This window comes from Mannheimia varigena (genome assembly GCF_013377235.1).
GTDB lineage: Bacteria > Pseudomonadota > Gammaproteobacteria > Enterobacterales > Pasteurellaceae > Mannheimia > Mannheimia varigena.
This window is the reverse complement of record NZ_CP016226.1, coordinates 346,029-402,929: the sequence shown is the minus strand read 5'-3', so window position 1 is coordinate 402,929 and position 56,901 is coordinate 346,029. Positions and strand designations below refer to the sequence as shown.

The window sequence follows — 56,901 nt, the reverse complement described above, 5'->3', positions numbered from 1 at the left end:
TTTGCTCGTACTCTTGAGCGTGGTTTGAACTTATTGGAAGACGCTTTAGCAAAAGTGGAAAACAAAATCCTTTCGGGCGATGTGGCATTTAAACTTTATGACACCTACGGCTTCCCATTCGATTTAACTGCAGACGTTTGCCGTGAACGTGAAATTATTATTGATGAAGCTGGTTTTGAAGCCGAAATGAAAGCCCAACGTGAGCGTGCGAAAGCAGGTAGTAGCTTTGGTGCAGATTACAATAATATCATCAAAGTAGAAGGACAGACTAAATTTGTTGGTTATGATGTAACCGCACATAATGCAAAAGTTGTAGGCTTATTCTGCAACGGTGTTGCGGTAGAACAGATTGAATCAGGTGATAACGCAGTTGTGATTTTGGATCAAACGCCATTCTACGCAGAAATGGGCGGACAAATTGGAGATGCAGGTGAACTCAGCTCGCCATTAGGTTTATTCCAAGTGAATGATACCCAAAAGTATGGACAGGTATTTGGTCATATTGGCCAAATCAATGGTGGTGTATTAAAAGTAGGTGATGTAGTTTCTGCTCTTGTGAATGTTGAGCGTCGTTACGCAATTCAAGCAAATCACAGCGCAACTCACTTATTACATTCTGCACTTCGTCAAGTTCTAGGCGAACATGTTGCTCAAAAAGGCTCGTTGGTATCTGAACACATTTTACGTTTCGATATTTCACAACCAGAAGCGATCACTAAAGCTCAGCTTGAAGAAGTCGAGCGTATTGTGAATGCGAAAGTGCGTGAAAATATCAAAGTAACTATTGAAGAAATGGATATTGAGTCAGCCAAAGCAAAAGGTGCAATGGCACTATTTGGTGAAAAATATGGTGATGTTGTTCGTGTGGTTGATATGACCGAGTATTCAATCGAACTATGTGGCGGTACGCACGTAAACCAAACAGGTGAAATTGGTTTATTCAAAATTATCTCGGAAAGTGCAGTAGCAGCAGGCGTTCGTCGTATTGAGGCTGTGACAGGAGAAAAAGCCGTTGAATGGTTACATAATCTACAACAAGCAGTGCAACAAAGTTCAGAGTTATTAAAAACGGATAGTCATTCGTTAGTTGAAAAAATTACACAACTACAAGAAAAAGCAAAACGTACAGAAAAAGAATTACAGCAATTAAAAGATAAATTAGCAGCTCAAGCAGGTTCTGACTTAGCGAAGCAAGCGATACAAATTAAGGGCGTGAATGTGGTGATTCAACAATTAGATAAGGTTGATCCTAAAGCATTAAGAACAATGGTTGATGATCTAAAGAATCAACTAGGCAGCGCGGTTATAGTGTTTGCATCAAATGCAGAAAGTAAAGTAAATTTAATTGTTGGTGTTACTAAAGACTTAGCTGATAAACTAAATGCAGGGGCATTGGTTGGAGCAATGGCAGAGAAAGTAGGTGGTAAAGGTGGTGGTCGTCCAGATATGGCGATGGCTGGAGGTTCAGAACCACAAAATATACCTCAAGCATTAGCTTTAGTTCAGGAGTTAATTACAGAAAAACTTTAATAATAAAAAGGCGAGATGCACTCGCCTTTAAAACATTCCTCTATAGTTTATAGAGTTTAACCCAGTAAGGAGACAATTATGCTTATTTTAACTCGTAAAATTGGGGAGGTCCTACTCGTTGGAGATGATGTTGAGATTACGGTACTCAGCATACGAGGAAACCAAGTGAAACTAGGTGTGAATGCACCAAAAGAAATCTCAGTACACCGTCAAGAGATTTATGAAAGAATTAAGGCCTCGGCAAAAGAGGATAAATTCTGATTAATTCATTTACCTCACAAGGAACACACTATGCGAAAACTTACCTGTTTTAAGGCTTATGATATTCGCGGTCAATTAGGCACTGAATTGAATACAGATATTGCATATCGTATTGGGCGTGCTTTTGGACAATATCTAAAGCCAAAATCAATCGTACTAGGTGGAGATGTTCGGCTAACCAGTAATGAGCTGAAGAGTGCAGTTACAAACGGATTATTGGATTCAGGCGTTGATGTTATCGACCTAGGTTTAACTGGTACAGAAGAGGTTTATTTTGCTACCTCTTTCTTAAAAACCGATGGTGGTATTCAAGTAACGGCAAGTCATAATCCGATGGATTATAACGGCATGAAATTAGTGCGTGAAGGTTCTCGTCCGATTAGTGCCGATACAGGGTTAGCCGATATTCAACGTTTGGCAGAGAAGAATAATTTTCCTGTCGTTCAAAAACGTGGTAAATACACACAAAAATCAGTACAAGGTGATTATGTTGAACATTTACTTTCTTACATCGATTTAAGTAAGTTGACACCGAAAAAATTAGTCATTAATTCAGGTAATGGAGCTGCAGGACAAATCATTGATGCGATTGAAGCACAATTTAAAGCTCAACAAGTGCCGGTTGAATTTATTAAAGTTCATAATAATCCGGATGGTAATTTCCCAAATGGTATTCCTAACCCAATTCTGCACGAGAATCGTGAAGATTCTATTAAAGCCGTTTTAGAAAACAATGCTGATATAGGTATTGCCTTTGACGGCGATTTCGACCGCTGTTTCTTCTTTGATGAAAAAGGCGGTTTTATAGAAGGTTATTATGTTGTCGGCTTATTGTCTCAAGCCTTCTTAGCTAAAAATAAAGGGGCAAAGATTATCTATGATCCACGCTTGATTTGGAACACGGAAGAACTTGTGTGTGAAGCAGGCGGCGAGCCGGTAATGTCAAAATCAGGGCACTCATTCATTAAAGAAAAAATGCGTGAAGTAGATGCGATTTATGGTGGTGAGATGTCAGCACACCACTATTTCCGTGATTTCTTCTATTGTGATAGTGGTATGATCCCGTGGTTATTAACCCTCGAATTGTTATGTACCACTGGCAAATCATTAAGCGAATTAGTGGGCGAGCGTTTAGAAAAATTCCCATCCCCGGGTGAAATCAACAGCAAATTAACTGATGCACAAGCTTCCATCGCACGAGTGAAAGAAGCTTACCAAGATGGAAAAGTAGAAACTTTAGACGGTGTTAGCATTGAATTTAATAACTGGCGTTTTAATTTACGTAGCTCTAACACTGAACCTGTTGTACGCTTAAATTTAGAAACGCGAGGCGATAAAGCCTTAATGCAACAAAAAACCGATGAAATTTTAGCCTTGTTACGCCAGTAATGCTTAAAATTTTGTAAAAAAATGAAAAAATATGACCGCTTGCGATATACTACAAGCGGTCTGTTTTCAATAAAACTTCACAAATCATAAGGATTTCAAATGAAAGTGATTATCCCCGTTGCGGGTCTTGGTACTCGTATGTTACCTGCAACCAAAGCGATTCCCAAAGAGATGCTCACCCTTGCAGACAAGCCTTTAATTCAATACATTGTTAATGAATGTGTTTCTGCTGGTTTCAAAGAAATTGTATTAGTAACACACTCCTCAAAAAATGCTATCGAAAACCACTTTGATACATCGTTTGAATTAGAAACAATGCTGGAAAAACGTGTTAAGCGTCAGTTATTAGAAGATGTTCGTTCTATTGTGCCAAAAGACGTAACTTTAATTCATGTTCGCCAAGGCCAAGCGAAAGGCTTAGGACACGCGGTATTATGTGGACGAGCAGTCGTTGGCAATGAGCCTTTTGCCGTTGTGCTGCCAGATGTGCTTTTAGGTGATTTCACCGCTAATCAAAAAACCGAAAATTTAGCGGCAATGATTAAACGCTTCAAAGAAACCGGACACAGTCAAATTATGGTGGCCCCAGTGCCAATGGAAAATGTTAGCAGCTATGGTGTTGCAGATTGCAACGGTGTGGATATTCCTCTCGGTGGTTCAGCTCCAATTGCTAAAATGGTCGAAAAACCAAGCGTGGAAGAAGCACCATCTAACCTTGCGGTGGTAGGACGTTATGTGTTCTCAGCGAGCATCTGGGATTTATTGGAAAGAACCCCAGTCGGCGTGGGTGATGAAATCCAATTAACCGATGCGATTGATATGTTGATTCACCAAGAGACAGTAGAAGCGTTTAATATGACAGGTCGCTCATTCGACTGTGGCGATAAAGTCGGTTATATGAAGGCTTTCGTTGAATATAGCTTAAATCACGATAAATGTGGAAAAGAGTTTAAAGCGTTTATTAAGGATTTAGCGAAATCATTATAATGACTAAGTAGACACCATTTTCGGGTGGTGTCTGTTTTTATCTAAGTAGTAGCTGCTGTTCTAAATCCTCAATCGCTTTTGCGCAGTTCATTTTTCGATATTCAGTTTCTGCAATCTGGTTCTGTAACTCAAACTTTCTAATATTATCAGTCTCATCTAAATTTTGTTCTACCAGCCAGCTGATCTTTTCATTTAAAGCTCGTAACGCTTTGCGATATTCCTCCAATCGCTTAATAGGTGATAAGCGGTGAATATTAGGTGAAAATTGATAAGAAGAGGAAAATTGAGCTGCTTTTTTCTCTATTTCTGGTTGTTCTATTGCACGGCTTAATGCCTCAAATTGCTTAATTAATTTGTCAGCATAAAATTCAGTATAGACAATCTCATCTTGCTTCAATAATAAATCAACAGTGTGTTTTATTTCCTCAATAAAAGCAGATACTAGCGAAGTTTTTTTCGTAAAATAAGTAGAATGAATAGTAACAACTCTATTAGAAAAAGGAGAAAGTTCGTTTAAGGTTTGTTGGATTTTAGTGATAAAAAGAAGATTATGCATAACATTACTTGTAAATAATAATTATAATTGCTTTTTAATTATTCTCGGTTTTTACCCCTAAGTTGTCAAATATATAACTATGGCAATGAAGGAAAAAATAATCTTACACTGAACAAAAAACAACCTCTTGTTATAATTATTACTCTCCTAAGTCTAATAAAATATCAAAATTGTGAACTATGTCACAAAATAAATGAACTTTTTTAGTATTATGAAAGTGAATAAAGGGGAGATTAAAAATTCTTTATTTTTCAATAGGTTACTTTATTTTTTCGTCTTTTTAGAAAAGAGAAGAAAATCTCCAAATGGAATAGACTGATTTTAAGTTGTTGATTTTTAATGTTTTTTATTTTTAAGCGTTGGAGTGGGGAAGTATTGACATTAATATCTCTTTTTGCAATTATTCACCTGAAAGCAATGTAAGGTTTCAAACCTACACATTGTATTTGGAGTGTTGCTCCTACACCTTAATGGGAGCAATTTCTATTATATAACATATAAAAATCTAAGGTGAAAATTATGAAAAAAACATTAGTTGCATTAGCAGTAACAGCATTCGCAGCGTCTGCATCTGCGGTAACAGTCTACGATGCTGAAGGCTCAAAAGTAGATATCGACGGTTCTATCCGTATGGTTCTTGAAAGAGCGAATTCTGAAACAAAAAATGGTTTTGGTACTATCACAGAGAAAAAACGTACTCACACTGGTATTCGTAATGCTGGTTCTCGTATTGGTGTTACAGCTAGACATCAATTGGCAGAAGATTTCTATGCATTAGGTCGTGTAGAAGTTCGTTTTGACAAAGTTGATAAATTTGACAAAGATGGCAAAGCTCTACCTTCAGAAGATGGTTTCGGTAGTGCATATGCAAAACGTGCTTATGTGGGTTTAGGTAGTAAACAATACGGTCAAGTAACATTTGGTCGTCAATTAACAATTGCTGATGATCTAAGTCAATCAGTGGACTATGAATACGGTATTAACCCTAAAGGTAATTACATTGTAGATGCGGCTAGCCAAGTAGTACGTTATGACTACAATGGTATCGAAAACTTACAATTAAGTGCAAACTATAACTTTGCTCAAAAGCGTGATGCAAATGGTGAGGTATTACCTAACAGTCTTCAAAATGGTTTCGCTTTAGGTGCATTATACACAGTGGATAACTGGGATTTACGTGCAGCTTTAGGTCGTTCAAGCTTTAAAACAGAAAATGGTAATGACAAACATCGTAAAGATGCAGTGTTAGCATCTGTTGGTTATACAGCTGGTGATTTGAAATTAAGCGTTGATGGTGGTTATCGTCATGAGAAAAAATTAGGTGAGAAAGGTAATGCATTCTATGTTGCTCCGGGCTTTGCTTACCAAGTAGTTCCAGCTTCTAAAGTATATGGTAACTACTTATATGAGCGTGGTGAGATTAAAAATGTGAGCAAAGAAAAAACTCATGGTTTCTTACTTGGTGTTGATTACAAATTCCACAAACATGTTGTAGCTTTCGTTGAAGGTAAATATATCCGTACTAAAGGTTTTGACAAAAATGCAACAGGTGAAGGCTATACTTACAATGGTAGAGTAACTGATAAAGCTGTCGGTGTAGGTATGCGTGTATACTGGTAATCTCCTGATTATCTAAAATATTTAACCCCTAACAACAAAAATTGTTAGGGGTTTTGTTTTGTAGATTTTTAGGAAAATATGACCGCTTGTTTGCGAGTAAATTTCCATTTATCACAATTTCAGCTAAACTATACATAGTCGAGTCTATATTTAGCAAGAGAGCAAAATGGCAGAATTTAGCAATAAAGTTCAGGATAAAGTAAAAGATAAGCAGGTTGAGCAAATTAGCATATCTCCGCATTCTATTGAAGCTGAGCAGGCAGTGCTTGGTGGGATTATGTTGAGTAATGATCATTGGGATAACGTGGCTGAACGTGTGCAACCTCACGATTTTTACAACTATGCTCATCGTGTTATTTTTGAACAGATGGCAGAGCTTGTACGAGCTAATAAACCCATCGATATTATTACTCTCGATCAAGCCTTGAAAGATAAAGGCATATTGCAAGATGTCGGAGGGTTTGCATACTTAGCTGAACTGTCTAAAAATACCCCAAGTGCAGCCAATATTTTAGCATATGCGGATATTGTGCGAGATCGCTCCGATTTAAGAAGCGTGATTAGTGCGGGCAACCAAATTGCTGAAATGGGTTATAAGACCAAAGGCAGAAATTCTAAAGAAGTGCTAGATGAAGCCGAGCGTATTGTATTTGAAATTGCTGAAAAGCGAAACAATGCTAATGAAGGCCCTCAGCGAATTGATGATATTTTGATGAAAACATTGGCTCGAATGGATACTCTATCTAAAAACCGTCATAATGGTGGGGTAACAGGTGTTTCTACAGGCTTTGTTGATCTTAATAAAAAAACAGCGGGTTTACAGCCTTCAGATTTAATTATTGTTGCGGCTCGCCCTTCTATGGGTAAAACTACTTTTGCGATGAATTTATGTGAAAATGCTTCATTGGTAGATATTGAAGATAAAGATGATTTAGATGAATACGGTAACCCGAAGAAGAAACCTGCAAAACCAGTACTGATTTTTAGTCTTGAGATGCCTGCTGATCAGATTATGATGCGTATGTTAGCCTCGCTTTCTCGTGTTGATCAAACCAAGATCCGAACAGGGCAAATCTCTGACGATGAAGATACCGCCAAAATTTCCACAACAATGGCAATTCTGCAAGAACGCAATAATATTTATATTGACGATAGTTCCGGATTAACACCTACAGAAGTACGTTCTCGAGCAAGACGAGTTTATCGTGAAAATGGCGGTTTAAGCTTAATTATGGTGGACTATTTGCAGTTAATGCGTGCACCAGGGTTTGCGGATAATCGAACACTTGAAATTGCAGAAATTTCCCGTTCATTAAAAGCATTAGCGAAAGAGCTGGAAGTACCCGTGGTGGCACTTTCGCAGCTTAACCGTAGCTTAGAACAACGTGCTGATAAACGTCCGGTAAACTCAGATTTGCGTGAATCTGGCTCTATTGAGCAAGATGCAGACTTAATTATGTTTATTTACCGTGATGAGGTGTATCACGATAATTCCGATCTCAAAGGGATTGCCGAGATTATCATCGGTAAACAGCGTAATGGCCCAATTGGGCGAGTGCGTTTAACATTCCAAGGACAATATTCCCGATTTGACAATTACACAGGAGCAGCTTATGACGATGAATACTAATTCAATAACACTTTGCGCGATTTATCGGAGCAAAGTGAAAGATGAAATGTATTTATATTTACCTAAGCGTGATCAATTTGAACAAGTACCAGAAACGCTACGTGAGTTATTTGGAAAGCCCGAGTTTGTGATGATGTTTAACTTAACAGGCGGCAAAGCATTGGCGAGAGCAAAGAATGAAGAAGTTTTACAGAAACTTGCAGAACAAGGCTATTATTTGCAGATGCCCCCGCCGCCAGAGAATTTATATAAAGCATTTGTTGCTCAGAATAGAGGAGAAATGTAATGCGTTGTCCATTCTGTGCAACAGAAGAAACGAAAGTAATAGATTCGCGCCTTGCAGCAAATGGCTATCAAATCCGTCGTCGCCGTGAATGTGTGGGCTGTAAGGAGCGTTTTACCACCTTTGAATCAGCTGAGCTTGTTGTACCTTATGTAATTAAAAATGATGGTAGCCGAGAGCCGTTTGATGCGGAGAAATTAAGATTGGGACTAAGAAGAGCGTTAAATAAACGCCCTGTAAGTGCAGATGATGTAGAGAAGGCGATTAGTCAAATTATTATCAAGTTACAGTCTATGGGAGAACGAGAGGTTCCGAGCCGCCATATCGGTACATTAGCGATGGATGCATTGAAACAATTAGATAAAGTTGCCTATATTCGCTTTGCCTCAATTTATCTCAGTTTTAGTGATATGGAAGAGTTCACTAAAGAAATAGAGAAGTTAAAAGAGTAAGCTGGTAATATATCGTCAGCCGCTTGTGTTTTCTGAATGCAAGCGGTTAATTTTTTTCTATTTTTTGTAATATTGAGCAAGCAGTAACGCAAGGTTAGCCCCCATTATATCAGCTAATCCGTCTAACCAAGAGCCGGTGCGAGTTTCGGTTAATAGCGCCTGCATCAATTCGCTAGTAATGGCATAGAGCAGGGCAAAAATCATTAAGCCTAAATAGGGAATTGCTTTATTAAATTGTATAAAAAACCTTGCTAGTAACCAAAGTTGAATAAAGAAAAGCCCAAAATGGCTAAGTTTGTCTAAGTAAGGGAATAGGGGCGGTTCATTTGTGCCTTCACGAAAAATAAGAGCATAAATACCAACAATAAACCATATTAAGGCTAATAGTCCGAATTTGTTCATTTTTACTTTTAGGTAAATGAGCAAGCGGTCATTTTGGTAAGAAATTTTACAAAAATGACCGCTTGTTACACTATAATTACTTATTCAAATAAACCTTTGTGTAAGGCACGAACAACATCATCAGCATCTTCGTTTCTAACAAGTGTACATACATTGTTACTACTTGCACCATAGCTGATTAATCGAATGTTATAAGTTTCAAGTGTATTGAATAGTTTCTTAGCTACACCAGATTGAGCATGTAGGTTATTACCAATAATCGCAACTAAGGCCAAATCGGTTTCTACCTGTACATTGCAATAAGCGTTTAATTCGTCTAATAATTCGCTTGATAGCATTTCAGCCCCAGACGATGCTGAGCCTGTTTTATCTAAGGTTAAGGCTACACTTACTTCTGATGTGGTAATCACATCTACTGAAATTTTGTGTTTTGCTAAAATAGCAAATACATTTGCTAAGAAACCTTGAGCATGAAGCATCGAAAGACTTGAAAGCGTTAATAAAATTTGGTTGCGGCGTAACGCAATAGCACGGAAAGTTGGACGTGGTTGTGGATCACGGGTTACCCAGGTGCCACCTTGTTCCGGTGCTTTACTTGAACCTACATAAACAGGAATATTGCTACGCACGGCCGGTAATAAGGTTGCAGGATGTAATACTTTTGCACCAAAGGTTGCCATTTCAGCAGCCTCATTAAATGCCATTGTATCAATGCGTTGTGCGTTTGGTACAACACGTGGGTCAGTTGTGTAGATGCCTGGAACATCTGTCCAAATTAACACATCATTAGCATTTAATACTTCGGCTAATAGGGCTGCAGAATAATCTGAACCACCACGACCCAATGTAGTTGTTTTTCCTTCATCATCACGACCAATAAAGCCTTGGGTAATGACAATTTTGCCTGATTCAATTAATGGCTTAATGATGCTATCAGATTGAGTCTGTGTTTTTTCGTCATTTGGTGCTGCTTTACCATAATGGTTATTTGTCGCAACAACGTCACGAACATCAACCCATACAGCAGGATGGTTACGCTCAATTAATAATTGGGTGAAGATTTTGGTGGACATCATTTCACCATGACTGATTAATTCATCGCTTAATGCAGCAGAGGTTGCAAGGCTTGCGGATTCTGCTAAGGCTTCAATGTGGGCTAATAATTCATCAATTTCAGCACGAACATTATCTTGTTGTTGTAATTTTTCGATAATGTTGTATTGAATTTGACCAACTGCAGCGATGATTTCATCACGCTTTTCCTTTTCGCAACCGTTGGCTAATTCTACTAAATAGTTAGTCACGCCGGCAGAGGCAGAAAGTACCACTACACGAGTGTTTGCATCAGCAATAACGATATTGGCAGAAGAAGTCATTGCATCAAAATTAGCAACGCTTGTACCACCGAATTTAGCCACAGAAAGATGAGACATAATAAAATTTCCTTAAAACAAAATAGATAAATGTTGTGTTAGGGGATATTCGGAAAGGAAATTTGAGTAGATTATACGGTTTGATTAGAGAACCAATTAATCAGAGCACTCCATTTAATATTTGCTATTAAATGACAGCTGATAGGATTCAACCTGCTCAGCCGATGTTAATTCCAGTCTAGTGAATTCACACCTCGGCAATCACTCCCATCACTTAATTCTCAAACGGCCCTAGTTGCCTTAAATTAAGTTGCCTGAGTGTTGCACCTCTCCTGTAATGGCAATGCCATTACTCTTTTTTCAATGGATTGAAAAAACGGTATAGAAATACCTTTTTATCTCAGTTTTGTCAATGAATATTTGAAAAACTTAGCACGAGGGGTGAAAACAAGCGGTTATTTTTTCGTAAAATTTTGTAAGAATTTGACCGCTTGAAGTTTTACTCTAAAATTTTTTTGAAATGGATCACAAAACTTAATTTAGGTGATTGTCTCTAAAATGCTTTTTTTCTATTCTATTTCTACTCAATATGAGTTAATTAATTGGAGGTTTGTATGAGTATTTTAGGTTATCTACAAAAAATCGGTAGAGCCTTAATGGTGCCAGTGGCGGCTTTACCGGCTGCAGCACTATTAATGGGGATTGGTTATTGGATCGACCCGGACGGCTGGGGGGCAAACAGCCAGCTGGCGGCATTGTTAATCAAATCCGGTGCGGCAATTATTGATAATATGTCGATTTTATTTGCTGTGGGTGTTGCTTTTGGTATGTCAAAAGAAAAAGATGGGGCAGCAGCATTATCCGGCTTAGTCGGTTATTTGGTGATTACCACCTTGCTTGCACCGGGAGCTGTGGCTCAATTACAAGGTATTGCAGTTGATCAAGTACCGGCAGCATTCGGTAAAATCAACAACCAATTTATCGGGATTTTAGTGGGTGTAATTTCAGCAGAACTTTATAACCGTTTCTACCAAGTGGAATTGCCGAAAGCGTTATCCTTCTTTAGCGGTAAACGTTTAGTGCCGATTGTAGTATCGGTTGTGATGATCGTGGTTGCCTTCATTTTACTTTATGTATGGCCTGTTATTTTCGGTGGATTAGTTTCATTCGGTGAATCAATCAAAGATATGGGCTCTGTCGGTGCTGGTATTTATGCTTTCTTCAACCGTTTATTAATTCCTGTTGGCTTACACCACGCACTTAACTCTGTGTTCTGGTTTGACGTAGCAGGCATTAACGATATTCCAAACTTCTTAGGCGGTGCGAAGTCGTTAGCGGAAGGCAAAGCAGTGGTAGGCGTAACTGGTATGTACCAAGCTGGTTTCTTCCCTGTTATGATGTTTGGTTTACCGGCAGCGGCATTAGCGATTTATCATAGTGCAAAACCGGCGAAAAAAGTGCAAGTGGCATCTATTATGTTCGCAGCCGCTTTAGCATCATTTTTCACCGGCATTACTGAGCCCCTTGAGTTCGCTTTTATGTTTGTAGCACCTGTGCTTTATGTGGTACACGCGTTATTAACTGGCCTTTCAGTTTACATTGCTGCATCTATGGAATGGATTGCCGGTTTCGGTTTTAGTGCGGGCTTAGTAGACTTAGTCTTATCTAGCCGCAACCCACTTGCCGTTCAATGGTATATGTTGTTGGTACAAGGTTTAGTTTTCGCAGTGATTTACTATGTGCTTTTCCGCATGGTGATCAAAGTGTTTAATTTAAAAACACCGGGACGTGAAGATGATGTTGAGGCACAAGCAGTCAATACCACATCTCATCAAGAACGAGCAAAACAGTTTATGGATGCCCTAGGCGGTAAAGAAAACTTACTCAATATTGATGCTTGTATTACACGTTTACGTTTAACCTTAGCAGATGTTTCAAAAGTCAATGATGCGCAATTAAAAGCATTAGGCTCGAAAGGTAATATCAAATTAGGGGGAAACGCATTCCAAGTTATTTTGGGCACAGAGGCGGAATTTGTTGCAGACGCGATGAAGAAACTCTAAAACTGAAGCAATAAACAAGCGGTTAATTTTTCGCAAAATTTTGCAAGAAATTGACCGCTTGAATTTTATGCTTTTTTATTCGTTGGTGCTTGTTTATGAGCTGCCATTTTTTGGCGGATTTCACGGCGTTGTTTTGAAAGTTCTGCGTTACGAATCATATAATCATCAACACGGTTTTCGTAGTCATCACGCATATTGGCAATAATAGCTCGAATTTCTTCAATAGACATTTCATCTGTAATGTATTGAGTTAGATTATCCAATAACAATACACGTTTTTGGTTATCACGAATTTTGCGATCGTTATCAGCAGTTTCTCGGTGTAATTTGTTTTTTAGGCGGTAAAGATGTACATATTCCAACATATCGTGGAATGATTTATTTACTTCAGACATAAAGACCTCTCTTAGTTGAGTTTTATTGAAAATAATTAAGTAAATCCTAGTCTTTTTCTGCCAATTCGTCAAAAAATTTTGTGTTAATTTTATGATTTAAATCTGTTATCAAAAAGTTCGTTAAATTTTGTAGTGATATTTAGCTTAAAAATGGTAATATCTTATCATTTATAGTTATTAAGGGATTTTGTTATGTCATCAAATATCGCTCCTCGTGAATTTGCTGCAATTGATTTAGGCTCAAACAGCTTTCATATGATTGTAGCCCGTATTGTGAATGGCTCAATTCAAGTCCTTTCTCGTCTTAAGCGCCGTGTACGATTAGCTGATGGGCTGGATGAAAACTTAATACTTAGTCAAGAAGCTATTGATAGAGGGGTGGCTTGCTTAGCCTTATTTGCAAAACGTTTGAAAGGCTTTTCACCTGAGAATGTAAAGGTGGTTGGTACGTATACGTTGCGAAGGGCGATTAATAATCAAGATTTCCTTAAACACGCAAAAGAAGTGTTTCCTTATCCAATTTCAATTATTTCTGGTCAAGAAGAGGCTCGGTTAATTTATTCAGGTGTCAGCCATACTCAGCCAGAAACAGGGCGAAAGTTGGTGGTGGATATTGGTGGCGGATCAACTGAAATTACAATTGGTGATAATTTCACGCCTATTCGAGCAGAAAGTCGCCATATGGGGTGTGTGAGCTTTGCCAAACGCTTTTTCCCTAATGGAGAGCTAACCATTGAGCGTTTTGATAGCGCCTATCAAACTGCAATGGAAAAAATTGAAGATTTGATGTGGGAATATCAAGAGCTTGGTTGGACTTATGCGCTTGGCTCATCAGGCACCATTAAAACTGTGCATCAAGTGCTGATTGCTAATGGCTATCGTGATGGTTTAATTACGGAATCTCGCTTACAAAAACTAATTGATATTTGCTTAGGGTTTAAATCACTGAATGAGATTAAATTGCGGGGTTTACTTGATGAGCGAGCGGATGTTTTAGTGCCAGGGTTAGCGATTTTGCTTGCCTTATTCCATACATTTAGAATTGAAGTATTACGCTATTCAAATGGTGCGTTACGAGAAGGGGTAATGTATGGGCTGGAAAAAGGGTTTCAGGTTGGGAATATTCGTCAACGTACGGCCGAAGCATTAGCAGAGCAGTTTGATTTAGATAAACAGCAAGCAAAAAGAGTAGAGCAGACGGCTCTCATTCTATTTGACCAAATCAAAACGTGGAAAAATCGCCGACAAGTACAAGATTTACGTTCAATATTAAAATGGGCAAGTTTATTACACGAAATTGGGATTGTAGTAAACCATAATAATCTTAATCGCCATTCTGCTTATTTGATTGCTAATCGTGACTTACCAGGCTTTGATTTTGAACAGCAAACACTATTAGCGGTATTAATGCGATATCATATCAAAGGTTTCAAGCGTTCAGATATCCGCAGTATCAATCGTTATCAGTGCCGAGATATTTTAACGCTTGTCAGAGTTTTCCGTTTAGCTGTATTACTAAATCGTTCTCGACAAGCAACAGTTGCACCAAAGCAGCTTGATTTAACGATTGAAAATAACGATTGGCACTTAAAATTTGAGAAAGATTTCTTAACAAATAATCCTCTGATATTAATCGATTTGGAGGAAGAGCAGAAAATGTTAGGTAATACCGATCTTATTTTTAATATTTCTTAACTTATAAAAATGGACGTAAGGGTACGTCCATTTTAATTCTTACAAGCGGATAAGTTCTCTCTAAAATTTGCAATTCGCTCTCAAAATTTGATCAAGTTCTCATTTTTAATGTTTTTCTATTGAGATTCTCTATATAAGCTATTATTCTACTTGTATTGGAGCATATCTTCATAAAAAGAGTAATTGTGGAGTGCTTTATTATATTATCATTTAAGGAGAATTATATGATCTTAGCCGATTTATCAAGAGATGATTATGTGAAATCACTGCCCTCGGTATTTTCTCGCCTTTGCCAAAAGCTTAAAACATTAGATTTAGCCAATTTAGAGTTAGGTTGGCAAGAGCTAGAAGAAGGTATCCGAATGAATGTGATGAGCTTTGAAACTAGCACAGCAGAAGGTAAAAAAGCGGAAATGCACCGTAAATTCGTGGATATTCAGTTATTGATTGAAGGCGAAGAGATGATTGAATACGGCTTGAGCCAGCCTGATTTAAGTAAATATGACGAATATCGTGATGAAGACGACTATCAACTCACTGATGCGATTGATGACAAAAATGAAGTGGTGCTTAAGCCAAATATGTTTGCCATTTTCTTTCCTTACGAACCGCACAAGCCTGGCAATGCGGTAAACGGCAATAAAACATTGAAAAAATTGGTGGTGAAAGTGCCTGCCGAGTTAATTTAGGGGGCGAAAAATGTCTGCTCGTGGAAAAATTCTGAATACTATTAGTTCTCTTCAAAACAGTTTAACAAAAACCGAGAAGAAAATTGCGGCAGCAATTTTGTCACAGCCTGAATTATTAAATCAATGTTCACTCTCTGAGGTTGCTAGTCAGCTTGATGTAGGGGAGGCAACCTTTATCCGATTTTGTCGTACTCTAGGTTTTAAAGGTTATACGGATTTTAAATTAGAGTTAGCAATTGAATTAGCAACACAAAATCAAGATAACCGTGTGTTATTAGACACCGATGTTGCTGAATCTGATACAACTCAAGATATCGCTGAAAAATTAAAAGCGAGCTTGAGCAACGTGATTACTGAGACGATCAATCTGTTAGATTTTGAAGTGTTAGAAAAAGTAGTTGAGGAGTTACGTAAAGCAAAACGGATTTTCTTATTTGGTGTAGGATCATCAGGGCTTACTGCGGAAGATGCAAAGCATAAATTAATGCGGATTGGGTTACAAACTGATGCGGTAACGAATAATCACTTTATGTATATGCAAGCAGCCCTTGTTGAAGAAGGAGATTTGGTTATTGGTATAAGCCACTCTGGTTATTCTGAGGAAGTGGTGAAATCACTCCGTTTCTCTCGGGCTAATAAAGCCACTACCATTGCTATTACACATAATTTGCGTTCCCCTGTCACGGAAGAAGCAAACTATGTGCTGATTAATGGTAATCGCCAAGGACATATGCAAGGAGATTCTATCGGTACGAAAATGTCTCAGTTATTTGTGCTAGATTTAATCTACACTTTGCTAGTTAAAGCAGAACCTGAAACAGCAATGAAACAGAAACAAAAAACACTGAATGTAATTTTAGAGCAGCGAGTAAAAAGCTAATAATTAGGCTAAAAGAAACCTTTGGTTGATAGATATTGCCAAAGGTTTTTTATTTTTAAGTATAAACGAATGAAATAAAGCCTTTTTAAAATAAACAAATTTATAGTTATTGAGATAAAAAACTACTAAAATAATTTTAGCGTTGTTGATGCATGGTACTTTAACTAAGAAATAAGCAAGTAAGTAGTCGTGCTGCTATTTCCTCCGAAACTTTACCAATCTTAATGCGATACTTGCACCTAAAATTACTACACAAGCAAAGGTTATTTGCACTAGCGATATATGTTCACCAAGCACTATATGAGCGATAATGGCAGTTGATACAGGTATTAAGAGTTCTAGCACTTGATAAGTGACAAGTCCTTGTGTGCGGATAATGTGAAAAGTCAGAACCATACCAACTAAAATCGCATAGATTCCCACCGCCATAAGCATAAATAGCAACCAATCAGGTGTTGCAAAAATATCATTAATTTTACCCGCTTGTTGGCTGAGAAATAGACTTGATATTGAGGTTGTAAGCGAGGTCGTACAGCTTAAGGTGAATACATTAAGCTCTCGGCTAAATTTTACAACTAAGTTTTGGATATTTCGGATAATAATTGACAGAAAGAGGAAAACAGAACCTAGAATAAACCCTTCCCCTACTGAAATGGTTTTTCCATACCAAACAAACCCTAAAGAGCCTAAAATAGTCAGCAATGAGCCTAACCAAAAGCGTTTGTTTTTGATTTTTTCTCTTTCATCTTTAAAAAATAGTGCAGCGATAATTATGCCGAAGGGCATTGCTAATACGCCAAAAATAGAAGCAGTTACTGCACTTGTAATCTTCACACCTTTTAGCCAAAAGTACATATTCGCTGACATCATTAGCCCAATAAATAAGGCGATGGCTAACAATTTGGGGCTTTTTGCAAGTTGGTTAAGAGATGAGCGGAATTTCCATAAAATCACTAATAAGAGAGCTAACCCTCCTACAAGAAAACGTACACCATTATTATTAAGAGGATCGAAATGTAAACTTAAAAAACGTAGTAATACGATATTTAGCCCAATACCGAAAATATAAATTAAATTGATTAAAATTAATGAGTGAGGAGATAGCATAATCTGAAACAAACAGAAATGGCTCGGCATTCCTGCCGAGCATTAATTAAGAAATATTATTTAGAATAACAAGAAGTTTGAATAAATATAATGTTTTTTACTCAATAGGGGTAATTTTTGTTGCGGATGCACCACGTTCACCTTGAATTAATTCAAATTCTACTTTTTGACCAACTTTTAGCGAACGGTAACCTTCTGTTTGTATTTCAGAAAAGTGAGCAAAAATATCTCCCTCACATACGTCTGATGTAATAAAACCAAATCCTTTTACATTGTTAAACCATTTAACAATACCGATATCCATATAAATCTCCCAAATAATGAATGACGATAATCGGATTGTTAAATAAAATGTTCAAAATTTCAACCATTAAAGTTTGGAAATTAGACAAAGATCACAAAATTTTTAAAAAATTGAGGCTTCTAATTTTATGCTACCATTCTCAACAATAATGGCTTTACCGAATTTCTTCACCATTGCTTCTTTCATTTGGGTTTCATCGAGAGTATAAACTGGTGTAGCACTCAAAAAACTGGCTAGACCGTCAGCAAGCATCGGTAAAAACATCTGTAATTCAGATTGATATTTAGCCGGTGTGGCAGACCAATTAAGCAATCTTACATCTTTTAAAAATAACGCCCCTTTTTCTGGATCGTAATAAGGCGTTGTATCCATATTTAGCTGAATAGAGGCATCATATTTCCTGCCTCGTGCTTTTAGTATCCCATCAATAGCACCTGAGATAGCCACTTTTTTTTCATCAGTTCTGCCAATTTGGCTTGTTAAAGAGTGGAGGTTATAATCTAATTCAAATAATTGGGGAACTCCCACTTTGTCTTGTAGCGGAACTTTTTCACTTAATTTAGTGGATAGATATTCGTTAATTTCGGCTTCACTAATACTGAGTAGGTTAGCTTTTGCAGAGAGTATAGCGGTGGATGCTACCAATAAAGTAGTGCATTGACGTAAAAATTTCATAATTTACTCTTTTAAATTAGGTTTAATCATCTAAACAAGGTAAAATAGCATCGGACTATCATAGCCCGTCTTTTTCTTTTAGGACAGCAAAAAATGAAAAAATTCTTATTATGCATTAGCATTTTAACTATTGTTGCCTGTTCATCAACGGGTGTAGGTGGCAATGTAGGAGTCGGCGGCGGCTCCAATGGTGTTGGAATCGGACTTGGGCTTGGAACGAGCTTCGGATTCTAATTGGTAAATTTTTAGCGGTTTTTGACCGCTTTCACGAACTGTTTATTTGTGGATAGAAAATGAAATACGAATTAAAAACAACGAGCGGTAACGCTCGCCGTGGGCGTTTGACGTTTAGCCGCCCGAAAGGCGAATTTACCGTAGAAACGCCTGCATTTATGCCGGTTGGCACTTATGGCACAGTAAAAGGAATGACCCCTGAAGAGGTTAAAGCGACAGGGGCAGAAATCTTGCTCGGCAACACTTTCCATTTATGGCTACGCCCAGGGCAAGAAGTGATGAAAATGCACGGTGACTTGCATGATTTTATGCAATGGCACGGCCCGATCCTGACTGATTCTGGCGGTTTCCAAGTATTTAGTCTTGGCAAATTGCGTAAAATCAAAGAAGAAGGTGTAACGTTCCAAAATCCAATTAGTGGTGAGAAAATTTTCCTGTCGCCTGAAAAGTCAATGGAGATCCAATACGATCTTGGCTCAGACATCGTGATGATTTTTGATGAATGTACGCCGTATCCAGCGACATTCGACTACGCTAAACAATCGATGGAAATGTCACTACGTTGGGCAAAACGTTCTCGTGATCGCTTTGACGAATTGGGAAACCCAAATGCGTTATTCGGCATTATTCAAGGCGGTGTTTACGAAGAGTTGCGTAAAGTCTCGGTGGAAAAATTAGTCGAAATCGGTTTTGATGGCTATGCTGTGGGCGGCTTAGCGGTAGGTGAGCCGAAAGAGGATATGCACCGCATTTTAGAATACGTTTGCCCGCAAATTCCAGCCGACAAACCTCGCTACTTAATGGGTGTGGGCAAGCCGGAAGATTTGGTGGAGGGCGTTCGCCGTGGCATTGATATGTTTGACTGCGTAATGCCAACCCGTAATGCCCGTAACGGACATTTATTTGTGACAAACGGCATCGTGAAAATCCGTAATGCGAAGTACCGTGCAGACACTACACCGCTTGACCCAGAATGTGATTGCTACACTTGCAAAAATTACACCAAAGCCTATCTTTACCACTTAGATAAATGCGGTGAAATTTTAGGCGCAAGATTAAACACCATTCACAACTTGCGTTATTACCAACGCTTAATGGCAGAAATTCGCCAAGCGATTGAAGATGATCGCTTTGATGATTTCGTGGTGGAATTTTATGCCCGCATCGGCAAAGAAGTGCCACCGTTACAGTCAGAAATTAACAAATAAATATTAGGGCACGAGGCTTCGTGTCCTTTTTCTTACAAGGAGTATCTATGCAACAACTCGAACCCCAAACATTCGCCAGCTGGGCAGAGCCGATTGATATGCTTTACGCTTGCCACGGCAAAGTTAAAAGTTTCTGTAAGCAACTACAAATTTTGCCTGATTACCTTGAGAAAAATGGCATTAACCAAGCGGTGAAAAATGACGTTCAGCAAATTTTGAATTATTTCAACATTTCCGCACCACTTCACCATGCCGATGAAGAAGATGATTTCTTCCCTGAGCTGATTAAAGTGCAACCCCAAGCCCAGACAGAAGTGGACGAACTAGAGCGTCAGCACGTGGATTTACACAAAAATTGGGACAATTTATCCTCCCAACTGGAAGATCTACTGGCAGGCAAACGTGAAAATATTGACCGTGATCTGATTGCTCGCTTTGTGGCAGGTTACGATGTGCACATTGCGATTGAAGAGCCACTTTTCGAACTAGGGCGTGAACATTTAGCTCAGGAAAAATTATCGGAAATGGGTAAAGTAATGGCAGATCGCCGCAAACTGTAATTTTAGTAAAAAGGCAAACCACAAGTTTGCCTTTTGTGTATTGAGAAATGGAATATGTTTTAGATTTAACCGGCTACGCTTGCCCTTTGCCGTTATTGATGGCGAAAAAAGCGATGCTCGATCTCCAAAAAAGTGATAGTTTAACGCTTATTTTAAATAAGCAGAGTAGCCTCGCTGATTTTGAATTATTGGCTGAAGAGCAGCAATGGCTGATTAAGTGCGATGAACAAGCGGTCGAAAATCTGGTGATTTTTACCATTCCCTAGTCGGAGTGTTGACAAGCCCCTTTACCTAATAATGCTTTTAATCCCTCACTAATTAACCCTTGCCAAGCTAAATAGCCATGGGAAGTTGATTGTTCCATATAAGTCACAGGGTAGCCTTTTGCCAGTAAAACATCTTTTAAATGGCGAGATGTTTCCAATATATTCGATCTTCCGCCTTCATAAAATCCGGCACTAATAAAAAAGCAAACAGGCAACTTTTCTTTGCTCGCAAATTCGTATGCGATGTAGTTGCTATTTTCACTCGGTGTATTTTTAGGATTCCACCAAAATGAGCCTGATAAAATCAGTGCTTTTTTAAATAGATGGGAATAATTTAGCACAGTATAAGCCGAAGATAATCCACCGTAGCTAGAACCACTGATAATCCGCTCTTTTGCTTTCACACCAATGGATTTTTCGGCAAAGGGAACAATTTCTTCCGCTAATATTTGGGTAAAAATTGGGTTAGCAGGTAGCTCCATTCGTCTTGATTCACTAGATGGATTTTCAATAAAAATAGCGACAGTCGGGGGAATCACTTTTTGAGCAATCATATTATCTAAAATCGTTTTTGTCGGTACACGTTCAGTATATTCCACGCCATCAAACAAGTAGAGAATGGGATAGCTGTTTTCCGTATTAAAATTTTCTGGTAAATAGGCAAATAATCGGCGTTTATTCCCAAGTTTGGTACTATCGAAAACCAATTCTTGCATTGTGCCTTTTGTGATATTGGAGTCTTCAAGTAGATAAGATGGTGTTGGGGCTTTTGCTAATTTAACAAGAGAGTAGTAGTTAAACTTATCTGTATTTTGTAGATTTTGCCCTATTTTCTCAAAGTAGGGTGTTTTGTTCAGCGGATCGGCTTGGGCTGTTGCAAGTAAGGCTCTGCGTTGGGTATATTCATCTACAGGTAACGTTGGAATATCAGGGGCAAGGCGATATTCAACCAAAGTATCATTAGGTACGACATAGCTTTTATACCATAAATCGGTTTCGCCAAAGCGTTCCATAAAGTCGTGATCGGTTGAAACACCACCCCAAATTCGTACATTTTGCTTTGCTCCACGCCATAAAAAAGTGACTCGGCTTTGCTGTCCGTCTAATGGTTCAATTAGTGGTGTGCCTGCTTGTTTTGCTTTATCCCAAAAATTGTCAATGAAAGCGGTCTGTTTTTCAGGATTTTTTGCAATTTTTACACTTAATTCTGCAAGTTGTTGATTTTCTATAATTTTAGGTTTAGCGATTTGAGCAGAGACAGGAATATGCTGTTCAATCTCTAATTTAAAATCATTGCCTGATACATTTTGACCATAGTTTGAAATAGAAAAAGTAGCCGTGCCATTGTGTTCAGATTTAAACATAAAACCCTGTTCGCCAAAGACATTTTCAGCAAGTAGGCGAGTAGAGCGATCTTGGAAAATAATAGAAAGTGAAAGTGGTTGTTCAGCAAGTTGAGTCAATTTACCTTGCACGAAATCGTCTTTTTTTAATTCAATCGTCATATTGTTAGCGTAAAGCATGGTATGAGTAAGAAAGGTAAGAATACAAGCGGTCGTTTTTTTCATATTTTTTGCAAAAGTTTAAGCCCTCATTCGAGGGCTGTTTAGGGGTTAAAAATGATAATTTAAAGTCGCACTTAAATTGCGTTCTGTTCCGTAGAAACAGGAAAAATTATTGGCACAACTGGCGACATATTTTTTATTCGTCAGATTTTGTGCGTTGAGCTGTAAGTTCAAATTAGGCATAAAATCATATCCAATTGACATATCATAGAGCGTATAGGCTGGTACGGTAAAGGTATTTTGGTTATTGCCAAAAGTCGTTCCCATATAGCGTACGCCTACGCCAGCGGTTAGCTTATCAAAGAATTTATATTTTGCCCAAAGTGAAGCCTGATGGCGAGGAACACCCCATTGTGTTTTACCAATTGTACTGCCATCGCTATCTTTGGTAATCTCTTTTTTGAGATAAGCGTAAGAGGCGGATACGGATAATTTATCCGAGAGCTGTTGATTTAAGCTCACTTCGATTCCTTTGGCTTCCACTTTACCAATTTGTTCATAAGAGCGAGTTTGCCATTGATAGTTTGCTAAATCCTTTTGTGTAATTTTAAATCCTGCCAAGGTGAGCAAGGTTTCTTGAGTCGGTTGATATTTCACTCCTATTTCCCATTGCTCGGCAGTCGTTGGTTTTAAGAAGGTTCCTTGAGTATCTTTTTCGGCTGACGGTACAAAAGAAGTGCTGTAGCTTAGGTAAGGTGCAACGCCGTTTTCAAAGTTATAAATTGCACCCGCTCGCCAAGTAAATTCCCCATTTTTATTACTTTCTCTGGTATTTGCTAAACGATCTTGGTTACTATTTTTAGCAAAGTCATAACGTCCGCCTAGCATTAGGTCAATATTACCTATTTCCATTTGATCTTGCAGATAAAACCCAAGCTGTTTTAAATGCTTGACTTCACTTGAAAATAAGTGAGGTTCAGCAACCTTCACGCCATAAACGGGGTTCTGCCAATCAAAATCAGGAGCAATTCCCATATAGTTATCTAGATCTTGACGCACTCGTTTATAATCGATACCGGATAACAAAGTATGATTGATATTTGCCGTGTTAAAGACAAATTCTAATTGGTTATCTAAACTGATTTCCTGGGTTTTTACATCCCAACGGCGAGCTCTACGTTCTAAAACTGAGCCAATATCACTCCAGTACACTAAATTTTTAAAATTCTCCTCTCCATTATGGTAACTGGCATTCTGGCGGAATGTCAGGCTTTGGGCGACTTTATGTGATAAATTGTAGCCCACTTGCATTTGCTCTGATTTTAAACCTTGATAATTTGGATCACTTAGGAACATATCATAGGGAAGTTTTTTTCCGTTTACGCTATTAATCGTCCCTTCTTTTGGCAAGAAATTACGATCGCCTGCTTTTGGTTTTTTCGCATAGTAAGCATAAACATTGAGTTCTGTATTTGTCGCAGGTTTCCATAAAAGGCTTGGTGCAAAAGCTCCACCTTTTTCTTTCACAAATTGAGTATTCCAATTAGCTCTTTCCAATTGGCTAATTAAACGGGCGGATAGAGTTTCAGAAAGATTTTGTTCAACATCTAGCCCTACTTGATAGCGGTTATGATTGCCAAAAATAAATTGTAACTGGCGATGTGGATTACCACTCGCTTTTTTGGTGATAATATCCATTACACCACCAGGGTTAGCTTGCCCATATAAAATAGAATTGGGACCTTTAATGACATTGATACTTTCTAAGAAGAAAGGATCGATTTCAAATGCGGTTTGGTAGCGAGATCCGTTTAAATATGTTGGGATTGCACCGCCATCGCTTTTATGCCCAATTCCACGAATTGAAATTTCAATGAGAGCATTATTACCACGATAACCGCCCATCATACCTGAGGTATAAGCGACAGCTTCGGTGACAGAACGTACTGCTTGATCCTGCATTAAATCAGATGAAACCACATTAACACTAAAAGGTGTACGGGCTAATGAAGTAACAGTTTTTGTTCCGACAGTGGTGTAAACAGGAATATAACCTGTGGTCGCGGCAAGTTTTGTTTTTACATCAATAGTATCAAGAGTGGCTGTTGTATCGTTTGCAGATACATAGGATGTCATTAAAGCTAGGCTAATTAAAGAGAGTGGATATAGTGTTTTTTTCATGAATTTCTCCGCAAATAAGAATTATTATTAATATATCTTGTTTTTGGGCAAAAAACCTTTGTAAAATAAAATTTTTTCTATGGGCAATAAAATTTGTATGAGAAAGACGATCACTATTGATGAAAATAAAAACATAGTGGGAAAGGTGGATCTTTATCGATTCCGTACAGACCTTATGTTGAAATATACAGATATTCAAGTAAATAGTACTGTAGAGCAAGAGCAAGCCCTATTTGAATCAGGCTTAAGATTAGTTATTTTGTTGGATGGGCGTTCAGAAATTCATTTTGATTCAGGATATTTTGAATTAGATGCAAGCACTAAACCTAAAGCAGCCTTTTTACCCTTAAACCGTTCAGAAATGGGTAAAAAGGTATTTCAAAAAGGGCAACACCAAAAAGAGCTGGTTATTTTTCTTTATCCTAAATGGATTATGGAAAGCTATCTGACTTTATCAAGTTATCATCAATTTAAGCAACATTTAAAGCAGTATTCCATTACGGTTACACAACCTATGCTTAGACTCATTGATGAAATCTTATTACCAGAAAATGAATCTGAACCTTTCTATATGATTGAAAAAGAAAGTAAGTTGCTTTCGTTATTGTCAAATGCCTTTTCACAATTAACGCAATCTTTACCATTAAAAAAAGATCGTGTATATCAACTCACGGAAGCATTAGATAATGGAAGATTTGATAATTGGAATTTAAAGCAAATTGCGAAATATTTTCATACCAATGTAACCACGTTACAAAATGAGTTTCAGAAATATCATAAAATTACGATATTTGCTTATTTAAGACGTGCTAAATTAGAGCAATCTTATAATGCTTTGTTAAATGGACGTAGTGTGATGCAAGCTGCTGAATTAGCCGGCTACTCGAATGCGGAAAATTTTTCGACAGCATTTAAGAAACATTTCGGTATAACGCCAAGTCAGGTAAAAAGGGATAAGATTAAGGGGATTATGTAGCGTTTTTGTCCCACACCGTTTTTTGAGCAAACACTACTTTATTACTCGTATGCTTAATGGTTTTAAAGGATAACTCCCAAACATCGCTCAGTTTTAAGCGTGCAAGCGGGTGTTTTTGGTAATAAATTTGCAAAGCGGTGTTTGCCTCATTTCCTTCCAAGCATTCTGCTATGGCAGAAAATTGTATCCCTTCGATTTCTTGAATGTTTTCTACTTGATCGCAAATGGTGCCTACAATGTTAGGATTTTCTAACATTAACTGGGCGTGTTTTGTTTTTTTGCTTGTTAAGATAATTAAACGGGTATTTTCTTCATCAAAGGCATAAAAGCAACTTGCCGCCCAGAAATCATCATTGTGATGAGCTGCAAAATTCACCACGTGGTTAGATTGAATAAATTCAAGAATATGATGAGGAATCGGGGGCATTCACTCCCCCCAATGAGGCATATTAGGAATTTCAATATCTAGCAGAGAAAGGGCGTGGCTGACACTATGTGTTACCATCTCATCGAGACTTTTTGGCTGTTGGTAGAATGCCGGAATGGGTGGGAAAATAATGCCACCCATTTCAGTCACTTTTCGCATATTATCAATGTGAGCAAGGTTGATAGGGGCTTCTCGCACCATTAACACCAATTTACGGCGTTCTTTTAACACCACGTCTGCCGCTCGGGTTAGCAGATTATCGCTAAAGCCATTAGCAATAGAGGCTAGCGTTCGCATAGAACAAGGGGCAACAATCATTCCTGAGGTTTTGAATGAGCCGCTGGCGATGCTTGCCCCGATATTTTGAATGGAATGCACCTCATCCGCGAGGGCGAGAAGATCTTCACGTTCGTATTCGGTTTCAAGAGAGCGGGTCATTTCCGCCCCTTTGCTGATCACAAGGTGGGTTTCAATCTCTTCAAATGGCTTGAGCAGTTCTAAGACTTTGTAGCCGTATTGAAATCCACTTGCTCCGCTAATGCCGACAATAATACGTTTTTTCATCATTAACTCACTAATCGTTCCCAAAGATAAGAGATTGGCATTGCTAACAGTAATGCAGGCAGCATATTCGCCACCGGGAAATTTTTAATACCACAAATGCGAAAACCCGTTGCAAACAGGAGCAATCCACCTGTTGCCGAAAAATCAGCTAACATATTCGGCGTGGTAAGCGGCATTATGATTGATGCAAGTAGAACTAATATCGCTTGAATAATCACAAGTGGCAGGGCAACGGTTGTTACAACATAGCCTAATGATGTCGCGAAGATCATTGCCGTAAAGAAATCTAAGATAGATTTAATATAAAGAACACTTGGATCGCCTGTTATCCCTTCATTGATTGCACCAAAAATACCTGTTCCGCTTACGCAAAAAAGCACGAGAATCGCAATAAACTTTTCCAGAAACTCTTCTTGAGATAGAGAGTGCCTTGGCGGAAAAATTTTGTCGATTATGCCTTGTGCTGAGCTGGCTGCTTTCCCGATTTTCTTTTCGAGATAAATTAGTTCACCAATAATTGTGCCAAGAATTAAAGCAAGGGCTACAGCAGACATATATTTTACCGAAGCCGTTAGCATCATTCCTAAGCCGAAGCAGCATAAACCGAAAATGAGCGGCAATGTAGTGCGAAGTCGTTCAGGCAACCGGCTGCCTAAATAAGCGCCTAATAAGCCACCTAAAATAACTGCTCCCGCATTAACAAAAGGTCCGATCATAATAATCCTATTTAAAGGTTGCAGTAAGCATAATCATCATAAATGAGAATACGGAGAGCAGATAGAATTTCAATGAGAATGGTTGCCCTTTTCTGAAGGCTTTAGCCGCAAAAACGATGTATAGCACCAAAAATAACATTTTAGGCAATAACCAGCTAAATTGTGGCAGTGTGAAAAAGTCATATGCAAGGAAAATAGCAACCGCAGCAATACCTGTTACCAATAAGATAGTATCAACGATATGAGGTGCAATGCGTAAAACGGCATATTGTCTCCAATCAACCGCTTTAGCGGCTAAAAAACCACGTATTAATAATAACACTAAGCTGATGTAAGCTAAGCCAAAATGGGTCTTAAGGATAGTTGATAGGTATTCCATAATAATTACTCCGCAATTTCCGTTTTTAAGTATTGATAAATTTCACGATAATTTTTCGCCGGTTTGTTCGCCTCACGCTCTTTTACCGCACCACGAATTAAATTACGTAAATGTTGGCGGTCTAACTGAGGATATTCGTTTAACAGGTTATCTAGCGACGCATCGCCCATATTGATCAGCTGATCACGTACTAACTCCAATTTGTGCAACAATGCTTGCTGTTGGTTGTGGCGGTTTTTCACCTTATCTAAGGCTTCTTGAATTGGCTCAGGATCACGGTGACGAAGCAACTTGCCGATAAATTGAATTTGGCGACGGCGAGCCTCCATTTTAAAGCCCTGAGCTTGGCGAATTGCCTCTTTTAAATCATCGTCTAAAGGGATTTTTTCTAAATTTTGTGGCGTTAACTCGATGAGTTCCGCACCTAATTTTTTTAAATGTTCAGAATCTCGTTTTATCTCACTTTTGCTGACCCAGATGATCTCTTCTTCGTCATCTGTCCAGTCAATTTCATTTTTACTACGTTTTTTCGCCATTATTTGTCCTTTTAACTCTAATCGATAAAAAATGCCATATTCTAGCAGAATTTTGAGTTAGAATATACGTCATCAATTCAAATCACTATTGGAATAAGAATGTCGATTACAGATAAACAAATGCTGAAACAGCAAGAGCTAGAATTACGACAAGCGGTCGAATTCGCCTTGGATTTTGCAAAAAAAGCCGGGGCGGAAGCGGAAGTTGGGGTAACGAAAGTCGCAGGCCTTTCGGTGTCAAGCCGTTTGGAACAGGTGGAAAATATTGAATTTAATAATGACGGCTCGCTGGGCATTTCGGTCTATTTAGGCAAACGTAAAGGGAATGCCTCTACCTCTGATCTACAACCAGCCTCTATTCAAAAAACGGTCGAAGCCGCATTAGCCATTGCAAAATATACCTCAGAAGATGATTGTGCAGGTTTGGCAGATAAAGAGATGATGGCATTTAATGCCCCCGATTTGGAGCTTTATCACCAAGCGGATATTTCCGTGGATCAAGCCGTTGAGTTAGCGGTGGAAGCAGAGCATTATGCGCTAAATGCCGATGAGCGAGTGGTAAACAGCGATGGGGCAACGTTCAACTCGCATAGTGGCATTCGGGTTTACGGCAACACGCACGGCATGTTGCAGAGCTATTTGTCTAGCCGCTATTCGTTGTCGTGTAGCGTGATTTCTGCTTACGAAGATCAACTTGAACGTGATTACGAATACACCATTTCTCGAGAGTTCGACAAATTGCAATCACCAAAATGGGTGGGCGAGCAGTCGGCGATTAAAGCGGTGGAACGCCTGAATCCGCAACGCATTAAAACCGCAGAAATGCCGGTGATTTTCTATAACGATGTCGCCACCGGTTTGATCGGGCATTTGGCGGGGGCGATCAGCGGTGGGGCGTTATACCGCAAATCGAGCTTCTTACTTGACAAACTTGGCGAGCAAATTTTGCCGGACTGGTTTGCGATTTCAGAGCGTCCGCATTTATTACGCCAGCTGGCTTCATCAGCTTTTGACAGCGAGGGCGTAGTGACCCAAGATCGTGAAATCATCATTGACGGCGTGCTACAAACTTACCTAATGACCAGCTATTCGGGCAGAAAAATGGGGCTGAAAAGCACTGGTCACGCAGGTGGTATTCACAACTGGTTGGTGAAGCCAAACCGCAGCGGCGGCTTGAATACGTTACTCAAAGAGATGGGAACCGGCTTGCTGGTAACGGAAATGCTCGGTTCAGCCATTAACAGCGTTACCGGCGAATATTCTCGTGGAGCAGCAGGTTTCTGGGTGGAGAACGGCGAAATTCAATATCCGGTGGCGGAAATCACTATTGCAGGGCAGCTGCAAGAGATGTATAAAAATGTAGTGGCGGTTGGCGATGACATTGAACACCGTTCAAACATTCAAACAGGCTCGATTTTATTAGAAAAAATGAAAGTTTCGGGCGAATAGTTTTGCAAAAAACAGCAAAAATATGACCGCTTGTATCCCTTTTATTCGGAGGAAAAATGAAAAAACACCATATTGAAACCTTAATTTCAAAACAAGACGTATTAGATCGTATTGACGAATTAGCCAAAGAGATCAACCACTATTATCAGCACAATCACTGCAAAAACTTGGTGGTTGTTGGCTTGCTACGTGGTTCCTTTATGTTTATGGCGGATTTGGTTCGCCGTTTAGATTTACCAGTTGAAGTGGATTTTCTCACTGCGTCCAGCTATGGCAGTGGCACGGAATCCAGTCGTGATGTGAAAATTCTAAAAGATTTAGACGGTGAAATCAGCGGCAAAGATGTGTTAATCGTGGAAGATATTATCGACACGGGGTTTACCTTAAGCAAAGTGCGTGACATTTTGAAATTGCGTGAGCCAAATTCGCTTGCTATTTGTACCTTGCTAGACAAACCGTCTCGCCGAGAAGTTGATGTGCCGGTTGAGTGGGTAGGTTTTGCTATTCCTGATGAATTTGTAGTTGGCTACGGCATCGATTACGCCCAAAAATACCGTAATTTAGATTACATCGGAAAAGTGGTGATTGATGAGTAACTGATAGAATTGGTCCCCCCAGCCGGACTTGAACCAGCGACCAAGCGATTATGAGTCGCCTGCTCTAACCACTGAGCTATGGGGGGTAAGTAAAGTGGTTGGAATTATAGAGAAAAACCGAGTAGTCGTCTAGTAGCAGAAGATTACTCGGTTAATTATTAAGCTAGGTAGGATATTATTCCTCTCGCCAAATTAAGGTTGCCATTCTCCCTGTTTGTTTATCTCTACGATAAGAGAAAAATAAATCTTCTTGAGTGTAGGTGCAGTATTCTCCGCCTGAAACCTCTGCAATTCCAAGTTGATTGAGGCGCTGGGTGGCAAGTTGGTAAAGATTTCCCAAAAACTTACCGCTTGTAGAGCTATCTTGAATAAAAGCCTCTTCAGCTCTTGGATCAAACGCACAGAATTGTTCAATTACTTCTGTCCCAACTTGGAATGCTTTTGCTCCGATTGCAGGATCCAGCCAAACTGAAATTTCATTTTTTGGACATTGGAATTTTCCAACAGTTGCTTCTAGCACTCCATCGCATAAACCTCGCCAGCCTGCGTGGGCGGCGGCGATTTCTTTACCATCTTTGCTTACAAAAAGCACGGGCAGGCAATCGGCGGTCATCACTAGGCAGACTTGGTTTGGCTCGTTGGTGTAAACCGCATCGGCTTCCAAATCCGTGCCGTGGTAAGGCAGGCGAATGACTCGGGTGCTATGCGTTTGCGTTAGAAAAACAGGAGCGTGTGGAAGCTGGAATTTCTTCACCAGCAATGCTCGGTTTTTGGCTACATCACTAGGGTTGTCGCCTACGTGATCGCCTAAATTAAAACTGTCAAATGGCGGTTGGCTAACACCACTGGTGCGAACCGTGGTAAAAGCGTGAATATGGCGTGGCGCATTCCAGCTCGGGCTGATTTTATCCATTTGCAAAAAATCTCAGAAAATGAACCGCTTGTTATGTGCGAACGGCAATGGCTTCAATTTCAATACCAACATCTTTCGGCAAGCGAGCCACTTCCACACAAGAGCGAGCAGGGAAGTTTGGATGTTCGTGTTCACGGAAAAAGGCTTCGTACTCCGCATTAACCGCAGCGAAATCGTTCAAATCTTTCACGAAAACAGTAGTTTTAACGATATCGCCTACGCTTAAGCCTGCTTGTTCGATAATAGCTTTTACATTATTTAGCGATTGACGAGCTTGTTGCACGATGTCGGTTGGAATTTCGCCAGTTTGTGGATTCACCGGAATTTGCCCGGAAGTGAAAATCATCCCGCCTAAATCGACCGCTTGTACATAAGGCCCGATAGCTGCCGGGGCATTTTCAGTGTGAATTACTGTTGTCATCTTGAACTCCTTTTAATGAAAAATAAGTGGATTAATGATAATATCTTTTTTCGTTATTTGGAATAAAAAGAATAAGAGAAGAAATCAATGAGCATTAATGTTTCTGAAATTGTGTTGCATCAGTTGCACAAAACCGAGGGGGAGAACCCTGAGCTTCACACGGTTTTGCGTGAAAATTTATTAGCCATTTCTCCGGAAGTGGATCAAATGATGTTGCAACTTCACCAAGCCTATCAAACCAAAGCGAAAGCCTACGGTGTTTTCAAGCCTGAGTCAGTATTTGCCCAGCAGCTTAACCGTTTATTGGAGCAAGAAACCGATTTCCTACCATTCAGCCATAGTTGTGCCAAAATGTTGGCGACAGAGTTGGCGAAATATCCGTTTGCCGACGGTGGCACCTTTATTTTATGTCGTTACACGTTTTTAGCTACCGAATATCTGTTTATCGCCTTAATTGACAGCCGCAGCTCAATGTTGGTGGACGAGCAACTAGAGGTAAAACGCACCCAATATTTAGAAATCGCTCAGTATGATATTGCTTGTCGAATTAACTTAACTGAATTGAAGTTAGATGCGACATCTAACCGCTATTTGACCTTTGTGAAGGGCAGAGTGGGGCGTAAAATTGCTGATTTCTTTATGGATTTTTTAAGTGCGGAAGAGGGATTTAACCCACAACTGCAAAATCAAACTTTACTGCAAGCGGTGAGCGATTATTGCGAGCAGGGCGAACTTTCCGCTCCGCAAACCCGTGAAGTGAAAAAGCAGGTATTTGAATATTGCAAAGGGCAGATCAACAGTGGCGAGGAAATTGCATTAAACGAACTTGCCCAAGCAATGCCAACCTTAAATGAGGTGGATTTCGCCCAATTTACCCAAAATGAAGATTACGGTTTGGAAGAGAATATTCCGCCAATGCGTAATGCGTTAAAAACGCTCACTAAGTTTTCCGGCTCGGGCAAAGGGGTAACGATTAGCTTTAATGCAGAATTGTTAGGCGAACGTTTGATTTGGGATGAACTAAACGATACTTTAACAATCAAAGGATTACCGGCAAATTTGCGTGATCAGCTAGAACGTAATAAATAATGGAAAATTTTTGTTGGTTTAGGTATTATCTTATTATCTGAATTTTGTATTATCAAAAGGTCAATCTATGAAAATGAAATCTCTTTTAGCAACACTTTTAGTCGTAATGAGTGTAACTGCTTGCTCAACGGTGGAAAAAGTGGTGTATCGAATTGATGTTCCACAAGGCAATTACTTAGAACAAGATAAAATAGCCCAACTTCAAGTGGGTATGACGCCAGAACAAGTAGAATATTTACTTGGTACACCAATGCTTAAAAATATTTTTGAGACTCATCGTTGGGATTATGTTTTTATTAAACGTGAAGGCTATAAAGATCCAGAACAACGCAATGTATTTGTTTACTTTGATACCAATGGATTAGTTTCAAAAATTGAAGATAGTGCTGCAAATGCAGAACAGAAATAACTAAACCCAATATTAAAAAAGTAACGAAACCCATCTTTTCAATAAGATGGGTTTTCTATTTTGAATAAAAAAACAGCAATTAGGCTTAATTTTTCTAATTTTTATAATAAATTTTTCTAATCCCTCTTTTCAAACATAAATTTGCTTGTTAGACTCCTCACATCTTAAAACACAACATCATATAAAAATTTCAGGAGTATCAAATGAGCGATTTAAACGCCCTTTTCCAAAAAATCAAACAACGTGACCCGAACCAAGCACCATTCCACCAAGCGGTTGAAGAAGTGTTCGGTAGCCTTGCTCCATTCTTAGCAAAAAATCCAAAATATACCCAGCAAGGTATTTTAGAGCGTATTATTGAGCCTGAGCGTGTGATCAGCTTCCGTGTAACTTGGGTAGATGACAAAGGTCAAGTGCAGGTAAACCGTGGCTACCGTGTACAAATGAACTCAGCAATCGGCCCGTACAAAGGCGGTATTCGTTTCCATCCAACAGTAGATTTAGGTGTATTAAAATTCTTAGCGTTTGAACAAGTATTCAAAAATGCCTTAACTACATTGCCAATGGGCGGCGGTAAAGGTGGTTCAGACTTCGATCCGAAAGGCAAATCTGATGCTGAAGTCATGCGTTTCTGCCAAGCGTTTATGAGCGAATTGTTCCGCCACATCGGTGCAGATACGGACGTACCGGCGGGCGACATCGGCGTAGGTGGTCGTGAAATCGGTTATATGTATGGTCAGTACAAAAAATTACGCAATGAGTTTACTTCTGTATTAACCGGTAAATCTTTAACTTGGGGGGGTAGCTTAATTCGTCCGGAAGCGACCGGTTACGGTGCGGTTTACTTCGCAGAATCAATGTTAGCAACTCGTAGTCAACAAATTGAAGGCAAACGTGTAGTAATTTCGGGTTCGGGTAACGTAGCACAATATGCCGCAGAAAAAGTGATCCAAAAAGGTGGTAAAGTCTTAACCGTTTCCGATTCAAACGGCTATGTGTTGTTCCCTGATTCAGGTATGACCGAAGCACAATTAGCGGCATTATTAGAGCTGAAAAATGAACGCCGTGAACGTTTATCGGTTTACGCTCAAGAGCAAGACTTAAAATACTTCGACGGTCAAAAACCGTGGGGCGTAGCGTGTGAAATTGCATTGCCTTGTGCAACACAAAACGAGTTAGATACCGAAGATGCGAAAGAACTCGTGAAAAACGGCTGTTTCTGTGTATCAGAAGGTGCGAATATGCCAACCACATTAGGCGGTGTTGAGGTGTTTATCGGTGCGAAAATCCTTTATGCACCGGGTAAAGCAGCGAATGCGGGTGGTGTAGCAACTTCAGGTTTAGAAATGAGCCAAAATGCGATCCGTCTTTCTTGGACTAGTGAAGAAGTAGATCAACGCTTATTCAACATTATGGCAAACATTCACCAAAACTGTGTGGAAAACGGCACAGAAGCAGACGGTTACATTAACTATGTAAACGGTGCAAACATTGCAGGCTTCAAAAAAGTGGCGACAGCGATGTTGGAGCAAGGTGTCGTTTAATTACTAAACGGTATAATTTAGCCCTCAGTGATGAGGGCTTTTTCTGTTTGATGTTTGGTGTTTTGCTTCAACAAGCGGTCAAAAATATGAAGTAGATCACAATTTTAAACATTGCTTAACATTTCTTGCAAAATTTGTTTGAAACGTTCGACAAATTCGCTTACTCTTAGCTCCAACAAGAATAAGTGTTGTATCTAGCAACCTAACACATAAATTTGCTTTCCGAGTGGCCCCAGAATTGGGGCTTTTTTTATGCAAAAAAATACCGACATCGCTGTCGGTATTTCGTTTTGATCTTTTTTGTTTTGGGGTTAGAACGCCACGCTCTCTTTTAGGCTAACGGTTAAGTTAAACACTAAATTTTCTGCCGAGCCGTCTTTACTGTCTAAGCAGAAGTAACCTTCACGCTCGAACTGATAACCTTGCTCCGCTTTGGCATTGGCTAAACTTGGCTCTACAAAACCGTGTTTCACCACTAAAGATTCCGGGTTTAATACCGCATTCACATCGTCTTCACCACCCGGATTTGCTACCGTGAATAAGCGGTCGTAAATACGGAACTCTGCCGGTTTATTATCTTCCGCAGATACCCAATGGATCACGCCTTTCACTTTGCGACCGTCCGCTGGGTTTTTACCTAATGTTTCCGGATCGTAGCTGCAAAAAATCGTGGTAATTTGACCGCTTGCATCTTTCTCCACACGCTCGGCTTTAATTACATAGGCATTACGCAAACGCACTTCTTTGCCAAGCACTAAGCGTTTGTATTGCTTGTTTGCTTCTTCACGGAAATCAGCTTCGTCAATGTAAAGCTCACGGGTGAATGGCAAATCACGCTCGCCTAATTCCGGGCGGTTAGGGTGATTTGGTGCTTTTAAGATCTCTTTTTCGCCGAAGTTTTCAATCACCACACGCACCGGGTTAATTACCGCCATTGCACGAGGGGCGTTGTCGTTTAAATCTTCACGAATGCAAGCCTCAAGAGCAGAGTATTCCACCACGTTATCTTGCTTGGTCACACCAATGCGGCGACAGAATTCACGCAGAGCAGCAGGAGTATAACCACGGCGGCGTAAGCCTGAAATGGTCGGCATACGAGGGTCGTTCCAGCCGTCCACAATGCCGTCTGTTACTAATTTCAACAATTTACGTTTAGAGGTTAAAGTGCCTTCTAAATTTAAACGAGAAAATTCATACTGATGCGGCAATGGGCGTTCAATGCTGATGTTTTCCAATACCCAGTCGTATAAACGGCGGTTGTCTTGGAACTCTAGCGTACAAATAGAGTGGGTAATTCGCTCAATCGCATCGGAAATACAGTGGGTGAAATCGTACATCGGGTAGATGCACCATTTGTCGCCGGTTTGGTGGTGTGAGGCAAATTTCACACGGTAAAGCACCGGATCACGCATCACAATAAATGGCGACGCCATATCAATTTTAGCACGTAAGCACGCTTTGCCTTCCTCAAATTCCCCATTTTTCATTTTCTCAAACAGGGCTAAGTTTTCTTCCACCGAACGATCACGATAAGGGCTATTCTTACCCGGCTCGGTTAATGTGCCACGGTATTCACGCATTTCATCAGGCGACAATTCGCACACATACGCCAAGCCTTTGTTGATAAGCTCAATCGCATAGCCGTAAAGCTGGTCGAAATAGTCTGAGGCGTAACGTGGCTCGCCCTCCCATTTAAAGCCTAACCATTCCACGTCTTGTTTAATGGAATCCACATATTCCACATCTTCTTTTACCGGGTTGGTGTCATCAAAACGTAGGTTACATTTGCCTTTATACTCTTGAGCGATACCAAAGTTTAAGCAGATAGATTTTGCGTGACCAATATGCAAATAGCCGTTTGGCTCAGGTGGGAAGCGGGTGTAAACATTGTTGTGTTTACCGCTGGCTAAATCTTCATCAATAATATGGGTAATAAAATTGGCTCGAGTCTCAACCTCAGCCGTTAAAATTTCTTCGCTCATAGCTCTCTCTGTTTTCTAATCAAAATAACGCAATATTCTACACTTTATTGCCCCAATCTTAAAGCCCTAGTAAAGGAAGTATTGAAATAAACAAGCGGTCAAATTCATTGCAAAATTTGCAAAAAACTTGACCGCTTGTCATATTCTAATTGTATGGGGTGTGGATTATTTCACACGAGAAACGTATTCGCCTGAACGGGTATCCACTTTGATCACTTCGCCGATTTGTACGAATAATGGTACGTTTACTACTGCACCAGTGCTTAATGTTGCCGGTTTACCACCAGTACCTGCGGTGTCACCTTTTAAGCCTGGGTCAGTTTCTACGATTTCTAACTCAACGAAGTTTGGCGGAGTTACTGCGATTGCTGCACCGTTCCATAACGTTACGATACATTCTGCGTTATCTACTAACCATTTTACGTTGTCGCCTAATGCTTTTTCATCAACAGAGATTTGTTCGAAAGTTTCCGGGTGCATAAAGTACCAGAAATCGCCATCGCTGTAAGAGTAGTTGTAGTTAGCATCAACCACGTCTGCTGCTTCAACAGAAGTACCCGATTTGAAGTTGATCTCTAATACTTTACCAGAGATTAATTTACGGATTTTAGTACGTGTAAATGCTTGACCTTTACCCGGTTTAACAAATTCGTTTTCAACGATTACACAAGGTTCGCCATCTTGAATAAATTTTAAACCTTTTTTAAAGTCGTTAGTGCTGTAACTAGCCATTGTTGCCTCAATTAGTTAAAAATAACAATAAATTAACAAATTTTGAACTCGCCCCTATTGGGTTTGTCAAAAAGAGCCATATAATACCCTAAATTCACAAAATTAGCGAAAAATCTCTGCGATTTTTTGCTATAATTTTTGAAATTTCATCACAAGAAGGAACCTAAATGAAAAAATTAATTGCCCTTTCAGCTATTTTAGCCGTTTCTGTTGCCACTGTTGCCGAAGCAAAACGTGGTGGCGGTAGCTTCCGTTCTAGCCCATCAAAAGCAGTAGCTACCAAACCAGTGGCTAAACAGCAAAGCCAACAAACGCAACAAAAAGATGCGACTTTTGCTAACACGCCAAATAATGCCGCTGCACAACAGCCGGCTCGCCAAGGCAGCACAATGGCAAATGTAGCGATGGGGGCAGCGGCAGGTTATATTTTAGGTGATATGATGTCTTCAACCGCTCACGCCAACCAACCCGCGGAGGCAAATGCACAACAAGCGGTTAATTCTGCTCAAAATGTTGCAAATGGTGCAGTGGCAGAGTTTAAAAGCATTGGCGGACAAATCGATCCATTCTTAGTGGAAAAAACAGATGGATATCGCCGTTATTGCATTTCAGGCGTGCAATATTTAATTGCTGCACAGGGCGTGCAAACCTCACCGGTGGTAATGGTGAACCCGAACGGCACACCGTTGCAATGTAATTTAATTCCTTAATATTAAAAAATGCGTAGGGGAGGGTTTTAACCCTCCCATTGTTTTTATAATGATAAATCAGCGATAAATGCAACCAATTCAAATCAAACCGCTTTGGCTAACCGAGCTGGCTCAAGCCTTTAATAATCCTATCGATTTACTGCAATTTCTCAACCTCAATCCTGCTGATTTTGAGACAGATATTGCTGCTCGTAAATTATTTGCTTTACGAGTGCCGAGAGCCTTTGCGGACAAAATGGAAAAAGGTAACCCGAATGATCCGCTTTTCCTGCAAGCAATGTCATTGCAAGCGGAATTTGTGGAAACAGAGGGATTTGTAGCAGATCCGTTAGAAGAGCAGCAGAGCCCAGCCCCGAATATTCTGCACAAATACCATAACCGTTTGTTATTTATGGTAAAAAACAGCTGTGCGATTAACTGCCGTTACTGTTTCCGCCGCCATTTTCCGTATGATGAAGTGAAAAGTGGCAAAACGGTTTGGGCGGAGAGTTTGCTGTATATTGCCGCCCATTCCGAGCTAGAAGAGGTGATTTTTTCAGGGGGCGATCCGCTGATGGCGAAAGATTCTGAGTTAGATTGGTTGCTGAATGAAATCGAACAGATTCCACACATCAAAACGTTGCGTATTCATTCACGCTTGCCGGTGGTGATTCCAAACCGCATTACGACTGAATTATGTGATCGGTTATCGCAATCTCGTTTGAATGTTGTATTGGTGACGCACATTAATCACGCCAATGAAATTGACGCTCAATTTGCGGAAAAAATGGCGAGGCTAAAAAACGCTGGGGTGGTGTTGCTGAATCAATCGGTGATGCTCAAAGGCATTAATGACAACGCCCAAACGCTCAAAGCCTTAAGCGACAAACTGTTTGAAGTTGGCATTCTGCCGTATTATCTGCACCTGTTTGACAAGGTTTCAGGGGCGAGCCATTTCTATATTGAAGACGAACAAGCGGTCGAAATTTACCGAGAATTGCAAAAAATCACCTCAGGCTACCTTGTGCCAAAACTGGCAAGAGAAATTGCCAAAGAGCCGAATAAAACGCTGAAAGGGTAAAATGGGAAGGGCAAAATTTAATTCGATTGGTAATAAAATACTATCTATATTGTATTTTATTAGCTTTATTCCTATATGCCTGATTGCTTATGGGTTATCTTATGATTTTAATATGCCATTAGTTTTTAGGGCATTAACAATTCTACTGAGTTTAGGTATTCTTTCATTTTTTATTATAGATAACAAGATACGGTTAACCGGCAGTATCATTACTAGGTACTTAAAATTATCTCCTTTCTATATTTCTTCATATTTGGTCGTCATGATATCCATTACTTTGCTACTTTACGATCATAATGAATTCTTTCAATTAACGGGAAAGCGATTTTCAGTAGAAGAACTTTTTAAGCTAAGATTTTGGCTATCTATCATATCTAGCTCTTTGCTCCCGTTTTTAATAAGAAGAGTTGATAAATATCGTAGAAAAACAGTTTTGTTGGAAAAACGATTTATAGGGTTTAACAAATATAAAAAATCGTTGAAAAAAGAATAATGACTTAATTTTGCTGTGAAAGTCCCAAAAAAAAGCCCCTAATCAAAACAGCGAAAAGGGGCGGAGGTCTTACCTAAGGAAATTAATGAAAAAAACTTGCATAAATCTGTTACATATACTCAGACTAACCAACTGAACGAAAGTTCATTAAAAAATAAAAAATTTTTTAAAACTAAGCAAATCCAGATTCAACTACTTGCAATGCTTATATAGACCAACAAATTTGCAAATAATTCCGCAAAATGATTATATTTCTAGCTATTTTCTTGTAAAATGCTGAACGTTTATTTTCTTAAAAACTCACAAGAAAAATTTGAGGTATAAAATGTCTAAATTTCCATCCGTTTCGGAAATCCTATCGGGCAAAATTGCGGTAGGTGAAGAAGTTGCAGTGCGTGGCTGGGTGCGTACCCGCCGTGACTCAAAAGCAGGTTTATCATTCTTAGCTGTGTATGACGGCTCTTGCTTTGACCCAATTCAAGCGATCATCAACAACGATTTACCAAATTATAACGATGAAGTGTTGCGTTTAACCGCCGGCTGCTCTGTCGTGGTGACGGGTAAAGTGGTGGAATCCCCAGCTGAAGGTCAAGCAGTTGAACTCCAAGCCAGCCACGTTGAAGTACTTGGTTGGGTGGAAGATCCAGACACTTACCCAATGGCAGCAAAACGCCACTCTATCGAATATTTGCGTGAAGTCGCACACTTACGCCCACGCACAAACTTAATCGGTGCGGTCGCTCGTGTTCGTCACTGTTTAGCTCAAGCAATTCACCGTTTCTTCCACGAACAAGGTTTCTACTGGGTTGCCACACCAGTTATCACCGCATCTGACACCGAAGGTGCTGGCGAAATGTTCCGTGTTTCAACATTAGATTTAGAAAACCTACCTCGTAATGATGCCGGCAAAGTGGATTTCAACCAAGATTTCTTCGGTAAAGAGTCATTCTTAACCGTATCTGGTCAGTTAAATGCAGAAACCTACGCTTGTGCGTTAAGCAAAGTGTACACCTTCGGCCCGACTTTCCGTGCGGAAAACTCCAACACCACTCGTCACTTAGCCGAGTTCTGGATGATGGAGCCTGAAGTGGCATTCGCAGACTTAAACGACAACGCAAAATTAGCGGAAGATATGTTGAAATACGTTTTCCGTGCCGTGCTTGCTGAACGCAAAGACGATATGGAGTTCTTCGCTAAACACGTGGATAAAGACGCTATCAGCCGTTTGGAGAACTTCATCAACTCGCCATTTGCTCAAGTGGATTACACCGATGCCATCGAGATTTTATTAAAATCAGGCAAATCGTTTGAATTCCCGGTGGAATGGGGTATCGATCTTTCTTCTGAGCACGAACGTTACCTTGCGGAAGAACACTTCAAATCACCAGTTGTGGTGAAAAACTACCCGAAAGACATTAAAGCGTTCTATATGCGTTTAAACGAAGACGGCAAAACCGTTGCGGCAATGGACGTTTTAGCGCCAGGAATCGGTGAGATCATCGGTGGTTCACAACGTGAAGAGCGTTTAGATGTGCTAGATGCTCGTATGGTCGAAATGGGCTTGAACCCTGAAGACTACTGGTGGTATCGTGATTTACGCAAATACGGCACCGTGCCGCACTCTGGCTTCGGCTTAGGCTTCGAGCGTTTAATCGTGTATGTGACCGGTTTACAAAACATTCGTGATGTGATCCCATTCCCTCGTGCACCACGCAATGCAAACTTCTAATTTGCAAAAAATAGACTAAATTCTACCGCTTGCAAGCGGTCAAAAAAGGCGAAAATGTTACGATTTCGCCTTTTTTGATACATTTTCACCTGCTTGGCTATTGTTTCAATCTAAATGAGAGATAAATAGCAAAATATGACTTATTTGTATAATTTTACTGAAAAACCACCGCTTGTATTTCCTCTCTTTCCCTCCAACTATGGTACAATTTCCCCAATTTTTCCAACTGATAAACAGCAATGAGCAAAAATTTCACTTTTTTCTTTTACGATTACGAAAGTTTTGGGGTTGGCCCGGCTTCTGACCGTCCGGCACAGTTTGCAGGTATTCGTACTGATGAGAATTTTAATATTGTCGGTGAGCCGGTAATGTTTTATTGCAAACAAACGCCGGACTACCTGCCTAGCCCGGAAGCGGTGATGGTGACAGGCATTACACCGCAACAATGTAACGCTGAAGGGTTGTCTGAACCCGAATTTGCTGCTCGTATTCACGCAGAATTTAGCCAGCCAAACACTTGCACCATCGGTTATAACAATATCCGCTATGACGATGAAATGACCCGCTACACCTTTTTCCGCAATTTTTACGATCCGTACGAATACAGTTGGAAAAACGGTAATTCTCGCTGGGATTTGTTGGATTTAGTGCGGGCTTGTTATGCACTGCGTCCGGACGGCATTGAGTGGGTGCGAGATGAAAACGGCGTACCGAGTTTTAAATTAGAAAATTTGACCGAAGCGAACGGCATTGCCCACGAAAACGCTCATGATGCGATGTCGGACGTTTACGCCACCATTGCAATGGCGAAATTGATTAAGGAAAAACAGCCGAAATTATTCGATTTTTTCTTTAATTTACGCAGCAAAAAAGAGGTGGAAAAACTGATTGACACAGGTGAAATGACGCCACTTGTTCACGTTTCGGGAATGTTGGGAAACTACCGTGGCAACACCGCTTGGGTTGTGCCGTTGGCATGGCACCCGACTAATCCCAATGCGGTGATTGTGTGCGATTTATCGGGCGATATGAACGGTTTACTCAATGAAAATGCGGAAACTCTACGCCAACGCCTATATACCAAACGTGAGGAGTTAGCCGAGAATGAACTCCCCGTACCGCTGAAATTAGTGCATATCAATAAATGCCCGATTTTAGCCCCGGCGAAAACGTTATTACCTGAAAATGCCGAACGACTTGGAATTGACCGTGCGTTCTGTTTGGAAAATTTAAAAGCGTTAAAAGCACAAAAATCGCTAGTGCGTGAAAAAGTGCTGGAAATTTTTCACGATGAACGCACATTCGAGCCTTCCGCTAACGTAGAAACTACGCTTTATGACGGTTTTTTCTCTACCGCCGATAAAAACAATATGACAATTTTACGCAATTTACCGCCGGAAGAACTGGCGAACCACGGGTTGAAATTTGAAGATCCTCGTGTGGAAGCGTTGCTATTCCATTATCGGGCGAGGCATTATCCGCAAACGCTCAGCCGAGCTGAGCAAGTCAAATGGCAGAAATATTGCAATCAGCAAATTGATGCAAAAGCGGAGCAGTTTGCCAAGTCTATTGATGAGCTGTTCCAACAGCATCACGATAATCTGGAAAAAGTAAAATTATTGGAAAATTTGACCGCTTACGCCGAGCTAATTTCCCAGAAACAAGCGGTCGTTTATGCGAAAAATTCTGCAAAAGAGGAAAAATTAGTTAGCGATCTCAATAAAGTCGCCGAGCAGAATTTAGACAAAGCGGAAAAACTTAAAATGTTGAAGGAATTAATCAAATAGCCGTGGAAAATTTAGTCTTAGAACATCATCCGTTTGAGCCGATTTTGCCCGAACATGCGACAGTGGTTATGGTCGGCACTTTTCCGCCAACCTCCGAAAAACGCTGTATGGAGTTTCATTATCCGAATTTCCAAAATGATATGTGGCGAATTATGGGCAACCTGTTTTATCAAAATTCGGATCATTTCCGAGTGGGCAATGAAAAGCGTTTTGACCCTCTTCGCATTGAAGCCTTTTTGCGAGAAAAAGGGATTGCCCTTTGTTCTTCCGCCAAAACGGCGATTCGTTTGAAAGGTAATGCGGCGGATAAAGATTTAAAAATTGTTGATCCGGTGGATATGGATGAGCTTTTAACCCTGCTGCCGAAAATGAAATGGTTATTTACTACCGGTGGTTTAGCAACCGATACGCTGCTTTCGCTGTTAAACGAAAAAGTCAAAGCCCCGAAAACCAATGAGTGGGTGGTGTATCCATACACCGCAGCAAGAGATCTGTTTTTATACCGCCTGCCTTCTACCTCAAGGGCTTATCCGTTAAGTTTAGCGAAAAAGACCGAGGCCTATCGCCAATTTTTTGTGCAGGCAGGGCTGATTAAGGATTAAGATGAAATACGATTTACATTCACACAGCACCGCCTCTGACGGCGTGCTTTCCCCCACGGAATTAGTGCAGCGAGCGATTGAGCAGGGCGTGGATATGTTGGCTTTAACCGATCACGACACTATTTCCGGCATTCGTGAAGCTAAAACCTTTGCCCAAACTCAGCCGATCACATTGATTTCAGGCGTTGAAATTTCGATTGTTTGGCAAGAAAAAAGCATTCACCTCGCGGCTCTCAATATTGATGAAAATAATGAGGAACTGATCCAATTTTTGGATAATCAAGCCAAATTGCGTGAAGAGCGAGCGGTCGAAATTGGGGAAAAATTAGCAAAAGCCGGCATTACGAATGCTTATGAAGGGGCAAAAGCCTTAGCTACAGGCGAAGTGACCCGAGCCCATTACGGTCGTTTTTTATACGAGCAAGGGCACGTTCGCAACATCGAACACGCTTTCAAACGCTATCTAGGAATGGGCAAACCCGCTTATGTGAAGCCTAAGTGGAGCAGTTTGGAAGAAGCGGTTCAAATTACACACAAAGCAGGCGGCGTGATTGCGATCGCCCACCCGTTACGCTACAAAATGACTTCTCGTTGGATTCGACGTTTAATTGTTGATTTCAAACTTGCCGGCGGTGACGGCATTGAAATTTCAGGTTGTGGACAAACCCCAGATCAACGCCAATTATTGGCTCGTTGGGCAAAAGAGTTTGATTTATACGGCTCGGTTGGCTCAGATTTCCACTATCCGACCGGTTGGGTAGAGTTAGGCAGAAGTTTAGAATTGCCGAAAGAGTGCAGACCAATTTGGGCGTTATTTTAGCGCCCAAAGCATGTTAAATATGATGAATAACAAGTGGTTTTCCTTGATGTTCGAGTACTTCGGCATCAAGGTTAAAGACTGCTTTCAAGTTTTCATTTGTGATAATTTGCTGAGGTGAACCTATCTTTTCAATCTCGCCGTTTTTCATTGCAATAATGGTATCGGCATAAGCTGCGGCAACATTAATATCGTGAACAACCATGACTGTGGTAAGAGAAAGTTCATCGGTTAATCGACGAAGTAGCTTCATTAGCTCTCGAGCGTGGAACATATCCAAATTATTAAGCGGCTCATCTAATAAAATATAATTCGTTTGTTGGCAAAAAGTCATTGCAATTAAAGCCCGTTGGCGTTGTCCGCCAGATAATTCATTTAAGAAGCGATGAGCAAAGCCGGCTAAGTCAAAACGCTCAAGTGCTTCTTCCACAATATGATGATCTTGTTCTGTTATTCTGCCTTGATGATGAGGATAGCGACCGAACATTAAGAGATCTCTGACTGTAATTCGGCTATGCACAACATTATCTTGCGTTAAAATGGCTAACTGTTTTGCTATGGTTCTGGAAGCTGTTTTCGCAATATTCAACTCATTTAAATGAATTTCGCCTTCTTGGATCTCTTGTAAACGGGCGATAAGTGAAAGCAGGGTAGATTTACCTGCTCCGTTTGCCCCGATTAATGCCGTAATACCACCATTTGGAATGGTTAAATTGATATTATTCAAAATGGTTGCATTGCCAATTTTGTGATGAAGATTTTTGACTGTTATCATTTTCTTGCTGACTATTTTTTCCGTTTTAAAATGAGATAGATAAAGACAATTCCGCCAATTAACTCAATAACCACGCTTAACACGCCTTGCATTTTCAATACTTGCTCAAAAATGGCTTGCCCTAAAATAAGCGTAATCGCTGAAATTAAAAAAGTCATTGGAATGCGTACACTATGGTAAACCGTTGGACTAATTGCATTGACAATGGCACAAACCAACAATCCTAAAAATAAGATTGGCCCTACTAATGCGGTTGAAACCGATACTAATAAGGCACAACAAATCAATAATTGGCGGGAAAATTGATGATATTCTAAGCCGAGTCCAATTGCTTTATCTTGCCCTAATAAGAGAATATCTAACTTATGGCGTTGTCGCCAAATCCAAATGGCAGATAAAATCGCAATGATTGAGCTAATCCAAAGCAGAGCAGGTGTCGTGAGATTAAATGAGGCAAAGGATGAACCTTGGGCTACTGCAAATTCGGTTGGGTCTATCATTCGTTGCAGTAAATTGTTTAAACTTCTAAAAAGCACGCCGCATACGACACCAATTAAAATCATCCGGGTTAGATCGGATTTATTTGGGGTTAATGAACGAAAGAGTAATATGGCCGCCCCGAGCATCAGTAATGTTTCAAATAAAAATTTACTACTTGGCTCAAGCTGTGTAAATCCAATTCCGCCGAAAAAGAAGACTAATGAAGTCTGTAACAGCAAGTAAAGGGAATCAAAACCTAAAATACTTGGGGTTAAAATCGGGTTATGGGTTAAAGTCTGAAATAATAATGTAGAAACACCAATGGTATAAGCGACGGTGCAGAGCAAAATGAGCTTTTTCCCTCGAAAAGCCAGAATGAAATCCCAGCTACCTTTGGCATTATAAGTCAGATAAAAGAGTATGGATAACATTAAGCTAAAGGCTAAAATAATCAAGCGAGATTTAACCACGATGTTTCCCCTCAATGCGTTTTTCTTTGAGCAATAAATAAAGGAAAATAATTGTTCCAACAATGCCAAAAACCGTTGAAATAGGGATTTCATAAGGGACATTAATTACACGCCCTAAAATATCACAAGCTAGCACTAAATTTGCCCCTAATACCACGACAGTTGGCAGATTTTTGCGTAATCGGTCACCGGCAATACGAGAGACAATATTCGGCACAACTAAACCGATGAAAGGAATTTGCCCTACTGTTACCACCACAATTGAAGTGATGATTGCCACAACTACCAAAGCTAACCAAGTCATCTGCTTATAGTTAATCCCTAAATTGGTGCTGATGTTTTCGCCTAAACCGGCAATGGTTAGTTTATCTGCCATAATATAGACAACAACTGCTAAAATAGCGGTAAGCCAAAGTAATTCATAACGACCAGCCAAAATCCCCGAGAAATCACCGGAAAACCAAACAGAAAGCACCTGTAAGCTATCTGTTTCATAGGCAATATAAGTCGAAATTGCCTCAATCACATTACCAAATACAATGCCGACTAAAGGCAACATTAATTGTTGATAAGGTGGCAATTTTCTAATCAGCAACATAAAAATGCCCATTCCAATTAAGGCACAGAGTGTCGCAATAGACATTTTCAGCAGCAGAGCAGAAGCAGGAAAGAATAGGCTTATGATTAAAATACCAATCGCCGCACTTTGGCTGGCACCAATCATACTGGGTTCAATAAAGCGATTTTTTAATACGATTTGCAATACCATTCCGGCAATGGCGAGTGTTGCCCCCACTAACAGGACGGCAAGTGTTCTGGGTAATCGGCTAATAAAAAAGATTTGGCTTTGCTCTGATGAGCTAAATATTTCATGCCAGCTGAAATCCGCCACGCCCACACTCATACTGATTGGGATAAGCAATAACAGAAAAAGGAGATTTAATCTAAAAAAAGAGGTCATAGGATAAATGCAAGCGGTCATTTTTTATAAAAATTTTGCATCTCTATTTTGCAAAAAATGATAAAAAATGACCGCTTGTAAAGATAATTATTTTTTCTCAAACGCTGATTTAATGATATTTAAGTCGGTTTTCATCTGCTCATAGCCACCCGGTGCTAAGTATGATGCACTGCTTAAATACACAATATTGCCATTTTTCCAAGCTTTAGTTTGACGGATTAATTCATTATCTAACACTTGTTGGGCGGATTGTCCTTCTTCGCCGATAGCTGCAATACGATCTAGCACAAATAACCAATCAGGGTTTAATTTTTGCACAAATTCAAATGAAACCGGCTGACCGTGCCCAGCATTTTTAATGCTTGGATCTGCCATTGGAATGCCTAAGCTCTCGTGAATCCAGCTTAGACGATAACCTGAACCGAAAGCCGAAATTTTACCTCCATTCACCAGTATAATTAACCCATTTCCTTTATCTTTTGCCACTTTTTGAGTCTGCTCAAGTAGGGTATTGATTTCAGTTTTGAGTTTTTCAGCTTCAGCTTCTTTATTAAATAATTTCCCCAAAGAATCGATACGCTGTAACCCACTTTCGATGAGTTTATCGCCGTTATCGGTCATATCAATGGTTCTTGAGATTTGACTCACTTCATCAAATTTTTTCGCACTACGAGTGCCCACAATGATTAAATTAGGTTGCAAGCTATGTAAGGCTTCTAAATTTGGCTCAAATAAAGTGCCTACGTTGGTTGCTTTTTCGGCACTGGCTTTTAAATAAGGAATTACTTTAACCTCCGGCATACCATCAATTTTTACCCCTAAGGCTTGTAAAGTATCAAGACTACCTGTATCAAACACCGCAATTTTAGCCGGACTTTCGGTAAAGGTAACATCGCCACGAGCTGTCGGAATCGTAATTTCTGCTGCAAATGCAGAAGCTGTTAGCAAAGCCATCGTAGTTAAAGTAAGGACTTTTTTAAACATTGAATAATCCTATTCTATATTGAAAACAATTCTCAAAGATTTTAACGCAAATTTATACAATATAGAAGTTAAAACAACATCCAAGGGTAAAATTTATGGAAGTTTTATCAGGTTATTTAACCTCAACTTGGTTGAATTCTGCCATTACCACGCCTAATTCCTCCGCTAGTTTGTCTATTTTGATTAAATCGGGCTTTTCCGCATTAACCGCAATTCGCATTAAACCTAGAATGCGTTCAAATTTACCATAATGAATTAAGCTGATTTCTCGCACCGCCTTTTCGTGTTTTGCCCAATTTCGACCAAACTGACGAGCGGCTTTTTTAATGCTTGTAAGATCTTTGGCTTGAGCGGCTAATTTTAATTCGACATAAAGCGGTGTCATTTTTGCGATAAAATCTTGATGTTTTGCAGCGTAATTGACAGGATTTTGCTCCTTTTCAAAAGCGTATAGATTTTTTGCAAGCTGTTCTAAAGTTTCCGTATTGGGATTATCAATAGCTGCCTGAAGTGCGGTTTTAACCTTATTACCAGCAATAGAATCATTTTGTTCAAGATTGAAAAAACGTTGCTGTAAAGCGGTCAAATTTTGCTGAGATTTTGCAATTTCACCCTTTTTTATTTCTGCCATTGCATCAGAAAGCTGTACAAATAAAGGGCTAACATCCACTTTAGCCAGAACGTTATTCGCTGAAAAAAGCAACGAAATCAGTAACCAATGCTTAACTTTCATTTATCCTCCTTAAATTAAATCAAATAGGGCTTTACCTAAGTAGTCGTTTTCATCTTTTACGCCAGCAAAACAAGCAAATAAACCACTGCCAATATGGGTAATATATTCGTTCATTTTGTCCACATTGCCAAGTGAGTTTTGAATTTTGATAAATTGCTCAGGGCTTTGTTGGAAAGAAACAAATAGCAAACCTGCATCAAATTGCCCTTTATCATCAATTCCACTTGAATAAGAGAACGAACGGCGGAGTATTCTTAAACCTGTTTTATTCGCCAGATGAGTATGGGAAATTTCAGGAATAGCAAGATTGCCTTTTTCATCTTTTTTGGCCAAATCTAAGGTGTCAAATTCGTGTTGATGCCCAAGCCCAGCCCCCGAATCTCGATGGCGACCAAAGGTTTCTTCTTGAGAGCGGAGATGAGTGCGATCCCACGTTTCTAAAAACATCTTAATGCGGCGAACCGCCAAATAAGAACCTCCTTTCAACCAGCCGTCTTGCACCCAAATCGTGCTGTTTTTCTCTTTTAGCGTATCAGCATTTGCAGTGCCATCTTTAAAACCAAATAGATTGCGAGGGGTTCGCTCATCAATAAAGGAATTAAAGCCTATTTGCGACCAACGCATTTTGACTTCGCCTCGAGCAGCACGAACTAAATTTCGCACAGCGTGAAAAGCTACTTGCGGGTCGTCCGCACAGGCTTGAATGCAGATATCGCCTCCTGTGTATTCAGCTTGAAGTTGATCACGAGGAAAATGGGGAAGATCGTTGAATTCGGCAGGCTTTAATTTTTCAATCCCTAATTTACGGAAAAAACTCGGGCTAACCCCAAAAGTCAGCGTGAGATTTTGCGGCAATAAACTATCTGCCTCGCCAGTATCATTCGGCGGAAGAAACGCATTTTCACTATAAGGCTTCACGTTTTTGCCTTGAGTAAGATTGTTACTATAAGCCGTCCAATTCTGGAAAATGGCTTTGACTTTGGCAATATCCTGAGTATCTAAATCCAATACTAAAAAGTAGATATGCTTTTGGGCAGGTGTAATAATGCCTGCTTGATGTTCGCCATAAAAAGCGTATTGATTTTGCGTGTTTTGTGGAATTTGGCGTGATTCTAAACCAAAAGCAGGAGCAGACAACAAGCCTACTCCCACTAATGCGGAGTGTTTTAAGAAATCACGGCGAGAACGATTTTCTGCCATCATTTTTACCCCTTTATTTGTTTAATAACACACCTAATTGTGCGAGAGGTTCGCCCAGTTGGTTTACTGCTTCGGCAAGGGCTTTAATATCTGCTTTTGAGAGAGTGTCGTAGCCCACATAATCATAGCCACCTGTTTTTGATTTATTGTGTTTTTCCAACAGTTCATTTACTGTCGCAAAACGGCTCGCAATTTCAGCAGAAAGTTTGGCGTCCACTTTCTCTAATTGCGGTTTAAAAATTTGATAAATTTTCTCCGCCCCTTCAATATTGGCTTTGAAATCATACAAATCGGTTTTTGAGAAAATTTCTTCCTCGCCTGTTACCTTAGTGGTTGAAACTTCGTTTAACAAATCGACTGCACCGGTAATCATTAGCTCAGGCGTAACTTCTGCGGTTGGAATTTTAGCTCGTAGCTCTTTCACATCTTTGAGCAATTGCTCTGCGGTTTCTTTTGTGCCTTGTGTAGTGTTTTTCTCCCATAGTACTTTTTCAATTTTATGGAAGCCCGACCAATCTTTCTCAGTTTTACCTTCTTCGGCTAAATCGGCAAGACGAGCATCAATACGAGGATCTAAATCGCCAAAGCTCTCCGCAATGGGTTCTGAACGCTCAAAGTGCATTCTTGCAAGCGGGTAGATTTCTTTCGCTTTTTGCACATCGCCTTTTTCTAGGTAACCAACAAATTTTTCTGTGCCTGTTACTAATTGGTCGATTTCTTCAATCACAAATTGTTTGTAAGTTTCGGTTTCTTTGCTTAAATCTAACGCCACTGCGTGAGCGGCGATAAAAAAGCTAGAAAGGGCAAAAGCAAGTTTGGTTAAACGCATAATAAAATCTCCTAACATGAAATATGTTGAGCCGAATAATAATACTGTTGCGAATTATTCTCAAAAACAAAATAAAAATTTTGTGATCTGGCTCACATTTTAATTTGCAAATTTTTAGCGAAAAAAGACCGCTTGCTTATGCTAAAATAACCTAAATTTTTAGGTAGGAACGATATGAGCAAACAGCACAAACCCTTTATTCTCCATTCTCCATTCAAACCCTCAGGCGATCAGCCAACTGCAATCGCCAAGCTCACCGAAGGCTTAAACGATGGCTTAGCTCATCAAACTTTACTCGGCGTAACGGGTTCGGGCAAAACCTTTACGATTGCAAATGTGATTGCCGAGCTCAATCGCCCAGCAATGGTGCTTGCCCCGAATAAAACCCTTGCCGCTCAGCTTTATGCGGAGATGAAAGCCTTTTTCCCTGAAAATGCAGTGGAGTATTTCGTTTCCTACTATGACTACTACCAGCCCGAAGCCTATGTACCAGCAAGCGATACCTTTATTGAGAAAGATGCGTCCATCAATGAACAGATCGAACAGATGCGACTGTCGGCGACTAAATCTTTCCTCGAACGCCGAGATACCATTGTGGTGGCTTCTGTATCTGCCATTTACGGTTTGGGAGATGTTGATGCCTATATGCAGATGATGTTGCATTTGCAAGTGGGGGCGATGATAGGGCAGCGAGACATTTTAAGCCGCCTTGCGGAATTGCAATACACCCGTAACGATCAGGCGTTCCAACGCTCAACTTTCCGTGTGCGGGGCGATGTGATCGACATTTACCCTGCGGAAAGCGATGAAGTGGCACTGCGTGTTGAGCTGTTTGACGATGAAATCGAAAACCTCTCGCTGTTCGACCCACTCACAGGGCATAGTTTAGGCAAAGTGCCTCGCTACACGATTTACCCGAAAACCCACTATGTTACCCCACGAGAACGAATTTTAGATGCAATTGAGCAGATCAAAGAAGAACTTGCCGAACGCCGTACCTACTTTATTCAAGAAAATAAATTGCTGGAAGAGCAACGCATCGCCCAACGCACCCAATTTGATATTGAGATGATGAACGAGCTAGGTTACTGTTCGGGCATTGAAAACTACTCACGCTATCTGTCGGGGAGAAAAGAGGGCGAAGCTCCGCCAACTCTATTTGATTATATGCCTGCCGACGGTATTTTAGTGATTGATGAAAGCCACGTTACTGTGCCACAAATCGGCGGAATGTATCGGGGTGACCGTGCGAGAAAAGAGACGCTGGTGCAGTATGGTTTCCGCTTGCCGTCTGCTCTAGATAACCGCCCGCTCAAATTTGAGGAGTTTGAACGTCTTTCGCCACAAACGATTTATGTGTCTGCTACACCGGGAGCGTATGAGTTGGAGAAAAATCCTGATGTGGTCGATCAAGTAGTTCGCCCAACTGGTTTGCTTGACCCAATTATCGAAGTTCGCCCTGTCGCCACACAGGTTGATGATTTACTGTCGGAAATTCATAAACGAGTGGCGGTGGACGAGCGAGTGCTGGTAACTACGCTGACCAAAAAAATGGCGGAAGATCTGACTGACTATTTAGACGAACACGGCGTTCGGGTGCGTTATTTACATAGCGACATCGACACGGTAGAACGGGTTGAGATCATCCACGATCTGCGAATGGGTATGTTTGATGTACTGGTGGGGATTAACTTGTTGCGTGAGGGCTTGGATATGCCTGAAGTATCATTGGTGGCGATTTTAGATGCGGACAAAGAGGGCTTCCTCCGTTCTGAACGCTCTCTTATCCAAACTATCGGGCGAGCTGCCCGAAACCTCAACGGCAAAGCTATTTTATACGGCGACCGCATTACCAACTCAATGCAAAAAGCGATTACGGAAACCGAACGCCGCCGTGAAAAACAGATGAAATACAATGAAGAAAACGGCATTGTGCCACAGGCTCTGAACAAAAAAGTCGGAGAGTTGCTCGATATAGGACAATCCGACAAGCCAAAACGCGGCAAACAAGCGGTCAAAAAAGCCGAAAATTCTGCAAACGACTACAAACCAAAATCCCGTAAGGAATTAGAAAAAGAGCTGAAAGTGTTGGAACAACAAATGCGGGAATTTGCGAAAGATTTAGAGTTTGAAAAAGCGGCTGCAGTAAGGGATAAGGTGCAGCAGTTGAAGGTGTATTTGTTGGAGATTTAAAAATGAATAATGAAATTATATTTAGTATTACTTTAAAAGATATCATAATTTTCACTCTAGGAATTATTGTTAGTTTCATAGTTGGATATTTTATAGCTAGGAATGTAAAGAGTAAAAAATCTATTAGATTTGATGTTATTCATAGAGGAATAGTTATTGAAACAAGATGTAATGGTAAAGATATTGGTTATCCCTTTAAGGTTGTGGATAAATATACGGATAAGGAGTTAGATTCAGTATATTGTATTCGGGCTAGGATATGGAATAATGGAGTTGAAGCTATAAGAAAAAATGACCTGTCTGATAAAGATCCTTTAAGGATTAAGTTAGATGATGATTTAATTATGATAGGCAACCCAATTATATATAATAATTCGATTGATTTTTTTATGAATAATAAAAACCAGGATAATATCTTTATAGTGGATTTTGATTATTTAAATCCTGATGAATGGATTGTTTGTGATTTTTTTGTGAAAAATGATCCCAATTTGCCTATATCTTTGGAAGGTAGGATTTGTGATTTGAATCTTAGTTCCAGAAACAACTTAGGTGATTCGAAGGTTAGTATCCTAGAAAGGATAGGAGCATTATTTTTAATTATTCTAACTCTAGGATCTCCTATTAGTGGTTTGATTCTACTTATTATGCATTTTAATAATCCTGAATTAGAAGTGTGGAATATCATGAAACAAGATAATAGCTATATGGTTCAGGTGTTACAAAATATAACATTAATGATGCCTACGATAGCTTTTTTATTTTATATTAGAAAGGTTATTCATAGAATTAGCAACCCTAAAGATTTTCCAGAAAATAGTGAGTATAGTGATTCTCAAATGAGAAACTTCATAATTATTACTAAAATTGCGTTAACAGGTAATAATTATAGAACATCTAATTCAATAAATAATTTAGGAGATATTACAGTTCCAAACTCCAAGAATAAATAGAGTTATTTATTTTCCGTATTCTCTACTCGCTACTCGTCTCTGACGAGTATCTTAATTTTGTTTAGTACCCATCAGGATACGGGGACTATCAACTTCATTCTTCAATCTAACAAGCGGTCAAATTCTCTCAAATTTTTACAATTTAACTCACAGCCCCACACTCAGCCACTTCCCACTGCATTTTGGAGATTTTATTTCGTTGATAAAGCCAATTTGTTACCTCTTTCCACGAATAGAGTGCGGAACCGCTTGCCACGCCATAAACAGGACGAGGGAAATCTTTGGCTCGTTTACCATTGGCGTAGTTATAGAAATAGCTGCACGGGTTAAGCCTGTTCGGGTGGCGATTTCACTTAACGAACTGACACCAGCTTCCTGTAACACTAAATCTGAAAATCCCGCTTGGCGGAGATTATCAAGGGCGGATTGTATCGCTACTTGTGCCGTTTCGGCTTCTTGGTCAAATTCTAAATAGACACTTTGATTATAAAAAAATTGTTTTTATTGCTTGATTTTAGATTTATTCTGTGAAGAAATTTGTGTTATCAGAAGAGGAGAAAAAATGCTTTTCGATACCCATATCCATCTCGATCAATTTTCAGATGAAGAAATTGAGCAAATCTTACATCAACCTAATTTACAAGGTGTGCTTGCTGTTGCAACGGATTTAGCCAGTTGTGAAAGATTATTAGAACTAAAAGAGCGGTATTCTAATCTCTACATTACGGCTGGTTTTCACCCAGAGCAAGTATTACCTTCGGAGAAGGAAATCGAAAAACTTTTTGATTTTATTGCAAAAAATCATAAAAATTTGACCGCTTGTGGCGAAGTGGGACTGCCGCATTATCTGAAGCGAGAAAATCCGGCATTAGATTATCAGCCTTATATTGATTTGTTAGAGCGTTTTATTGTGGCAAGCAAGCGGTATAATTTGCCGTTAAATTTGCATATTGTGTATGAGGATACGGAAATTGCCCTTGAATTGCTGGCAAGACATCAAATTCAAAAAGCCCATTTCCATTGGTTTAAAGCAAGTAATGAAACGTTGGAAAAATTGCTTTTAACCCCTTATTTTGTTAGTCTTACGCCCGATATTTTGACTAACCCGAAAACGCAAAAAGTCGCTCAGACGTTTCCGTTAGAACGGCTTTTAATTGAAACTGATGCCCCTTGGCAACACGAGGGATTTAAGCCTGTAGAAATTACTCAGCAACTTTTTGCCGTAATTAAAAAATTGGCAGAAATTAAACAGTTGCCAGAAAAAGTGGTGGCAGAACAGATCAGCCAAAATACGTATTCATTTTATCTCACTAAATAGAATTTATTAAATCTATGAAAAACCATCAACCGATTAAAGGGGCAATTGCAATTATCACCGCAGGTGTGTTGTTTGCCTGCATTAATACGCTTATTCCAAAGCTGACTTCCATCTCGCCGATTGACTCTAGTGTGATTGCATTAGTGCAATATCTGATTGCGTTTGTGTTTCTTGTGCCAAGTATGAATAATGTCGGCTTTTTCTCATCATTAAAAACGGCACATTTTGGGCAACATTGTCTTCGTATTTTTCTTTCCGCAATCGGTATTCAGTGTTGGACAATGGCATTAGCTAACCAATTACCGATTTGGCAGGGTATTGCGTTACTGATGACATCGCCACTCTTTGTTACCATCGGTTCTGGGTTATTTTTAAAAGAACACGTCGGCAAAAGACGCTGGGTTGCCACCGCACTTGGTTTTGTAGGAGCAATGATTATTTTAGAGCCGTGGAGCGATAATTTTAACTTGATTGCATTATTACCACTTGCCGCAGCCTTTTTCTGGGCGGGCTATTCATTGATGGTTAAAAAACTTTCCCGTTATGACAGCCCAACAACAATGGTTGCTTATCTGTTTATCTTAATCACGCCCTTTAACTTGTTGATTGCTTTAACTAATCTTAGCCCAAGCGGATTTAGCCTTCCTTCGTGGAGTGATTTCGGCTTTTTAATTTTACTCGGTTTTTTAACCGCTCTCGCTCAATTAGCAGTAGCAAAAGCCTATAATTTAGCAGATGCTTCTTACATTCAACCGTTTGATTTTATTAAGTTACCGCTCAATGTATTAGCCGGCTGGCTCGTTTTTAACTGGGTACCTCCGGGCAAATTATGGCTAGGAGCTGCTATTATTATTGCTGCAACAGTTTATATTACTTATGTGGAAGGAAAAGAAGCCGCTGTATAGATACAAGCGGTTAAATTTTTAACATTTTTTGCAATTTGCAAAACGTTCAGAAAATTTGACTGCTTGTTACCTTAAGGTGGACCAGAAACGGCTTTCGAGAATCAAGTTGATGCTTTAGGCATAGAGGCTCGGCAGTTGCTACGGTGCTTAGCGTAGGCAAATTGCAGTTTTGTTGTTAGCTCGAGAATGCCAGTTTTACTTCCAAAGGGTAAGGTTTGCACTCTGTACGCGATTGTGGCAGATTTTACCGAGATTGAGTTTACTACCTAGCACGGTAGTGCCTTTGTAGCGTCTGTCGGTGTCACCAAGAATAAAGCGGCTTGATTGATAACCCAAGCGTTTGCCATTCCTATTGCTAGCCGAGGTGTAATTTTGGCTTACCGGGTTATAGCGGTAACTAAAAACTAGCCTCCGTTACTCTACTGTGGTTACACAACCCACAGCAATTTTTCTTTGTAAGCATAGACTTTAACCCAGAATAAACCCCTGTTAAAACAATATAGTTCAGACACCAAAGGCTTACGTTTTTTACCATATTCAAAGGCTGTGGCAAGTTGCCAATGAGGCGAAAGCCATTGAGTGTGTCAAGCTTAAGTCCATTTAGCCAACGTTCCGGGTTGGGGCGTGCAATATCAAGCTCCAAAAGCAGTATGAATACCCCTAATGATCGAGAAGTAAAATTCCCATTGGTAGAAAATACCAATAAGCAGCTGAGTATATTCGGCATTGTGCAATATATGTGAGACGATTTTACTCTCGAATTTTCTGGCAGAGTAGAGTGGTAGAAAAATTACAAAGTAAACCTGTATTATAACCACTTTAAAAACTACATTTATAATGAAAATCTATTCCGTGAAAATCAGCTATTTATGCATCGTTATAATCAGGCAAAAGTGCGTTTTTACGGTGTAGAAGCTGAGGCTA

Annotated in this window: 58 protein-coding genes, 1 tRNA gene, 1 pseudogene and 1 riboswitch (2 of these 61 running past the window's edge); of the genes and pseudogenes, 33 read left to right on the top strand and 27 right to left on the bottom strand. The window is 39.8% G+C overall.

The genetic code is table 11. The annotated features are described in order from the left end of the window. From alaS to galU, 4 genes are all read left to right on the top strand, one after another. A protein-coding gene (alaS, locus tag A6B40_RS01770; protein WP_176671374.1) for an alanine--tRNA ligase crosses the window boundary here: on the top strand, positions 1-1,530 show its 3' portion. It extends 1,095 nt beyond the left edge of the window; only the last 1,530 of its 2,625 coding nucleotides appear in the window; the start codon falls outside the window, past its left edge; its stop codon occupies positions 1,528-1,530. 78 nt (positions 1,531-1,608) lie between these two features. Beyond that, positions 1,609-1,791 carry a carbon storage regulator CsrA gene (gene csrA, locus A6B40_RS01765; protein ID WP_025217397.1) on the top strand — a complete coding sequence of 61 codons (183 nt, stop codon included), beginning with the start codon at positions 1,609-1,611 and terminating at the stop codon, positions 1,789-1,791. 30 nt (positions 1,792-1,821) lie between these two features. Beyond that, on the top strand, positions 1,822-3,180 hold the full coding sequence (locus A6B40_RS01760; RefSeq protein WP_176671373.1) for a phosphohexomutase domain-containing protein: 1,359 nt from the start codon (positions 1,822-1,824) through the stop codon (positions 3,178-3,180). Positions 3,181-3,279: 99 nt separating this feature from the next. Beyond that, entirely contained in the window at positions 3,280-4,167 is an 888-nt protein-coding gene (gene galU / locus A6B40_RS01755) for a UTP--glucose-1-phosphate uridylyltransferase GalU (protein ID WP_025247761.1), read from the top strand. Between the two features lie 37 nt (positions 4,168-4,204). Here the strand turns inward: galU and priC are convergent, their stop codons facing one another. Next, positions 4,205-4,723: a primosomal replication protein PriC gene (priC, locus tag A6B40_RS01750; RefSeq protein WP_176671372.1), complete on the bottom strand. Its 519-nt coding sequence runs from the start codon at positions 4,721-4,723 to the stop codon at positions 4,205-4,207. 519 nt (positions 4,724-5,242) lie between these two features. Here priC and A6B40_RS01745 point away from each other — a divergent pair. From A6B40_RS01745 to nrdR, 4 genes are all read left to right on the top strand, one after another. Continuing rightward, positions 5,243-6,343: a porin gene (locus A6B40_RS01745; RefSeq protein ID WP_138316973.1), complete on the top strand. Its 1,101-nt coding sequence runs from the start codon at positions 5,243-5,245 to the stop codon at positions 6,341-6,343. A gap of 166 nt (positions 6,344-6,509) precedes the next feature. Beyond that, positions 6,510-7,973, top strand: a complete 1,464-nt coding sequence (locus A6B40_RS01740; protein WP_176671371.1) for a replicative DNA helicase — start codon at positions 6,510-6,512, stop codon at positions 7,971-7,973. Continuing rightward, positions 7,957-8,259 carry a YcgL domain-containing protein gene (locus A6B40_RS01735; RefSeq protein ID WP_025217391.1) on the top strand — a complete coding sequence of 101 codons (303 nt, stop codon included), beginning with the start codon at positions 7,957-7,959 and terminating at the stop codon, positions 8,257-8,259. Before A6B40_RS01740 ends, A6B40_RS01735 begins: the two co-directional genes overlap by 17 nt. Beyond that, complete coding sequence (gene nrdR / locus A6B40_RS01730; RefSeq protein WP_025217390.1) at positions 8,259-8,708, top strand: transcriptional regulator NrdR; 450 nt, start codon at positions 8,259-8,261, stop codon at positions 8,706-8,708. The genes A6B40_RS01735 and nrdR overlap by 1 nt, the downstream gene beginning before the upstream one ends. Positions 8,709-8,765: 57 nt before the next feature. Here the strand turns inward: nrdR and A6B40_RS01725 are convergent, their stop codons facing one another. Together A6B40_RS01725 and lysC are read right to left on the bottom strand one after the other, a co-directional pair. Continuing rightward, positions 8,766-9,110, bottom strand: a complete 345-nt coding sequence (locus A6B40_RS01725; protein ID WP_176671370.1) for a VanZ family protein — start codon at positions 9,108-9,110, stop codon at positions 8,766-8,768. Between the two features lie 80 nt (positions 9,111-9,190). Next, on the bottom strand, positions 9,191-10,543 hold the full coding sequence (gene lysC, locus A6B40_RS01720; RefSeq protein ID WP_138316970.1) for a lysine-sensitive aspartokinase 3: 1,353 nt from the start codon (positions 10,541-10,543) through the stop codon (positions 9,191-9,193). 95 nt (positions 10,544-10,638) lie between these two features. Continuing rightward, positions 10,639-10,823, bottom strand: a riboswitch (Lysine riboswitch). Positions 10,824-11,097: 274 nt separating this feature from the next. Here lysC and nagE point away from each other — a divergent pair. Next, positions 11,098-12,546, top strand: coding sequence for an N-acetylglucosamine-specific PTS transporter subunit IIBC (gene nagE / locus A6B40_RS01715; protein ID WP_176671369.1), 1,449 nt, complete (start codon positions 11,098-11,100; stop codon positions 12,544-12,546). Positions 12,547-12,611: 65 nt separating this feature from the next. Here the strand turns inward: nagE and A6B40_RS01710 are convergent, their stop codons facing one another. Next, positions 12,612-12,941, bottom strand: a complete 330-nt coding sequence (locus A6B40_RS01710; RefSeq protein ID WP_025217386.1) for a DUF496 family protein — start codon at positions 12,939-12,941, stop codon at positions 12,612-12,614. Between the two features lie 192 nt (positions 12,942-13,133). On the opposite strand from A6B40_RS01710, the gene ppx reads away from it, so the two are divergent. The 3 genes from ppx to A6B40_RS01695 all read left to right on the top strand — a co-directional run bounded on the left by ppx (position 13,134) and on the right by A6B40_RS01695 (position 16,205). After that, the gene (ppx, locus tag A6B40_RS01705) at positions 13,134-14,636 is read left to right on the top strand and encodes an exopolyphosphatase (protein WP_025217385.1); all 1,503 of its coding nucleotides are present in this window, start codon (positions 13,134-13,136) and stop codon (positions 14,634-14,636) included. 224 nt (positions 14,637-14,860) lie between these two features. Further along, positions 14,861-15,325: an N-acetylneuraminate anomerase gene (gene nanQ / locus A6B40_RS01700; protein ID WP_025247755.1), complete on the top strand. Its 465-nt coding sequence runs from the start codon at positions 14,861-14,863 to the stop codon at positions 15,323-15,325. Positions 15,326-15,335: 10 nt separating this feature from the next. Further along, positions 15,336-16,205 (top strand): MurR/RpiR family transcriptional regulator, encoded by an 870-nt coding sequence (locus A6B40_RS01695; RefSeq protein ID WP_025217383.1) that lies wholly within the window; start codon positions 15,336-15,338, stop codon positions 16,203-16,205. A 195-nt stretch (positions 16,206-16,400) separates the two neighbouring features. On the opposite strand, the gene A6B40_RS01690 is transcribed toward A6B40_RS01695, so the two are convergent. The 3 genes from A6B40_RS01690 to A6B40_RS01680 form a co-directional block, all read right to left on the bottom strand. Further along, positions 16,401-17,312 carry a DMT family transporter gene (locus A6B40_RS01690; protein WP_025217382.1) on the bottom strand — a complete coding sequence of 304 codons (912 nt, stop codon included), beginning with the start codon at positions 17,310-17,312 and terminating at the stop codon, positions 16,401-16,403. Between the two features lie 97 nt (positions 17,313-17,409). After that, positions 17,410-17,616 carry a cold shock domain-containing protein CspD gene (gene cspD / locus A6B40_RS01685; protein ID WP_025217381.1) on the bottom strand — a complete coding sequence of 69 codons (207 nt, stop codon included), beginning with the start codon at positions 17,614-17,616 and terminating at the stop codon, positions 17,410-17,412. 102 nt (positions 17,617-17,718) lie between these two features. Continuing rightward, a complete protein-coding gene (locus tag A6B40_RS01680) occupies positions 17,719-18,291 on the bottom strand; it encodes a YceB family lipoprotein (RefSeq protein ID WP_176671368.1) in 573 nt (190 codons plus the stop codon). Between the two features lie 93 nt (positions 18,292-18,384). On the opposite strand from A6B40_RS01680, the gene A6B40_RS01675 reads away from it, so the two are divergent. The 4 genes from A6B40_RS01675 to A6B40_RS01660 are packed head-to-tail and all read left to right on the top strand — an operon-like array spanning position 18,385 to position 20,559. Further along, on the top strand, positions 18,385-18,525 hold the full coding sequence (locus tag A6B40_RS01675; protein ID WP_176671367.1) for a hypothetical protein: 141 nt from the start codon (positions 18,385-18,387) through the stop codon (positions 18,523-18,525). A 59-nt stretch (positions 18,526-18,584) separates the two neighbouring features. Then, complete coding sequence (gene tgt / locus A6B40_RS01670) at positions 18,585-19,733, top strand: tRNA guanosine(34) transglycosylase Tgt (protein ID WP_025342582.1); 1,149 nt, start codon at positions 18,585-18,587, stop codon at positions 19,731-19,733. A gap of 47 nt (positions 19,734-19,780) precedes the next feature. Continuing rightward, a complete protein-coding gene (locus tag A6B40_RS01665) occupies positions 19,781-20,293 on the top strand; it encodes a hemerythrin domain-containing protein (RefSeq protein WP_025247750.1) in 513 nt (170 codons plus the stop codon). 47 nt (positions 20,294-20,340) lie between these two features. Further along, on the top strand, positions 20,341-20,559 hold the full coding sequence (locus A6B40_RS01660; protein WP_138316967.1) for a sulfurtransferase TusA family protein: 219 nt from the start codon (positions 20,341-20,343) through the stop codon (positions 20,557-20,559). Here the strand turns inward: A6B40_RS01660 and A6B40_RS01655 are convergent. Both A6B40_RS01655 and A6B40_RS01650 read right to left on the bottom strand, forming a co-directional pair. Further along, positions 20,556-22,127: an alpha/beta hydrolase-fold protein gene (locus A6B40_RS01655; protein WP_176671366.1), complete on the bottom strand. Its 1,572-nt coding sequence runs from the start codon at positions 22,125-22,127 to the stop codon at positions 20,556-20,558. The genes A6B40_RS01660 and A6B40_RS01655 overlap by 4 nt on opposite strands. 45 nt (positions 22,128-22,172) lie before the next feature. Beyond that, on the bottom strand, positions 22,173-24,245 hold the full coding sequence (locus A6B40_RS01650) for a TonB-dependent siderophore receptor (RefSeq protein ID WP_176671365.1): 2,073 nt from the start codon (positions 24,243-24,245) through the stop codon (positions 22,173-22,175). 97 nt (positions 24,246-24,342) lie between these two features. Here A6B40_RS01650 and A6B40_RS01645 point away from each other — a divergent pair, with 97 nt between their 5' ends. Continuing rightward, entirely contained in the window at positions 24,343-25,221 is an 879-nt protein-coding gene (locus A6B40_RS01645) for a helix-turn-helix transcriptional regulator (RefSeq protein ID WP_176671364.1), read from the top strand. On the opposite strand, the gene A6B40_RS01640 is transcribed toward A6B40_RS01645, so the two are convergent. The 5 genes from A6B40_RS01640 to yjgA are packed head-to-tail and all read right to left on the bottom strand — an operon-like array spanning position 25,214 to position 27,843. Next, a complete protein-coding gene (locus tag A6B40_RS01640; RefSeq protein ID WP_025247745.1) occupies positions 25,214-25,648 on the bottom strand; it encodes a PNPOx family protein in 435 nt (144 codons plus the stop codon). The genes A6B40_RS01645 and A6B40_RS01640 overlap by 8 nt on opposite strands. Continuing rightward, entirely contained in the window at positions 25,649-26,212 is a 564-nt protein-coding gene (locus A6B40_RS01635) for a UbiX family flavin prenyltransferase (protein WP_025247744.1), read from the bottom strand. A gap of 2 nt (positions 26,213-26,214) precedes the next feature. Further along, positions 26,215-26,928 carry a DUF554 family protein gene (locus tag A6B40_RS01630; RefSeq protein ID WP_176671363.1) on the bottom strand — a complete coding sequence of 238 codons (714 nt, stop codon included), beginning with the start codon at positions 26,926-26,928 and terminating at the stop codon, positions 26,215-26,217. Positions 26,929-26,935: 7 nt separating this feature from the next. Then, positions 26,936-27,307, bottom strand: coding sequence for a SirB2 family protein (locus A6B40_RS01625; RefSeq protein ID WP_176671362.1), 372 nt, complete (start codon positions 27,305-27,307; stop codon positions 26,936-26,938). A 5-nt stretch (positions 27,308-27,312) separates the two neighbouring features. Beyond that, a complete protein-coding gene (yjgA, locus tag A6B40_RS01620) occupies positions 27,313-27,843 on the bottom strand; it encodes a ribosome biogenesis factor YjgA (RefSeq protein WP_176671361.1) in 531 nt (176 codons plus the stop codon). Between the two features lie 99 nt (positions 27,844-27,942). Between yjgA and pmbA the strand changes: the two genes are divergently transcribed. Next, positions 27,943-29,292 carry a metalloprotease PmbA gene (gene pmbA, locus A6B40_RS01615; RefSeq protein WP_176671360.1) on the top strand — a complete coding sequence of 450 codons (1,350 nt, stop codon included), beginning with the start codon at positions 27,943-27,945 and terminating at the stop codon, positions 29,290-29,292. Between the two features lie 56 nt (positions 29,293-29,348). Then, the gene (gene hpt, locus A6B40_RS01610) at positions 29,349-29,888 is read left to right on the top strand and encodes a hypoxanthine phosphoribosyltransferase (protein ID WP_025217367.1); all 540 of its coding nucleotides are present in this window, start codon (positions 29,349-29,351) and stop codon (positions 29,886-29,888) included. A gap of 10 nt (positions 29,889-29,898) precedes the next feature. On the opposite strand, the gene A6B40_RS01605 is transcribed toward hpt, so the two are convergent. From A6B40_RS01605 to A6B40_RS01595, 3 genes are all read right to left on the bottom strand, one after another. Continuing rightward, positions 29,899-29,974, bottom strand: a tRNA-Ile gene (locus A6B40_RS01605). Between the two features lie 89 nt (positions 29,975-30,063). Next, positions 30,064-30,801 carry a peptidoglycan editing factor PgeF gene (gene pgeF, locus A6B40_RS01600; RefSeq protein WP_176671359.1) on the bottom strand — a complete coding sequence of 246 codons (738 nt, stop codon included), beginning with the start codon at positions 30,799-30,801 and terminating at the stop codon, positions 30,064-30,066. Between the two features lie 31 nt (positions 30,802-30,832). After that, the gene (locus A6B40_RS01595) at positions 30,833-31,222 is read right to left on the bottom strand and encodes a RidA family protein (RefSeq protein ID WP_025217354.1); all 390 of its coding nucleotides are present in this window, start codon (positions 31,220-31,222) and stop codon (positions 30,833-30,835) included. Positions 31,223-31,309: 87 nt separating this feature from the next. On the opposite strand from A6B40_RS01595, the gene yejK reads away from it, so the two are divergent. The 3 genes from yejK to gdhA all read left to right on the top strand — a co-directional run bounded on the left by yejK (position 31,310) and on the right by gdhA (position 34,264). Then, a complete protein-coding gene (gene yejK / locus A6B40_RS01590; protein ID WP_176671358.1) occupies positions 31,310-32,311 on the top strand; it encodes a nucleoid-associated protein YejK in 1,002 nt (333 codons plus the stop codon). A 67-nt stretch (positions 32,312-32,378) separates the two neighbouring features. Continuing rightward, entirely contained in the window at positions 32,379-32,720 is a 342-nt protein-coding gene (gene bamE / locus A6B40_RS01585; protein ID WP_025247737.1) for an outer membrane protein assembly factor BamE, read from the top strand. A gap of 203 nt (positions 32,721-32,923) precedes the next feature. Beyond that, entirely contained in the window at positions 32,924-34,264 is a 1,341-nt protein-coding gene (gdhA, locus tag A6B40_RS01580; RefSeq protein ID WP_176671357.1) for an NADP-specific glutamate dehydrogenase, read from the top strand. 311 nt (positions 34,265-34,575) lie between these two features. On the opposite strand, the gene glnS is transcribed toward gdhA, so the two are convergent. Together glnS and efp are read right to left on the bottom strand one after the other, a co-directional pair. Then, positions 34,576-36,246: a glutamine--tRNA ligase gene (gene glnS, locus A6B40_RS01575; RefSeq protein WP_176671356.1), complete on the bottom strand. Its 1,671-nt coding sequence runs from the start codon at positions 36,244-36,246 to the stop codon at positions 34,576-34,578. 165 nt (positions 36,247-36,411) lie between these two features. After that, the gene (efp, locus tag A6B40_RS01570) at positions 36,412-36,978 is read right to left on the bottom strand and encodes an elongation factor P (RefSeq protein ID WP_025217349.1); all 567 of its coding nucleotides are present in this window, start codon (positions 36,976-36,978) and stop codon (positions 36,412-36,414) included. A gap of 167 nt (positions 36,979-37,145) precedes the next feature. Here efp and A6B40_RS01565 point away from each other — a divergent pair, with 167 nt between their 5' ends. The 6 genes from A6B40_RS01565 (at position 37,146) to A6B40_RS01540 (ending at position 44,179) form a co-directional block, all read left to right on the top strand. Then, positions 37,146-37,688 (top strand): hypothetical protein, encoded by a 543-nt coding sequence (locus A6B40_RS01565; RefSeq protein ID WP_025217348.1) that lies wholly within the window; start codon positions 37,146-37,148, stop codon positions 37,686-37,688. 67 nt (positions 37,689-37,755) lie between these two features. Next, positions 37,756-38,748, top strand: coding sequence for an EF-P beta-lysylation protein EpmB (epmB, locus tag A6B40_RS01560; RefSeq protein WP_176671355.1), 993 nt, complete (start codon positions 37,756-37,758; stop codon positions 38,746-38,748). Positions 38,749-39,566: 818 nt separating this feature from the next. Then, positions 39,567-40,970: an asparagine--tRNA ligase gene (gene asnS, locus A6B40_RS01555; RefSeq protein WP_025217346.1), complete on the top strand. Its 1,404-nt coding sequence runs from the start codon at positions 39,567-39,569 to the stop codon at positions 40,968-40,970. A 239-nt stretch (positions 40,971-41,209) separates the two neighbouring features. Further along, positions 41,210-42,757, top strand: coding sequence for an exodeoxyribonuclease I (gene sbcB / locus A6B40_RS01550; protein ID WP_176671354.1), 1,548 nt, complete (start codon positions 41,210-41,212; stop codon positions 42,755-42,757). Between the two features lie 2 nt (positions 42,758-42,759). Next, complete coding sequence (locus A6B40_RS01545; RefSeq protein WP_418887712.1) at positions 42,760-43,359, top strand: DNA glycosylase; 600 nt, start codon at positions 42,760-42,762, stop codon at positions 43,357-43,359. A 1-nt stretch (position 43,360) separates the two neighbouring features. Further along, positions 43,361-44,179, top strand: a complete 819-nt coding sequence (locus A6B40_RS01540) for a PHP domain-containing protein (RefSeq protein ID WP_176671353.1) — start codon at positions 43,361-43,363, stop codon at positions 44,177-44,179. Positions 44,180-44,192: 13 nt separating this feature from the next. On the opposite strand, the gene A6B40_RS01535 is transcribed toward A6B40_RS01540, so the two are convergent. From A6B40_RS01535 to efeO, 7 genes are all read right to left on the bottom strand, one after another. After that, positions 44,193-44,951 (bottom strand): iron ABC transporter ATP-binding protein, encoded by a 759-nt coding sequence (locus A6B40_RS01535; RefSeq protein ID WP_176671352.1) that lies wholly within the window; start codon positions 44,949-44,951, stop codon positions 44,193-44,195. Between the two features lie 11 nt (positions 44,952-44,962). Continuing rightward, the gene (locus A6B40_RS01530; protein ID WP_112111361.1) at positions 44,963-45,862 is read right to left on the bottom strand and encodes an iron chelate uptake ABC transporter family permease subunit; all 900 of its coding nucleotides are present in this window, start codon (positions 45,860-45,862) and stop codon (positions 44,963-44,965) included. Between the two features lie 31 nt (positions 45,863-45,893). Beyond that, the gene (locus A6B40_RS01525) at positions 45,894-46,862 is read right to left on the bottom strand and encodes an ABC transporter permease (protein WP_176671351.1); all 969 of its coding nucleotides are present in this window, start codon (positions 46,860-46,862) and stop codon (positions 45,894-45,896) included. Positions 46,863-46,949: 87 nt separating this feature from the next. After that, positions 46,950-47,846, bottom strand: a complete 897-nt coding sequence (locus A6B40_RS01520) for a siderophore ABC transporter substrate-binding protein (RefSeq protein WP_176671350.1) — start codon at positions 47,844-47,846, stop codon at positions 46,950-46,952. 112 nt (positions 47,847-47,958) lie between these two features. Next, positions 47,959-48,579, bottom strand: coding sequence for a Fe2+/Pb2+ permease (locus A6B40_RS01515; RefSeq protein WP_176671349.1), 621 nt, complete (start codon positions 48,577-48,579; stop codon positions 47,959-47,961). Between the two features lie 9 nt (positions 48,580-48,588). Next, entirely contained in the window at positions 48,589-49,782 is a 1,194-nt protein-coding gene (gene efeB / locus A6B40_RS01510) for an iron uptake transporter deferrochelatase/peroxidase subunit (RefSeq protein WP_176671348.1), read from the bottom strand. A gap of 10 nt (positions 49,783-49,792) precedes the next feature. Then, positions 49,793-50,608: an iron uptake system protein EfeO gene (gene efeO / locus A6B40_RS01505; RefSeq protein WP_176671347.1), complete on the bottom strand. Its 816-nt coding sequence runs from the start codon at positions 50,606-50,608 to the stop codon at positions 49,793-49,795. Positions 50,609-50,782: 174 nt separating this feature from the next. On the opposite strand from efeO, the gene uvrB reads away from it, so the two are divergent. Both uvrB and A6B40_RS01495 read left to right on the top strand, forming a co-directional pair. After that, entirely contained in the window at positions 50,783-52,801 is a 2,019-nt protein-coding gene (gene uvrB, locus A6B40_RS01500) for an excinuclease ABC subunit UvrB (protein ID WP_176671346.1), read from the top strand. A 2-nt stretch (positions 52,802-52,803) separates the two neighbouring features. Beyond that, entirely contained in the window at positions 52,804-53,754 is a 951-nt protein-coding gene (locus A6B40_RS01495; protein ID WP_176671345.1) for a hypothetical protein, read from the top strand. A gap of 216 nt (positions 53,755-53,970) precedes the next feature. On the opposite strand, the gene A6B40_RS01490 is transcribed toward A6B40_RS01495, so the two are convergent. Further along, positions 53,971-54,138, bottom strand: a complete 168-nt coding sequence (locus A6B40_RS01490; protein ID WP_176671344.1) for a hypothetical protein — start codon at positions 54,136-54,138, stop codon at positions 53,971-53,973. Positions 54,139-54,316: 178 nt separating this feature from the next. Here A6B40_RS01490 and A6B40_RS01485 point away from each other — a divergent pair, with 178 nt between their 5' ends. The 3 genes and pseudogenes from A6B40_RS01485 to A6B40_RS10170 form a co-directional block, all read left to right on the top strand. Continuing rightward, positions 54,317-55,072 (top strand): TatD family hydrolase, encoded by a 756-nt coding sequence (locus tag A6B40_RS01485; protein WP_176671343.1) that lies wholly within the window; start codon positions 54,317-54,319, stop codon positions 55,070-55,072. 14 nt (positions 55,073-55,086) lie between these two features. Next, positions 55,087-55,977 carry a DMT family transporter gene (locus A6B40_RS01480; protein WP_112110962.1) on the top strand — a complete coding sequence of 297 codons (891 nt, stop codon included), beginning with the start codon at positions 55,087-55,089 and terminating at the stop codon, positions 55,975-55,977. 618 nt (positions 55,978-56,595) lie between these two features. Beyond that, a pseudogene (locus A6B40_RS10170) lies at positions 56,596-56,901 on the top strand (TonB-dependent receptor) (its annotated part continues 95 nt past the right edge of the window); the annotation flags it as partial.

What these genes read in the sequence shown, in the direction of transcription:
- efeB (WP_176671348.1), bottom strand. Translation starts at nt 49,782, where the DNA reads ATGATGGCAGAAAATCGTTCTCGCCGTGATTTCTTAAAACACTCCGCA.
- A6B40_RS01525 (WP_176671351.1), bottom strand. Translation starts at nt 46,862, where the DNA reads ATGACCTCTTTTTTTAGATTAAATCTCCTTTTTCTGTTATTGCTTATC.
- A6B40_RS01690 (WP_025217382.1), bottom strand. Translation starts at nt 17,312, where the DNA reads ATGCTATCTCCTCACTCATTAATTTTAATCAATTTAATTTATATTTTC.
- pgeF (WP_176671359.1), bottom strand. Translation starts at nt 30,801, where the DNA reads ATGGATAAAATCAGCCCGAGCTGGAATGCGCCACGCCATATTCACGCT.
- A6B40_RS01710 (WP_025217386.1), bottom strand. Translation starts at nt 12,941, where the DNA reads ATGTCTGAAGTAAATAAATCATTCCACGATATGTTGGAATATGTACAT.
- A6B40_RS01745 (WP_138316973.1), top strand. Translation starts at nt 5,243, where the DNA reads ATGAAAAAAACATTAGTTGCATTAGCAGTAACAGCATTCGCAGCGTCT.
- tgt (WP_025342582.1), top strand. Translation starts at nt 18,585, where the DNA reads ATGAAATACGAATTAAAAACAACGAGCGGTAACGCTCGCCGTGGGCGT.
- yjgA (WP_176671361.1), bottom strand. Translation starts at nt 27,843, where the DNA reads ATGGCGAAAAAACGTAGTAAAAATGAAATTGACTGGACAGATGACGAA.
- lysC (WP_138316970.1), bottom strand. Translation starts at nt 10,543, where the DNA reads ATGTCTCATCTTTCTGTGGCTAAATTCGGTGGTACAAGCGTTGCTAAT.
- cspD (WP_025217381.1), bottom strand. Translation starts at nt 17,616, where the DNA reads ATGGATATCGGTATTGTTAAATGGTTTAACAATGTAAAAGGATTTGGT.
- pmbA (WP_176671360.1), top strand. Translation starts at nt 27,943, where the DNA reads ATGTCGATTACAGATAAACAAATGCTGAAACAGCAAGAGCTAGAATTA.
- A6B40_RS01535 (WP_176671352.1), bottom strand. Translation starts at nt 44,951, where the DNA reads ATGATAACAGTCAAAAATCTTCATCACAAAATTGGCAATGCAACCATT.
- yejK (WP_176671358.1), top strand. Translation starts at nt 31,310, where the DNA reads ATGAGCATTAATGTTTCTGAAATTGTGTTGCATCAGTTGCACAAAACC.
- csrA (WP_025217397.1), top strand. Translation starts at nt 1,609, where the DNA reads ATGCTTATTTTAACTCGTAAAATTGGGGAGGTCCTACTCGTTGGAGAT.
- nrdR (WP_025217390.1), top strand. Translation starts at nt 8,259, where the DNA reads ATGCGTTGTCCATTCTGTGCAACAGAAGAAACGAAAGTAATAGATTCG.
- gdhA (WP_176671357.1), top strand. Translation starts at nt 32,924, where the DNA reads ATGAGCGATTTAAACGCCCTTTTCCAAAAAATCAAACAACGTGACCCG.
- uvrB (WP_176671346.1), top strand. Translation starts at nt 50,783, where the DNA reads ATGAGCAAACAGCACAAACCCTTTATTCTCCATTCTCCATTCAAACCC.
- A6B40_RS01565 (WP_025217348.1), top strand. Translation starts at nt 37,146, where the DNA reads ATGAAAAAATTAATTGCCCTTTCAGCTATTTTAGCCGTTTCTGTTGCC.
- galU (WP_025247761.1), top strand. Translation starts at nt 3,280, where the DNA reads ATGAAAGTGATTATCCCCGTTGCGGGTCTTGGTACTCGTATGTTACCT.
- A6B40_RS01515 (WP_176671349.1), bottom strand. Translation starts at nt 48,579, where the DNA reads ATGAAAGTTAAGCATTGGTTACTGATTTCGTTGCTTTTTTCAGCGAAT.
- A6B40_RS01645 (WP_176671364.1), top strand. Translation starts at nt 24,343, where the DNA reads ATGAGAAAGACGATCACTATTGATGAAAATAAAAACATAGTGGGAAAG.
- A6B40_RS01485 (WP_176671343.1), top strand. Translation starts at nt 54,317, where the DNA reads ATGCTTTTCGATACCCATATCCATCTCGATCAATTTTCAGATGAAGAA.
- A6B40_RS01655 (WP_176671366.1), bottom strand. Translation starts at nt 22,127, where the DNA reads ATGAAAAAAACGACCGCTTGTATTCTTACCTTTCTTACTCATACCATG.
- A6B40_RS01520 (WP_176671350.1), bottom strand. Translation starts at nt 47,846, where the DNA reads ATGTTTAAAAAAGTCCTTACTTTAACTACGATGGCTTTGCTAACAGCT.
- sbcB (WP_176671354.1), top strand. Translation starts at nt 41,210, where the DNA reads ATGAGCAAAAATTTCACTTTTTTCTTTTACGATTACGAAAGTTTTGGG.
- A6B40_RS01660 (WP_138316967.1), top strand. Translation starts at nt 20,341, where the DNA reads ATGGAATATGTTTTAGATTTAACCGGCTACGCTTGCCCTTTGCCGTTA.
- efeO (WP_176671347.1), bottom strand. Translation starts at nt 50,608, where the DNA reads ATGCGTTTAACCAAACTTGCTTTTGCCCTTTCTAGCTTTTTTATCGCC.
- A6B40_RS01640 (WP_025247745.1), bottom strand. Translation starts at nt 25,648, where the DNA reads ATGCCCCCGATTCCTCATCATATTCTTGAATTTATTCAATCTAACCAC.
- ppx (WP_025217385.1), top strand. Translation starts at nt 13,134, where the DNA reads ATGTCATCAAATATCGCTCCTCGTGAATTTGCTGCAATTGATTTAGGC.
- epmB (WP_176671355.1), top strand. Translation starts at nt 37,756, where the DNA reads ATGCAACCAATTCAAATCAAACCGCTTTGGCTAACCGAGCTGGCTCAA.
- A6B40_RS01625 (WP_176671362.1), bottom strand. Translation starts at nt 27,307, where the DNA reads ATGGAATACCTATCAACTATCCTTAAGACCCATTTTGGCTTAGCTTAC.
- A6B40_RS01480 (WP_112110962.1), top strand. Translation starts at nt 55,087, where the DNA reads ATGAAAAACCATCAACCGATTAAAGGGGCAATTGCAATTATCACCGCA.
- bamE (WP_025247737.1), top strand. Translation starts at nt 32,379, where the DNA reads ATGAAAATGAAATCTCTTTTAGCAACACTTTTAGTCGTAATGAGTGTA.
- A6B40_RS01675 (WP_176671367.1), top strand. Translation starts at nt 18,385, where the DNA reads ATGAAAAAATTCTTATTATGCATTAGCATTTTAACTATTGTTGCCTGT.
- A6B40_RS01740 (WP_176671371.1), top strand. Translation starts at nt 6,510, where the DNA reads ATGGCAGAATTTAGCAATAAAGTTCAGGATAAAGTAAAAGATAAGCAG.
- A6B40_RS01630 (WP_176671363.1), bottom strand. Translation starts at nt 26,928, where the DNA reads ATGATCGGACCTTTTGTTAATGCGGGAGCAGTTATTTTAGGTGGCTTA.
- hpt (WP_025217367.1), top strand. Translation starts at nt 29,349, where the DNA reads ATGAAAAAACACCATATTGAAACCTTAATTTCAAAACAAGACGTATTA.
- efp (WP_025217349.1), bottom strand. Translation starts at nt 36,978, where the DNA reads ATGGCTAGTTACAGCACTAACGACTTTAAAAAAGGTTTAAAATTTATT.
- asnS (WP_025217346.1), top strand. Translation starts at nt 39,567, where the DNA reads ATGTCTAAATTTCCATCCGTTTCGGAAATCCTATCGGGCAAAATTGCG.
- A6B40_RS01635 (WP_025247744.1), bottom strand. Translation starts at nt 26,212, where the DNA reads ATGAAAAAACGTATTATTGTCGGCATTAGCGGAGCAAGTGGATTTCAA.
- A6B40_RS01495 (WP_176671345.1), top strand. Translation starts at nt 52,804, where the DNA reads ATGAATAATGAAATTATATTTAGTATTACTTTAAAAGATATCATAATT.
- nanQ (WP_025247755.1), top strand. Translation starts at nt 14,861, where the DNA reads ATGATCTTAGCCGATTTATCAAGAGATGATTATGTGAAATCACTGCCC.
- A6B40_RS01540 (WP_176671353.1), top strand. Translation starts at nt 43,361, where the DNA reads ATGAAATACGATTTACATTCACACAGCACCGCCTCTGACGGCGTGCTT.
- A6B40_RS01695 (WP_025217383.1), top strand. Translation starts at nt 15,336, where the DNA reads ATGTCTGCTCGTGGAAAAATTCTGAATACTATTAGTTCTCTTCAAAAC.
- A6B40_RS01680 (WP_176671368.1), bottom strand. Translation starts at nt 18,291, where the DNA reads ATGAAATTTTTACGTCAATGCACTACTTTATTGGTAGCATCCACCGCT.
- A6B40_RS01650 (WP_176671365.1), bottom strand. Translation starts at nt 24,245, where the DNA reads ATGAAAAAAACACTATATCCACTCTCTTTAATTAGCCTAGCTTTAATG.
- A6B40_RS01735 (WP_025217391.1), top strand. Translation starts at nt 7,957, where the DNA reads ATGACGATGAATACTAATTCAATAACACTTTGCGCGATTTATCGGAGC.
- nagE (WP_176671369.1), top strand. Translation starts at nt 11,098, where the DNA reads ATGAGTATTTTAGGTTATCTACAAAAAATCGGTAGAGCCTTAATGGTG.
- A6B40_RS01530 (WP_112111361.1), bottom strand. Translation starts at nt 45,862, where the DNA reads ATGTTATCCATACTCTTTTATCTGACTTATAATGCCAAAGGTAGCTGG.
- A6B40_RS01595 (WP_025217354.1), bottom strand. Translation starts at nt 31,222, where the DNA reads ATGACAACAGTAATTCACACTGAAAATGCCCCGGCAGCTATCGGGCCT.
- A6B40_RS01665 (WP_025247750.1), top strand. Translation starts at nt 19,781, where the DNA reads ATGCAACAACTCGAACCCCAAACATTCGCCAGCTGGGCAGAGCCGATT.
- priC (WP_176671372.1), bottom strand. Translation starts at nt 4,723, where the DNA reads ATGCATAATCTTCTTTTTATCACTAAAATCCAACAAACCTTAAACGAA.
- glnS (WP_176671356.1), bottom strand. Translation starts at nt 36,246, where the DNA reads ATGAGCGAAGAAATTTTAACGGCTGAGGTTGAGACTCGAGCCAATTTT.
- A6B40_RS01725 (WP_176671370.1), bottom strand. Translation starts at nt 9,110, where the DNA reads ATGAACAAATTCGGACTATTAGCCTTAATATGGTTTATTGTTGGTATT.
- A6B40_RS01760 (WP_176671373.1), top strand. Translation starts at nt 1,822, where the DNA reads ATGCGAAAACTTACCTGTTTTAAGGCTTATGATATTCGCGGTCAATTA.